Origin of the sequence: Eubacterium sp. ER2, assembly GCF_000765215.1 — a bacterium.
Taxonomy (GTDB): Bacteria; Bacillota; Clostridia; order Lachnospirales; family Lachnospiraceae; genus Claveliimonas; species Claveliimonas intestinigallinarum.
In genome coordinates, this window is sequence record NZ_JPJE01000006.1 from 1 (window position 1) to 56786 (window position 56786).

At 53.4% G+C, this 56786-nt stretch carries 57 protein-coding genes and 8 tRNA genes (1 of these 65 running past the window's edge); 61 read left to right on the top strand and 4 right to left on the bottom strand.

Annotation, left to right across the window (positions count from 1 at the left end; genetic code table 11):
- Positions 1-115: 115 nt before the first annotated feature.
- The gene (locus NI21_RS0102360) at positions 116-577 is read right to left on the bottom strand and encodes a MarR family winged helix-turn-helix transcriptional regulator (RefSeq protein WP_033124651.1); all 462 of its coding nucleotides are present in this window, start codon (positions 575-577) and stop codon (positions 116-118) included.
- A 187-nt stretch (positions 578-764) separates the two neighbouring features.
- Between NI21_RS0102360 and NI21_RS0102365 the strand changes: the two genes are divergently transcribed.
- From NI21_RS0102365 to NI21_RS0102415, 11 genes are all read left to right on the top strand, one after another.
- On the top strand, positions 765-1319 hold the full coding sequence (locus NI21_RS0102365; RefSeq protein WP_052083817.1) for an inorganic diphosphatase: 555 nt from the start codon (positions 765-767) through the stop codon (positions 1317-1319).
- Positions 1285-2088, top strand: a complete 804-nt coding sequence (locus NI21_RS0102370; RefSeq protein WP_369792758.1) for an HD domain-containing protein — start codon at positions 1285-1287, stop codon at positions 2086-2088. Before NI21_RS0102365 ends, NI21_RS0102370 begins: the two co-directional genes overlap by 35 nt.
- Positions 2089-2115: 27 nt before the next feature.
- Positions 2116-2976 carry a YitT family protein gene (locus NI21_RS0102375; protein ID WP_033124653.1) on the top strand — a complete coding sequence of 287 codons (861 nt, stop codon included), beginning with the start codon at positions 2116-2118 and terminating at the stop codon, positions 2974-2976.
- 154 nt (positions 2977-3130) lie between these two features.
- Entirely contained in the window at positions 3131-4246 is a 1116-nt protein-coding gene (locus NI21_RS0102380; protein ID WP_033124654.1) for a phosphotransferase enzyme family protein, read from the top strand.
- 352 nt (positions 4247-4598) lie between these two features.
- A complete protein-coding gene (locus tag NI21_RS0102385) occupies positions 4599-6785 on the top strand; it encodes a PTS transporter subunit IIABC (protein WP_033124655.1) in 2187 nt (728 codons plus the stop codon).
- 31 nt (positions 6786-6816) lie between these two features.
- A complete protein-coding gene (locus NI21_RS0102390; protein WP_033124656.1) occupies positions 6817-7644 on the top strand; it encodes a PRD domain-containing protein in 828 nt (275 codons plus the stop codon).
- A 284-nt stretch (positions 7645-7928) separates the two neighbouring features.
- A complete protein-coding gene (locus NI21_RS0102395) occupies positions 7929-8921 on the top strand; it encodes an Rpn family recombination-promoting nuclease/putative transposase (protein ID WP_033124657.1) in 993 nt (330 codons plus the stop codon).
- Positions 8922-9429: 508 nt separating this feature from the next.
- The gene (locus tag NI21_RS0102400) at positions 9430-9861 is read left to right on the top strand and encodes a DUF3783 domain-containing protein (protein ID WP_033124658.1); all 432 of its coding nucleotides are present in this window, start codon (positions 9430-9432) and stop codon (positions 9859-9861) included.
- Complete coding sequence (locus NI21_RS0102405) at positions 9858-10778, top strand: leucine-rich repeat domain-containing protein (RefSeq protein WP_052083821.1); 921 nt, start codon at positions 9858-9860, stop codon at positions 10776-10778. Before NI21_RS0102400 ends, NI21_RS0102405 begins: the two co-directional genes overlap by 4 nt.
- Complete coding sequence (locus tag NI21_RS0102410) at positions 10775-12136, top strand: VWA-like domain-containing protein (protein WP_052083823.1); 1362 nt, start codon at positions 10775-10777, stop codon at positions 12134-12136. The genes NI21_RS0102405 and NI21_RS0102410 overlap by 4 nt, the downstream gene beginning before the upstream one ends.
- Positions 12127-13653, top strand: a complete 1527-nt coding sequence (locus tag NI21_RS0102415) for an AAA family ATPase (protein ID WP_033124659.1) — start codon at positions 12127-12129, stop codon at positions 13651-13653. The genes NI21_RS0102410 and NI21_RS0102415 overlap by 10 nt, the downstream gene beginning before the upstream one ends.
- A gap of 144 nt (positions 13654-13797) precedes the next feature.
- On the opposite strand, the gene tpiA is transcribed toward NI21_RS0102415, so the two are convergent.
- Positions 13798-14589: a triose-phosphate isomerase gene (tpiA, locus tag NI21_RS0102420; RefSeq protein WP_033124660.1), complete on the bottom strand. Its 792-nt coding sequence runs from the start codon at positions 14587-14589 to the stop codon at positions 13798-13800.
- Positions 14590-14918: 329 nt separating this feature from the next.
- On the opposite strand from tpiA, the gene pdxA reads away from it, so the two are divergent.
- From pdxA to NI21_RS0102445, 5 genes are all read left to right on the top strand, one after another.
- Positions 14919-15938 (top strand): 4-hydroxythreonine-4-phosphate dehydrogenase PdxA, encoded by a 1020-nt coding sequence (gene pdxA, locus NI21_RS0102425; protein ID WP_033124661.1) that lies wholly within the window; start codon positions 14919-14921, stop codon positions 15936-15938.
- Positions 15938-17281, top strand: coding sequence for a four-carbon acid sugar kinase family protein (locus tag NI21_RS0102430; RefSeq protein WP_033124662.1), 1344 nt, complete (start codon positions 15938-15940; stop codon positions 17279-17281). The genes pdxA and NI21_RS0102430 overlap by 1 nt, the downstream gene beginning before the upstream one ends.
- A gap of 42 nt (positions 17282-17323) precedes the next feature.
- Positions 17324-18373, top strand: a complete 1050-nt coding sequence (locus NI21_RS0102435) for a 2-keto-3-deoxygluconate permease (RefSeq protein ID WP_033124663.1) — start codon at positions 17324-17326, stop codon at positions 18371-18373.
- A gap of 136 nt (positions 18374-18509) precedes the next feature.
- Positions 18510-19013 (top strand): YcxB family protein, encoded by a 504-nt coding sequence (locus tag NI21_RS0102440; protein WP_033124664.1) that lies wholly within the window; start codon positions 18510-18512, stop codon positions 19011-19013.
- Positions 19014-19045: 32 nt separating this feature from the next.
- Positions 19046-19807: a DeoR/GlpR family DNA-binding transcription regulator gene (locus NI21_RS0102445; protein WP_033124665.1), complete on the top strand. Its 762-nt coding sequence runs from the start codon at positions 19046-19048 to the stop codon at positions 19805-19807.
- Positions 19808-19940: 133 nt separating this feature from the next.
- Here NI21_RS0102445 and NI21_RS17155 read toward each other — a convergent pair whose 3' ends face one another.
- The gene (locus tag NI21_RS17155) at positions 19941-20063 is read right to left on the bottom strand and encodes a putative holin-like toxin (RefSeq protein ID WP_330635951.1); all 123 of its coding nucleotides are present in this window, start codon (positions 20061-20063) and stop codon (positions 19941-19943) included.
- A 181-nt stretch (positions 20064-20244) separates the two neighbouring features.
- Between NI21_RS17155 and NI21_RS0102450 the strand changes: the two genes are divergently transcribed.
- From NI21_RS0102450 to mscL, 9 genes are all read left to right on the top strand, one after another.
- Complete coding sequence (locus NI21_RS0102450) at positions 20245-21105, top strand: N-acetylmuramoyl-L-alanine amidase (protein ID WP_033124666.1); 861 nt, start codon at positions 20245-20247, stop codon at positions 21103-21105.
- A gap of 135 nt (positions 21106-21240) precedes the next feature.
- Positions 21241-21957 carry a sigma-70 domain-containing protein gene (locus tag NI21_RS0102455; RefSeq protein WP_033124667.1) on the top strand — a complete coding sequence of 239 codons (717 nt, stop codon included), beginning with the start codon at positions 21241-21243 and terminating at the stop codon, positions 21955-21957.
- 68 nt (positions 21958-22025) lie between these two features.
- Entirely contained in the window at positions 22026-22937 is a 912-nt protein-coding gene (gene murB, locus NI21_RS0102460; protein WP_033124668.1) for a UDP-N-acetylmuramate dehydrogenase, read from the top strand.
- 2 nt (positions 22938-22939) lie between these two features.
- Positions 22940-23821: an RNase adapter RapZ gene (gene rapZ / locus NI21_RS0102465; RefSeq protein ID WP_033124669.1), complete on the top strand. Its 882-nt coding sequence runs from the start codon at positions 22940-22942 to the stop codon at positions 23819-23821.
- Between the two features lie 36 nt (positions 23822-23857).
- Positions 23858-24781 carry a DNA-binding protein WhiA gene (whiA, locus tag NI21_RS0102470; RefSeq protein ID WP_033124670.1) on the top strand — a complete coding sequence of 308 codons (924 nt, stop codon included), beginning with the start codon at positions 23858-23860 and terminating at the stop codon, positions 24779-24781.
- Positions 24756-25013, top strand: a complete 258-nt coding sequence (locus tag NI21_RS0102475) for an HPr family phosphocarrier protein (protein WP_033124671.1) — start codon at positions 24756-24758, stop codon at positions 25011-25013. The genes whiA and NI21_RS0102475 overlap by 26 nt, the downstream gene beginning before the upstream one ends.
- Before the next feature lie 84 nt (positions 25014-25097).
- On the top strand, positions 25098-26057 hold the full coding sequence (locus NI21_RS0102480) for a diacylglycerol kinase family protein (RefSeq protein ID WP_033124803.1): 960 nt from the start codon (positions 25098-25100) through the stop codon (positions 26055-26057).
- A gap of 118 nt (positions 26058-26175) precedes the next feature.
- Positions 26176-26247: transfer RNA gene (locus tag NI21_RS0102485), tRNA-Glu, on the top strand.
- Positions 26248-26371: 124 nt separating this feature from the next.
- Positions 26372-26770 (top strand): large conductance mechanosensitive channel protein MscL, encoded by a 399-nt coding sequence (gene mscL / locus NI21_RS0102490; protein ID WP_033124672.1) that lies wholly within the window; start codon positions 26372-26374, stop codon positions 26768-26770.
- Between the two features lie 82 nt (positions 26771-26852).
- On the opposite strand, the gene NI21_RS0102495 is transcribed toward mscL, so the two are convergent.
- Positions 26853-28136, bottom strand: a complete 1284-nt coding sequence (locus tag NI21_RS0102495; protein ID WP_033124673.1) for an aminotransferase class V-fold PLP-dependent enzyme — start codon at positions 28134-28136, stop codon at positions 26853-26855.
- A 175-nt stretch (positions 28137-28311) separates the two neighbouring features.
- On the opposite strand from NI21_RS0102495, the gene NI21_RS0102500 reads away from it, so the two are divergent.
- From NI21_RS0102500 to NI21_RS0102675, 36 genes are all read left to right on the top strand, one after another.
- Positions 28312-29223, top strand: a complete 912-nt coding sequence (locus tag NI21_RS0102500; RefSeq protein ID WP_033124674.1) for a LysR family transcriptional regulator — start codon at positions 28312-28314, stop codon at positions 29221-29223.
- Between the two features lie 173 nt (positions 29224-29396).
- The gene (locus NI21_RS0102505) at positions 29397-30128 is read left to right on the top strand and encodes an allophanate hydrolase subunit 1 (protein ID WP_033124675.1); all 732 of its coding nucleotides are present in this window, start codon (positions 29397-29399) and stop codon (positions 30126-30128) included.
- A gap of 3 nt (positions 30129-30131) precedes the next feature.
- Positions 30132-31085 carry a biotin-dependent carboxyltransferase family protein gene (locus NI21_RS0102510; protein WP_033124676.1) on the top strand — a complete coding sequence of 318 codons (954 nt, stop codon included), beginning with the start codon at positions 30132-30134 and terminating at the stop codon, positions 31083-31085.
- Positions 31086-31133: 48 nt separating this feature from the next.
- A complete protein-coding gene (gene accB / locus NI21_RS0102515; RefSeq protein ID WP_033124677.1) occupies positions 31134-31568 on the top strand; it encodes an acetyl-CoA carboxylase biotin carboxyl carrier protein in 435 nt (144 codons plus the stop codon).
- 12 nt (positions 31569-31580) lie between these two features.
- On the top strand, positions 31581-32924 hold the full coding sequence (accC, locus tag NI21_RS0102520) for an acetyl-CoA carboxylase biotin carboxylase subunit (protein ID WP_033124678.1): 1344 nt from the start codon (positions 31581-31583) through the stop codon (positions 32922-32924).
- A gap of 75 nt (positions 32925-32999) precedes the next feature.
- Complete coding sequence (locus NI21_RS0102525; protein ID WP_033124679.1) at positions 33000-33959, top strand: D-2-hydroxyacid dehydrogenase; 960 nt, start codon at positions 33000-33002, stop codon at positions 33957-33959.
- 58 nt (positions 33960-34017) lie between these two features.
- The gene (locus NI21_RS0102530; RefSeq protein WP_033124804.1) at positions 34018-34773 is read left to right on the top strand and encodes a LamB/YcsF family protein; all 756 of its coding nucleotides are present in this window, start codon (positions 34018-34020) and stop codon (positions 34771-34773) included.
- Positions 34774-34802: 29 nt separating this feature from the next.
- On the top strand, positions 34803-36152 hold the full coding sequence (locus NI21_RS0102535; protein ID WP_033124680.1) for a dicarboxylate/amino acid:cation symporter: 1350 nt from the start codon (positions 34803-34805) through the stop codon (positions 36150-36152).
- A 160-nt stretch (positions 36153-36312) separates the two neighbouring features.
- Positions 36313-36810 carry a PTS sugar transporter subunit IIA gene (locus NI21_RS0102540; protein ID WP_033124681.1) on the top strand — a complete coding sequence of 166 codons (498 nt, stop codon included), beginning with the start codon at positions 36313-36315 and terminating at the stop codon, positions 36808-36810.
- Complete coding sequence (locus NI21_RS0102545; protein WP_162274334.1) at positions 36761-38809, top strand: transcription antiterminator; 2049 nt, start codon at positions 36761-36763, stop codon at positions 38807-38809. The genes NI21_RS0102540 and NI21_RS0102545 overlap by 50 nt, the downstream gene beginning before the upstream one ends.
- 92 nt (positions 38810-38901) lie before the next feature.
- Positions 38902-39543 (top strand): class II aldolase/adducin family protein, encoded by a 642-nt coding sequence (locus NI21_RS0102550; RefSeq protein WP_033124683.1) that lies wholly within the window; start codon positions 38902-38904, stop codon positions 39541-39543.
- 18 nt (positions 39544-39561) lie between these two features.
- Positions 39562-39876 carry a PTS sugar transporter subunit IIB gene (locus NI21_RS0102555; protein WP_033124684.1) on the top strand — a complete coding sequence of 105 codons (315 nt, stop codon included), beginning with the start codon at positions 39562-39564 and terminating at the stop codon, positions 39874-39876.
- Positions 39877-39890: 14 nt separating this feature from the next.
- On the top strand, positions 39891-41159 hold the full coding sequence (locus NI21_RS0102560) for a PTS transporter subunit IIC (RefSeq protein WP_033124685.1): 1269 nt from the start codon (positions 39891-39893) through the stop codon (positions 41157-41159).
- 27 nt (positions 41160-41186) lie between these two features.
- Positions 41187-42050, top strand: coding sequence for a class II fructose-bisphosphate aldolase (locus NI21_RS0102565; RefSeq protein WP_033124686.1), 864 nt, complete (start codon positions 41187-41189; stop codon positions 42048-42050).
- A gap of 17 nt (positions 42051-42067) precedes the next feature.
- Positions 42068-42328 (top strand): HPr family phosphocarrier protein, encoded by a 261-nt coding sequence (locus NI21_RS0102570; protein WP_033124687.1) that lies wholly within the window; start codon positions 42068-42070, stop codon positions 42326-42328.
- Positions 42329-42333: 5 nt separating this feature from the next.
- A complete protein-coding gene (ptsP, locus tag NI21_RS0102575; protein ID WP_052083825.1) occupies positions 42334-44061 on the top strand; it encodes a phosphoenolpyruvate--protein phosphotransferase in 1728 nt (575 codons plus the stop codon).
- A 14-nt stretch (positions 44062-44075) separates the two neighbouring features.
- Positions 44076-45044 carry an aldo/keto reductase gene (locus NI21_RS0102580; protein ID WP_033124806.1) on the top strand — a complete coding sequence of 323 codons (969 nt, stop codon included), beginning with the start codon at positions 44076-44078 and terminating at the stop codon, positions 45042-45044.
- Between the two features lie 255 nt (positions 45045-45299).
- The gene (fba, locus tag NI21_RS0102585; RefSeq protein WP_033124688.1) at positions 45300-46163 is read left to right on the top strand and encodes a class II fructose-1,6-bisphosphate aldolase; all 864 of its coding nucleotides are present in this window, start codon (positions 45300-45302) and stop codon (positions 46161-46163) included.
- A 104-nt stretch (positions 46164-46267) separates the two neighbouring features.
- The gene (locus NI21_RS0102590; protein WP_033124689.1) at positions 46268-48379 is read left to right on the top strand and encodes a glutamine synthetase III; all 2112 of its coding nucleotides are present in this window, start codon (positions 46268-46270) and stop codon (positions 48377-48379) included.
- Between the two features lie 180 nt (positions 48380-48559).
- The gene (locus tag NI21_RS0102595) at positions 48560-49021 is read left to right on the top strand and encodes a DUF1700 domain-containing protein (protein WP_033124690.1); all 462 of its coding nucleotides are present in this window, start codon (positions 48560-48562) and stop codon (positions 49019-49021) included.
- Positions 49022-49291: 270 nt separating this feature from the next.
- The gene (locus tag NI21_RS0102600; protein ID WP_033124691.1) at positions 49292-49492 is read left to right on the top strand and encodes a hypothetical protein; all 201 of its coding nucleotides are present in this window, start codon (positions 49292-49294) and stop codon (positions 49490-49492) included.
- A 115-nt stretch (positions 49493-49607) separates the two neighbouring features.
- On the top strand, positions 49608-50756 hold the full coding sequence (locus NI21_RS0102605) for a class I SAM-dependent RNA methyltransferase (RefSeq protein ID WP_033124692.1): 1149 nt from the start codon (positions 49608-49610) through the stop codon (positions 50754-50756).
- Between the two features lie 60 nt (positions 50757-50816).
- Positions 50817-51455 carry an RdgB/HAM1 family non-canonical purine NTP pyrophosphatase gene (gene rdgB, locus NI21_RS0102610; RefSeq protein WP_033124693.1) on the top strand — a complete coding sequence of 213 codons (639 nt, stop codon included), beginning with the start codon at positions 50817-50819 and terminating at the stop codon, positions 51453-51455.
- Positions 51433-51915 carry a metallophosphoesterase gene (locus NI21_RS0102615; RefSeq protein WP_033124694.1) on the top strand — a complete coding sequence of 161 codons (483 nt, stop codon included), beginning with the start codon at positions 51433-51435 and terminating at the stop codon, positions 51913-51915. Before rdgB ends, NI21_RS0102615 begins: the two co-directional genes overlap by 23 nt.
- Before the next feature lie 149 nt (positions 51916-52064).
- Positions 52065-52139 (top strand) — tRNA-Pro (locus NI21_RS0102620).
- A gap of 8 nt (positions 52140-52147) precedes the next feature.
- Positions 52148-52218, top strand: a tRNA-Gly gene (locus tag NI21_RS0102625).
- Positions 52219-52260: 42 nt separating this feature from the next.
- Positions 52261-52334, top strand: a tRNA-Arg gene (locus NI21_RS0102630).
- Between the two features lie 97 nt (positions 52335-52431).
- Positions 52432-52505, top strand: a tRNA-His gene (locus NI21_RS0102635).
- A gap of 18 nt (positions 52506-52523) precedes the next feature.
- Positions 52524-52595 (top strand) — tRNA-Gln (locus NI21_RS0102640).
- 10 nt (positions 52596-52605) lie between these two features.
- Positions 52606-52678, top strand: a tRNA-Lys gene (locus NI21_RS0102645).
- Positions 52679-52718: 40 nt separating this feature from the next.
- Positions 52719-52798 (top strand) — tRNA-Leu (locus NI21_RS0102650).
- Between the two features lie 152 nt (positions 52799-52950).
- Positions 52951-53388, top strand: coding sequence for a hypothetical protein (locus NI21_RS0102655; RefSeq protein ID WP_033124695.1), 438 nt, complete (start codon positions 52951-52953; stop codon positions 53386-53388).
- A gap of 28 nt (positions 53389-53416) precedes the next feature.
- On the top strand, positions 53417-54730 hold the full coding sequence (locus tag NI21_RS0102660) for a TrkH family potassium uptake protein (protein WP_033124696.1): 1314 nt from the start codon (positions 53417-53419) through the stop codon (positions 54728-54730).
- A 16-nt stretch (positions 54731-54746) separates the two neighbouring features.
- On the top strand, positions 54747-55409 hold the full coding sequence (locus tag NI21_RS0102665) for a TrkA family potassium uptake protein (protein WP_033124697.1): 663 nt from the start codon (positions 54747-54749) through the stop codon (positions 55407-55409).
- 25 nt (positions 55410-55434) lie between these two features.
- Positions 55435-56487 carry an inorganic phosphate transporter gene (locus NI21_RS0102670; RefSeq protein ID WP_033124698.1) on the top strand — a complete coding sequence of 351 codons (1053 nt, stop codon included), beginning with the start codon at positions 55435-55437 and terminating at the stop codon, positions 56485-56487.
- Positions 56488-56518: 31 nt separating this feature from the next.
- Positions 56519-56786 carry the beginning of a DUF47 domain-containing protein gene (locus tag NI21_RS0102675; RefSeq protein WP_033124699.1) on the top strand. 356 nt of this gene lie beyond the right edge of the window, so 268 of the gene's 624 nt are visible here — the first part of the coding sequence; its start codon is at positions 56519-56521; its stop codon lies beyond the right edge, outside the window.

Consider the following 56786-nt stretch of genomic DNA (forward strand, 5'->3'; position numbering starts at 1 on the left):
TTATCCTTTATAAGAAAATATGGGAGTTGGCATTTTGGCAAAAAGAGTGGTGCTGGAGCTAGGGCTCCAGCACCACCTTTGTCTACAGTCTGTAAGGACAGCCGGCAGGCTGTCCTTATTTTTTGTCCTTTTGTCCCAGGCAGCAGGAGAGCTCATTGAGGGAGGTGAGAAGCTCTACAAGCTGGCGCATATTATCCTCGCCAAATTCCCGGAGGAGCTCCTCCCAGGCCTGGTCGCATTTTTCCATGGATCGGCGGGCTGCCTCCTCTCCCTCAGGGGTGGCGCTGATGGAGATCTTCCGGCGGTCCTTTGCGTCGATCTCCCGGACAATGTAGTTTTTCTTTTCCAGGGTGTTCAGTATATAGGAGACGGCCGGCTTGGAGATGCGGAGGCGCTCCTGCATCTTGGGCACGTTGAGGTTCGTGCAGGAGCTGCCGCTGACGCTGCAGCCTCCCAGGATATCCCGGAGGATCGCCATCTCATTCATCTGCATCTCACATTCCAGAGAAAAGGCAGCTTCCAGCTTTTTAAAACACATCATAGAAGAAAAAAATTGTTCCTGCAGCCTGTCGTCCATATAAACTCCTTAAATAATAAACGTTTAACAATTCCACACAAGAGTATAGCGCAATTTCCGCCGGATTTCAAGGAAATGGCTGGCTTTTCGTTGATTTGCCCTGTCAAAGGAGGTAAAATAATAGGCAGAAAAACGCAGGGGCGCAGGCGAGATTTTTGGCGTCCCTGAACGAGGAAGGAGCGGTATTATGAACATCTGGCACGATATCGGTGAGGAGAGGATTTTCCCTACGGATTTTATGGCAGTGATCGAGATTCAGAAGGGGAGCAACATGAAGTATGAGATGGACAAGGAGACAGGCATGCTCATGCTGGATCGGGTGCTTTTCACAGCCACTCACTATCCCATGAACTATGGCTTTATCCCCCGGACATACGGGGACGACAAGGATCCCCTGGATGTCCTGGTGCTCTGCTCGGAGGCCATTGTCCCCATGACACTGGTGCGGTGCTACCCCATCGGTGTCATGAGCATGGAGGACGGGGGCATGGGAGACGACAAGATTATCGCCATCCCCTACGGCGACCCCACCTACATGGGCTACACGGATATCAAGGAGCTGCCCAAGCATATTTTCGAGGAGCTGAAGCATTTCTTCTCCATCTACAAGAGCCTGGAGGGAAAGGAGACAGAGGTGAGCTCCTTTGGCGGCCCTATGGAGGCCGTGGAGATCATTGAGAGAGCCATTGACAGCTACAAGGAGAAGTTTGGGGAGAAGAATGGAGAACAGGATGGGGATTGATTACAGCCGGGCCAGGGAGGTCTTTGAGCAGTATCTGAACGGATATGACCGGAAGGACGGAAAGGTGAGGCTGAAGATTACTCACACCTACGGCGTGGTGGCCCAGAGCACGGCTCTGGCAAAGCGGATGCGTCTGGGGGAGGAGGACACGCAGCTGGCCCGGATCATCGCCCTGCTTCACGACATCGGAAGGTTTGAGCAGCTCAGGAGGTTTGACAGCTTTCTGCCGGAGACTATGGACCACGCCGCCTACGGGGTGGAGCTTCTCTTTGGGGAGGGGATGATACGGGACTTTCTCCCCGAGGACACCTGGGACGGCATCATCCGGACGGCCATAGCAAAGCACAGCGACTACAGGCTGGAAGGGGTGGAAGATCCCCGCACCCTCCTCCACGCCAGGCTCATCCGGGATGCGGACAAGCTGGACAACTGCCGGGTGAAGCTGGAGGACCCGCTGGAGACCTTTGCGGGGGGCACGGCGGAGGAGATCGGAGCTCAGAAGATTTCGCCGAAGGTGAAGGCGGAGGTGATGGCGGGGAAGTCTATTCTCTCCTCGGACCGGGTGACGCTGATGGATTTCTGGGTGTCCTACCTGGCCTATTTTTACGACCTCAATTTCCGGGAGAGCCTGGATATTGTGGAGGAGCGGGACTACGTGCGCCGGATCGCAGGGCGGATCCCCTGCTCCGATCCGGAGACAGCGCGCTCCATGGAGGAGATCGTGGGCGCTCTGACAGCCTACGTCCACTCCCGCGGAAAGAGCAAATAGCGGGAGAGTCTGCAAGGGGGAGATCGTATGAAATTTGAACCAAAAAAAGATATAAAGAGGATCATAGTAATCTGCATTGCAGCGGTCATCATGGCCCTGAACATTAAATCCTTTGTCCGGACCGGAGGACTCTATCCGGGCGGCGCCACAGGTCTGGCTCTCCTCATCCAGAGGGCCGGGGACATGTTTTTCCATGTGACCATCCCCTACACGGTAGTCAACGTGGCGCTGAACGCGGTGCCGGTCTATATCGGCTTCCGCTATATTGGAAGGAAATTTACGCTCTACTCCTGCCTGATGATCGTGCTTACCAGTGTGCTGACCGATATGCTGCCGGGCTATGCGATCACCTACGACACGCTGCTTATCAGTATTTTCGGGGGACTTATTAACGGCTTTGTCATCAGCCTGTGCCTTCATATGAACGCCACCACCGGGGGAACGGATTTTATCGCCATCTATCTGTCGGAGAAGAAGGGGATAGACTCCTGGAACGTAGTGCTGGGGCTGAATGTGCTGATCCTGGCGGTTGCCGGTCTCCTGTTCGGCTGGGACAAGGCGCTGTACTCTATCATTTTCCAGTACACCTCCACCCAGGTGCTGCATATGCTCTACAAGAAATATCAGCAGGAGACAGTGTTTGCAGTAACCAACAGGGCGGAGGAGGTCTATGACGCCATAGCCGGGACGACTCACCACGGCGCCACCATCATCGAGGGGCAGGGAGCCTACGAGGACAGGGAGAGGAAGATCGTGTACTCGGTCGTATCCAGCGCGGAGAGCAAGAAAGTGATACGGGCCATCAAGGAGGCAGATCCCCACGCCTTTGTCAATCTCATGAAGACAGAGCAGGTGGCGGGAAAGTTTTACCAGAAGCCCAACGAGTAACAGAAGACGGCTTGAGCCGGGAGCGCCCATCGCCCATCCTGTGCAGATAATGCAAAATAAGGAAAATATCAGACAAAGATTTCCGGATTTCTTTATATTACAATTGTCCCAGAAAGAGCGAGAAGAACCTATAATTCCAGGAGGGAACAAGAATATGAAGGAACTGACACAGGAAAAAATTCACGAGGCGATTGAGAATTTCCGGTTTGAGGGAAGGCTGACAGACTGCAGACCCTACGGCAGCGGACATATTAACGACACATTTCTGCTCTCCTACGAGATCGGGGAGATGGGAAGGCTGAAGGTCATTCTCCAGCGGATGAACAACGAGGTGTTTGGGAAGCCGGTGGAGCTGATGGAGAACATCATGAATGTTACATCCTACCTGAAGGAGAGGATCGCGGAGAATGGGGGAGACCCGGAGAGAGAGACGCTGAATGTGATCCCTGCAAAGGACGGAAAGCCCTACTACGAGGACACAGAGGGAAATTACTGGAGGTCCTACAAGTTTATCACAGGCGCTACCAGCTATGACAAGGTGGAGAAGCCGGCGGACTTCTACGAGAGCGCCGTGGCTTTTGGGAACTTCCAGCGCCTGCTGGCGGATTTCCCGGCGGAGACACTCCATGAGACCATTGAGGGCTTCCACGATACGAGAGCACGCTTTGCCGTGTTTGAGCAGGCGGTGAAGGAGGACGTGATGGGCCGTGCCGCAGCCGTGAAGAAGGAAATCGAGTTCGTCCGGGCCAGGGAGAAATCCATTGCCAACTACTTCAGCGAGATGCAGGAGAAGGGCGAGCTGCCCCTGCGCGTCACACACAATGACACAAAGCTGAACAACATCATGATCGATGACAAGACAGGAAAGGGTATCTGTGTCATCGACCTGGACACTGTGATGCCGGGACTCGCCATGAACGATTTCGGCGACTCCATCCGCTTTGGAGCCAGCACTGCTGCCGAGGACGAGAGGGACTTAAGCCTTGTGTCCTGCAGCATGGATCTGTTTGACATCTACGCCAGAGGATTTATCGAGGGCTGCGGCGGCAAGCTGACAGAGAGGGAGATCCTGGAGCTGCCCATGGGAGCCAAGACCATGACCTACGAGTGCGGCATGCGCTTCCTGACAGATTATCTCCAGGGAGACACCTACTTCAAGATCCACAGAAAGGACCACAATCTGGACCGGTGCAGGACGCAGTTCAAGCTGGTGGAGGACATGGAGCAGAAGTGGCACACCATGCAGGCCATCGTGAGAAAGTACATGTAGCGCCGGCGCGGATGCAGTGTGATCCGTTGGCAGGAAATACGGGATCTGCGAAAAAAATCTTGACATACAGAGAAAAACAGGGTAAAGTTTAAGCATAGTATGTAACTGGGAAGCAGGCATTAACTATACATAAATGACAGGAGTGTTTATGTGGGTTAATGCCTTTTTATTTTATGTGAGTCCGTGCGACTCTCATAAAATAAAAAGCCACCGTAGGATGCGCACGGGCGTACAAGGAAGCCGCCTCCGGGCGGCCGCGCCCGGCGCGGGAGCTCCGGAGACCGGAGCTCCATCAGAAAGCCAGGGCAGGGACACACAGAGACATCTCCTCAAAAGAAAAGGAGAAAGAGAAATGAAAGACAAAATTTTTGGTGTTCTTCAGAGAGTGGGAAGATCCTTTATGCTTCCCATCGCAATCCTGCCTGTGGCCGGACTTCTGCTCGGTATCGGTTCATCCTTTACCAACGAGACCATGCTCAGCGCCTACGGCCTGACAGGCATCATGGGATCGGGGACGATCCTGAACGCGGTGTTCACGGTCATGAGCGCTGCCGGCAATGTGGTGTTCAACAACCTGCCCCTTGTGTTTGCCATGGGCGTGGCCATCGGCATGGCGAAAAAGGAGAAGGAGGTGGCAGCCCTGGCGGCGGTGATCGCCTTCTTTATCATGCACGCCTCCATCAGCGCCATGATCGACATCTACGGCGGAACAGGGAACATGCTGGACGGCGCCACCACATCTGTGCTTGGCATCACCTCCCTGCAGATGGGCGTCTTCGGCGGCATCATCGTGGGCCTCGGGGTGGCGGCTCTCCACAATCGGTTTTACAAGATCGAGCTGCCCCAGGTGCTGTCCTTCTTCGGTGGGACAAGGTTTGTGCCCATCATCAGCGCCCTGGTGTACACCGGCGTGGGCATTGCCATGTTCTACATATGGCCTGTGATCCAGACCGGCATCTACAGTGTGGGCGACCTTGTGCTGAACTCCGGCTACGCGGGAACCTGGGTGTACGGCCTCCTGGAGAGAGCCCTGATCCCCTTTGGACTTCACCACGTGTTTTATCTTCCCTTCTGGCAGACAGGCGTGGGCGGAACCATGGAAGTGGCAGGCCAGATGGTGGAGGGAGCCCAGAATATCTTCTTCGCCCAGCTTGCTGACCCGTCCACAGAGCATTTTGCCGTGTCCGCCACGCGCTTCATGTCCGGGAAATTCCCCCTCATGATCTTCGGGCTTCCGGGGGCCGCGCTGGCTATGTACAGGACGGCAAAGCCGGAGAAGAAAAAGGCTGTGGCCGGTCTTCTTCTCTCAGCGGCCCTCACATCCATGATCACAGGCATCACGGAGCCGCTGGAATTTACCTTCCTCTTTGTGGCGCCTCTGATGTATGCGGTACACTGTGTGTTTGCCGGGCTGGCCTACATGCTGATGCACATTTTCAATGTGGGCGTGGGCATGACCTTCTCCGGCGGCCTGATCGACATGTTCCTCTTTGGCGTGCTCCAGGGAAATGAGAAGACCAACTGGATCTGGATCGTCATTGTGGGTATCGGCTACTTTGTGGTGTACTACTTTGTGTTCTCATTTATGATCAAAAAATTCGACTACAAGACGCCGGGAAGAGATGACAGCGAGGAGGTCAAGCTCTACACCCGCCAGGATGTAAACGAGAGAAAAGCCCGGCAGGGCGGCGGGGACGCAGAGCCTGAGGATCAGGTGTCTGCCATGATCTGCCGGGGACTTGGGGGAAAGAAAAACATCTCCGACGTGGACTGCTGCGCCACAAGGCTGCGCTGTACCGTGTTCAGGGCAGAGCTTGTGGATGACGCCCTTCTGAAGTCCACCGGGGCATCCGGCGTGGTCCACAAGGGAAACGGCGTGCAGGTCATTTACGGCCCCAAGGTGACGGTCATCAAGTCCAACCTGGAGGATTATCTGGAGACAGCGCCGGAGGAGGAAGTACAGCCCACTGAAAAGGAGCCGGCACAGCCGGGGAGCAGGGGGCAGGAGAACGCTGCTGGAGCGGACAGGGCGGACGCCGGAGCGGCGCCGGACAAAGAGGAAAAAGAGAGAAAGCCTGTAAGGAGCATCATCATCGGGAGCCCGGCGGATGGCATCGCGGCGGACCTGTCCACAGCGCCGGACGAGGGATTTGCCGGAAGGATGATGGGGGACGGAGCGGTCGTGGAGCCCACGTCAGCGACCATCTGCGCCCCGGCGGACGGCGAGATCTGCTTCGTGTTCCCCACAAAGCACGCGGTGGGCTTCCAGACAGAGGAGGGCGTTGAGATGCTCCTCCACATCGGCATTGACACAGTGGGGCTGAACGGAGAGGGCTTTGAGATCCTGAAGGAGGAAGGAAAGGTGAAAAAGGGAGAGCCCATCATGAGGGTGGACATCGACTATGTGAAGAGCCATGCCCCCTCCCTGGTGTCTCCCATCCTCTGCACAGCCCTGGAGGACAACCAGAAGATCCGCCTCCTCGGGAAAGGGGAAATCCGGGCAGGCGAGGATCTGTTTGCGATTGATATTTACGAGTAGGAACATGTTCCGCGGGAGAGGAAAGAGAAGTATGTATCGTGTGATAAAAGCGTTAAATCACAACGCTGTGCTGGTGCTGGACGGTGCCAGCCAGGAATATCTGATCATGGGGAAGGGGATCGGCTTTGGCAAAAAGGTCAGCGAGAGGATCGAGCCCGCGCCGGACAGCGTGGTCTATTCTCTGCAGTCTGTGTCAGAGAGAGGAAAGGCAAAGGACCTTTTCAAGGAGATCGATCCCAGATATCTGGAGATGGCGGACGCTGTCCTCAATGAGGCGGCGAAGGAGTTCGCTCACGTGGACCGGGGCGTGCTGTTTCCCATGGCGGACCACATTGCCTTTGCGGTGAGCCGGATGCGGCGGGGCGAGGTCATTGCCAATCTGCTGACCCAGGATATCCAGGTGCTCTTCTACAAGGAGTTCAAGGCGGCCTCCCTGGTCCGCAGGCTCCTTATGGAGGAGGAAGGGCTGGAGGTGCCGGACGATGAGATCGGCTACGTGGCCCTCCACGTCCATGCGGCCACCGCCGGGGAGAAGGTGTCAAGCGCCATGCAGATCGCTGCGGCTGTGCGGGAGTGCATCACCATGATCGAGGAAGACGCGGGGAAAAGGATCGCGGTACAGACTCTCTCCTACAACCGGCTCATGAACCACATCAGGTATATGGCGGCCCGGGCGGTCACCGGGGAGGAGCTGAAGCTGAACATGAACCAGTATATCAGCAGGGAGTTTCCCGGCTCCTACCGGATTGCAGAGACGGTGTGCGCCCACCTTGGGAAGCATCTGGGAAAGACTCTGTCCGACACGGAGATCGGCTATCTGGCCATGCACATTGAGAGAGTTTACACGGAAGACGAATAGACATGAGAGGCTGACAGCCTGTGCCCGGGAAGCGTGTCCCGGCGCAGGCTGTTTTTTGGCTGTATGGGGGCTGCCGTTTAAAATCCATGGTTTTTAATTTACATATTGACTTCGGAAGCCGGAGGTGGTATAGTCATTTTACATTTACAACAGGCAGATTTTTTCTTGTCTGCCTGGTCACTTTTATCCGACTGTCTGCAGGACGGATATGTTTCGGGATTTTCTGGCAGGATCTGCCGCAGGTTCCATTTGATGTAAGGAAAAACGAAAGAGGAGGTACGCCTATGGGGAAGAGCAGTACGGCTGTCAATCACTGGATGAGGGACAGGGGCAGATTTGCGGATCTGTTCAACGGAGTGGTCTTTGACGGAGAGCAGGTTGTCCGGCCGGAGGATCTGGAGGAGGCAAGAGGAGAGTCGGATATCCTGGTGCCGGATCAGGAGAAGAAGGAGAGGCAGGTGCAGAGGTACCGGGATATTGTCATGCAGTGGAAGAAGGGCCCTTATTTGGCCATGCTGGCCTGTGAGAGCCAGTCCAGCGTCCACTACGCTATGCCTGTCCGCAATATGCTCTACGACAGCCTCTCCTACACGGAGCAGATCCGCGGGATCGGCGAGAGCAACAGACGAAAAGAGGGAGCAGGGAAAATAACCGGGGAGGAGTTCTTCTCCGGCCTGCGAAGGGAGGACAGAATCTGCCCTGTTATCACGCTTGTGCTCTACTGCGGGGAGGATGAGTGGGACGGAAGCAGAGATCTCTACGGCATGTTCCCCGGCGGACAGGAGGAGCGGGTGCGGAAAATGCTGGAAAGCTATGTGCCGGATTACCGCATCAATCTGGTGGATGTGGGAAACATACGGGAGCCTGAAAGGTTTACCAGCGATTTACAGCTTGTCTTCGGTATGCTAAAATATAGGGGAGATATGGGAGAACTTCAAAAGTATGTGGACAGGCACAGAGAGTATTTTCAGAATGTAGACGCGGATACCTACCGCGCGGTAAGAGAGATGCTGCATGCAGGAGGCGTGATGGAAAGCATGAGAGAGGAAAAGGACAGAAAGGAGGGGACAGTGAACATGTGCAAGGCATTGGAGGATCTGTACCAGTCGGGCGTTGACAGCGGAATGGAGCAGGGGCTCCAGACGGGCATAAGGGCGCTTGTGGAGACCTGCCGGGAGCTGGGCCAGACAAGGGAAGTGACGGAGAAGAAGGTGGGCGAAAAGTTTACGGTTTCTCAGGAGAAGGTCCGGGAGTGCATGGAAAAGTACTGGGCTTGAGAAGAGTAGCAGGTTGAAAATTTTCAGAGAACATGCTATAGTGAAAATGAAATAGGAGCAGCCGTCCACCAAGGTGGCTGGCTGGTTATATAAGGAAGTACAGAAGACCACCCTTTACACTCGCCAAAGTTTACGGGGTGGTTCTTCTGCGCTTAGGACATTATCTGATAAACGTAAAAACGAATGTCAGTAATGCCAGAATGAACATTCCAAAAGCCATCAGATCTTTAAAATCAAACGGTTTCTTATCCATCTGCATCACCTCCATCCTATGTAGTAGAGATAGAGGCCAGCCACCCTGCAACACGTCTGCTCCGTAAAAGAGAGTATAACATAAATTGAAAAAGGGACAATGGAATTCACATAATTTTCTGGAGAAATGTCTGACAGAATGTCTGACTAAAACAACACTGGCCATACACTACCACATCTGCTATACTGTTAAGAGGGAGCACACATGATATAGAGTGTATCCCGAGGTATTGCTTGAAAGGAGAGACAAAAGAGCATGGCAGCAAGAGGAAGTGTATTGTTGTACAATTTTACAGATAAAGCGAGAACCGATAAAGTGAAATTTATCTTCGTGCTCATGGGCATCAAGATCCGCAGCGTGGCGAAGGAGGATTACCTGCAGCCCATCGGCGCCCTGTCCGGCGTGACCCGGATAGAGCGGACGGAGGAGGTCTATGAGGGAGAGGGCTTTGAGGAGGAGATGCTGGTCATCTGCAATCTCACGGACGCCCAGATGAACCAGATGCTGGCCTACTTCCGCAAGGAGGGGATCCAGATTGCACTGAAGGCGGCCCTGACTCCCACTAACATGAACTGGAGCTCCGTGGAGCTTCACGATGAGCTGGTGCGGGAGCACGAGGCGGTCCAGAAGCAGATCCGGGAGCAGAGAGAACAGAAAGGCCAGAACGAGCAGAAGAGCGAACAATGATGGAGATAAACAGAAAGGAAGAGGCAGGAGCGTTCACTCTGGAGGGAGCCCGCTACAGGCGGGAGCCGGAGGGAATCCTGCTGGAGCAGGCGGCGGACACAGAGGAGGTCCGCATACCAGATGAGATAGAGGGGGAGCCGGTCCGGTGGGCGGCTCCCTACGCCTTTGCCAGGACCAGGGCTGTGCGGATCGAGCTGCCGCCCCATATGGAGAAAATTGGAAACTACAGCTTTTACAGGTGCTTTGGGCTGCGCAGCCTGTCCTTCTCGGACGCTCTGATGGACGTGGGATCGGGGGCCTTCAATGGCTGCGCCCTGCGTAAGATACGCATTGACCACTACAGGGGAGAGAAGTCCTCCCTGAAATTCCTTGTGGATGAGCTGCGGTACGCCCTCTGTGTGACCCTTGTCTATCACCGGGCGGACGGAAGGGAGGAGGAGGCCAGGCTCCTCTTCCCCGAGCACTACGAGGAGGCGGTGGAGAACACTCCGGCCCGGATCGTGGAGACTCACTACCACGGATCCGGCGGGGACTATCGCCAGTGCTTTTATGACCGGGAGCTGAATTTCGCGGAGTACGACCGGCTCTTTCCCAGAGCCGTGGCCGAGGAGAGCCGGGAGGACGCCCTGCAGCTGGCGGCTCTGAGGCTGTGCTGGCCCTACAGGCTGGCGGAGGAGGCCAGGAAGAGATACGAGGCCTATCTGAGAGACCACATGTCCTGCGCAGGCAAAGTCTACGTGGAACAGGGGGATCTGCACATGCTTCGATTTTTCGGGGAGGCCGGCTATTGGGACCGGGAGGCGCTGGAGGCGGCCGTTGACGCGGCTGCAAAGAAAAAGGAGGCGGAGATGCTGGGCTTTCTCATGGATGAGAGAAGACGGCTGTTTCCGGGGAAGAAAAAGGTGTTTGAGCTATGACAGACCAGAGGGAAAAACAGCAGACTGCAGGTGAACAGCTTGCCGGTATCGGCAGGGATATACTGATCCTTGTAAGAAACGAGCTGTATCTGAGCATGCGGTTCCTGGATGTGGCTCTCTCCGGCTTTTCCTATGTGATGGATCTGACGGCGGAGCCGGCGGCCACAGACGGCTTTGCTATCTACTATCATCCGGGGCGGATAGGAGGCATCTACCGGGAGAGCCAGGTGGACATGTGCCGGCTGTACCTGCACATGGTGCTCCACTGCCTGTTCCGCCATCTTATCCGGAGAGAGGGGCGGGACCGGCGGCTCTGGGATCTGGCCTGCGATATAGCGGCTGAGTCCATCACGGACAGTATGTATATACGGACCGTGAGGCGGGGGAAATCCTGGCTGCGGCAGGAGACCTACCGGAAGCTGAGAGAAGAGATGAAGGTGCTGACGGCGGAGAAGATCTACGGCTGCCTGGAGAGATGGGATCTGCCGGAGCGAAAGCTGGGGGAGCTGGAGCGGGAGTTTTTCACGGACAGCCACAAGTACTGGCCTGCGGATGACGACCGGGAGAGAAAGCAGGAGATCGAGAACCGGTGGCAGAACCAGAGCGAGAGGACACAGACAGAGCTGGAGACCTTCTCAAAGGAGGCGGCATCGGCGGCGGGGGATCTTCTGGGCCAGGTGAAGGTGGAGAACAGAGAGCGTTACAACTACCGGGAGTTCCTTAAGAAATTCGCGGTTCTGAAGGAGGAGGTGTCTGTGGACCAGGACTCCTTTGACTACGTGTTCTACAGCTACGGCCTGTCCCTCTATGGGAATATGCCTCTCATCGAGCCTCAGGAGTGGAAGGAGACGAAGAAGATCGAAGAGTTTGTCATTGTGGTCGACACCTCCATGTCCTGCTCCGGGGAGCTGGTGAAAAAATTCCTGGAGGAGACCTACGGGGTCTTAAGCGAACAGGACAGCTATTTTCACAGGGTGAATATCCACATCATCCAGTGCGACGACCAGGTCCAGTCGGACCGGAAGATCACCAGCCGGGAAGAGCTGAAGGAGTACATGGATGAGCTGGAGCTGCGGGGCGAGGGAGGAACCGACTTCCGGCCCGCCTTCGACTACGTGAACGGACTCCTTGAGAAAAAGGAGTTCCATCAGCTGAAGGGGCTCATCTATTTCACTGACGGGCAGGGGGGTTACCCGTCAAAGATGCCGCCCTACGAGACAGCCTTTGTCTTCCTGGAGGAGGACTATGAGGACAGGGAGGTGCCGCCCTGGGCCATCAAGCTGGTGCTGGAGAAAGAGGAGATTGAGAATATGTCCGGGAGAGAACCGGAGGAAAAAGGAGATACAGCATGGATATAAAACGAGCCAAACAGGAAATCAAGGACTCCATAGAGGCCTATCTGGAAAAGGACGCCTACGGGGAGTACATGATCCCTGCCGTCCGCCAGAGGCCCATCCTTCTCATGGGTCCACCGGGCATCGGCAAGACTCAGATCATGGAGCAGATCGCCAGGGAGTGCGGGATCGGTCTGGTGTCCTACACCATCACCCACCACACCCGGCAGAGCGCCATAGGCCTCCCCTTCATCCGGGAGAAGGTGTACGGCGGGAAGACCTTCTCTGTCACAGAGTACACTATGAGCGAAATCATCGCCTCCGTCTACGACAAGATGGAGGAGACGGGACTTGGGGAGGGGATCCTCTTTATCGACGAGATCAACTGCGTCTCCGAGACGCTGGCCCCCACCATGCTCCAGTTCCTCCAGTGCAAGATGTTCGGCAACCAGAGGGTGCCGGAGGGGTGGATCATCGTGGCAGCCGGGAACCCGCCGGAGTACAATAAGTCGGTTCGGGAGTTTGACGTGGTGACTCTGGACCGGATCCGCCGCATCGACGTGGAGGAGAACTACGGCGTCTGGCGGGAGTACGCCTGGCAGGCAGGCATCCACCCGGCCATTCTGTCCTACCTGGAGCTGAAAAGAGAGTATTTTTACAGGATGGAGACCACGGTGGACGGCCGCATGTTCGCCACCGCCAGGGGCTGGGAGGACCTGTCGGAGTTCCTGAAGGCCTGCGAGGCTGTGGGAAAGAAGGTGGACCGGGAGGTGGTGCACCAGTACATTCAGCACTGGAAGATCGCCAAGGATTTCGCGGGTTACCTGGAGCTGTTTGCAAAATATAAAAAGGACTACGGGCTGGAGAAGCTCCTGGAGGGCAGGTACAGTGAAGATACACTGGAAAAGCTGAAGTTCGCCTCCTTTGACGAGCGGCTCAGCGTGGTGGGGATGCTCCTTGGAAAGCTCTCGGAGCTCTTCCGGGACAGCTATCTGGCCGACCGGTACGTGACAAAGCTCTTTGCATGTCTGAAGGGCTACAAGGCCTGCGGCAGTCTGGAGGAGACGGCCGCGGCCGCCGGGGAGCAATACGAAAGGCTGCGGCGGTCCGGGCAGCTCACAAAGGAGGCGGATCACATGCTGCGGCAGGTGAACGACACGCTGGAGAGGTATCAGCAGCTCCTGAAGGAGGAGAACCTGACGGCTCCTCAGCAGGCGGAGGAGGCCTTTGAGAGAGTGCGGGCCGAGTTCGAGAAGGAGACCAGGAAGCGGGAGGAGCTCCTGGAGAGGACCGGAAAGGCTTTGGACAATGCCTTTTACTTCATGGAGGCGGCCTTCGGGGACAGCCAGGAGATGGTCTCCTTTGTGACAGAGCTGAACACCAACTACTACAGCGTCCAGTACCTGAAGGAGAACGACTGTGACATGTACTACAAGTACAACAAGAGGCTCCTTGTGGACGAGCAGCGGGAGAAGCTTCTGGCGGCCATGGATGAGGCGGAGGACCGCATGAGGGAGCAGGGGGCGTCGGATATCGGATGACAGAGATAGAATACGTCTGTGCAGATGCAGGGTGAGACAGGTAAATAAAAGCCATCTCCGGGCAGGAAAGGTGCCCGCGAGATGGCTTTCTTATATTCTGAGATGCTTTCTGTAAGAAGAGGCAGGGCCGGAACACAGTTCCGCCTACTCCCCGTATTTCTCCCTGTACGTCTTCATGGCGTCCCGGATCAGCTTGTCGAACTTGTCCGCCTGCCAGGCTGCCCGGCCGGTGAAGAGGCCGTCGATGGAGGGCTGCACGATGAGCTCGTTGGCGTTACCCGGGTTCACGCTGCCGCCGTAGAGAACCGGGATGTCCGCGCCCGCGTCGCCGAAGATCTCCAGGAGGCAGGCTTTGATGACCTTGTGCATCTCCTCCGCATAGTCCGGTGAAGCGGGGGTGCCGTTGACGCCGATGGACCAGACGGGCTCATAGGCGACCCAGATGTTTGGAACATCTGATACCGGCACATCGTGGAAGCCCACCTTCAGCTGGGTGCGCAGCACCTCCGGGCTGATGCCGAAGTTCTTCTCCTCGGCTGTCTCGCCGATGCAAAGCAGTGTGGTAAATCCGTGCTTCAGGGCAGCCTTTACCTTCAGGTTCTCCTCCGCGTCCGTCTCGCCGAAGACGTGGCGCCTCTCGGAGTGGCCGATCATGACAAGGTCAAGCCCCAGCTCCTCCAGCATCAGCGGGGAGATCTCTCCTGTGAACTGACCCTCGTCCTCCCAGCACATATTCTGGGCGCCCAGCTTGACATAGGAGCGGTCCACGTTCTTTGCGGCGCTCTCCAGAGTAGTGTAGGAGGGGATGATGAAGAGCTCCATCTCCTCCCGGCTGATATCCTTTGTCAGGGCAACCAGGTCCTGCAGATATTTTACAGTGTCCTGGATGTTTTTGTACATCTTGAGATTGCTTCCGAAATACAGTTTCTTCTTCATTATTCTACATCCTTTCCCTTGATTTTTCTTGTTCCCGCAAAAAAATCGGCCCCTGAGGGCTTATTTTGTACCTGGATTTATTATATATGAAATGCGGAAAAAGAGCAATATATATCTTTCGGAAAAACGTCAAAAAAATAACAAAACGAAAAAACGAAAGAAAACGAAAAAACGGACAGAAAATCGTATAAGATATGCACAAAAAACACAAATAAAAAATATATAAATGTACTGAAATTACAAAAAGGAGTTGAAAAAGGAAAAAGGAAGTAATAGAATAAGAGCATAAAAAGAAAGGAAATCGAAAACAAAACGAAAGGAAGAGAAAAATGAGCGAAAAATTCAGACCTGTAACAGCAATCACTATGGGGGATCCGGCAGGCATTGGACCGGAGATCGTTGTCGGCACTATGCTGGACAAGGAAATACATGAGTGCTGCCGCCCCTTTGTGATCGGAAGTGAGGCAATCATGGAGAGAGCCGCAAAGGTTCTCGGCAAAGAGCTGAAGTACAATAAGATCAGCGATCCTTCTGAGGCAAAGTATGAATTTGGAACAGTAGATATCCTGGAGACAGGGGATTACGATACAGACTCTATCGAGTGGGGGAAGGAGCAGAAGCTGGCCGGACAGATGGCTGTAGACTGGATCATGAAATCCATTGAGCTTGGAATGGCAAAGAAGATTGATGCTGTGTCCACAGCGCCTATCCACAAGGGAGCCATCAAGCTGGTGGGCGTAAAGGAGCCGGGACATACGGAGATCTATCAGCATGCCACCAACTCACCCTACGCGCTGACCATGTTCTCCTGCCATAAGCTTCGTGTCTTCTTCGTGAGCCGCCATATGTCACTTGTTGACGCGTGTCACTATGCCACAAAGGACGTGATCCTCGAGGATGTGATCAACATTGACAAGGAGCTGAGAAAGGTGGGCATCGAGAACCCGCTGATCGCGGTTGCGGGACTGAACCCCCACAACGGAGACCACGGACTTTTCGGGACAGAGGAGATCACAGATATCGGACCGGCTGTTGAGGCCGCAAAGGAGAGAGGCATCAACTGCGTGGGACCCTGCCCGGCAGACTCGGTATTCCATATTGGAAAATCCGGCAAGTACGACGCGATCCTGTCCCTCTATCATGACCAGGGACACATCGCCTGCAAGACACTGGATTTTGAGAAATCCGTTACACTGACCTTTGGACTTCCCTTCATCAGAAGCTCCGTGGATCACGGAACAGCGTTTGATATTGCCGGAAAGGGAATTGCGGGCTGTGTGAGCATGATCGAGTCAACAAAGGTAGTCGCTGAGTATGCGGCGAAGCAGCATGAAAGGGGAGAAAGGTAATGCCATTAATCGGAGCAGTGGCGGACGACCTGACAGGCGCGACAACGACGGGTGTACTTCTTGCAAGGTCAAAAGCAAGGACAGCAGTATTTTTTAATGAAGAAGCAGCTTTAAAGGGAGAGGGAGTGGATGAGCTGGACGCCATCCTCATCAGCAGCAACAGCCGTCCTCTTCCGGCGAACGAGGCATATGCAAAGGTAAAATCGGCGACAGACGCCCTGAAGCGCATGGGCGTGAAATATTTTTCCAAGAGGATCGACACCACCCTGAGAGGCGGCGTGGGCGTGGAGATCGACGCCATGATGGACCAGGTGGGAGATGACTGCGTGGCGGTCGTAGTGCCGGCCATGCCCCAGTCCAGACGTATCCTTGTGGGCGGCTACTCTGTCATCGACGGCGTGGCCCTGATCAACACACCGGTGGCCCAGGATGTGCGGACGCCTGTGAAAGAAAACTATATTCCAAGACTTCTGGAGGGACAGACGAGGAGACAGGTTGAGCTTGTCACTTTGGACAAGGTGCTCCAGGGTGAGGAGGCTATCCGGGACGCCCTGAAGGAGGCCAGGGAAGCAGGCGGCGAGGTCATTGTCGTGGACGGTATCACCATTGAGGACGTGGAGGAGATCGCCAAGGCATGTATTGAGCTGAAGTGGAATGTGATCGCGGTGGATCCGGGTCCCTTCACAGCCAAGCTGGCTTACTACAGAAATCTGATTAAAGAAGAGGAGCCGAACATTCCGCCTGAGGCGGATGAGACCGGCAAGACGGTCCTCATAGCGGCCGGAAGCGCCACACCTGTCACGAAGAAGCAGATGGAGGTGCTCTGCCAGGATCCCAGACATGTGCGCATCAGCGTGGATCCCATCAAGCTCATCGAGGGCGGGGACACAGCTCTGGACGAGGTGTTCCGGGCCGTACATATCGCGGAGGATCTGCTGAAATCCGACAACCAGCCCAGAGCCATCCTCTTTGAGACAGCCCTCCACGGGGAGCTTCTCAACCTGGATGAGGAGGACAACAAGCGGCATTATGCGGGCGGCATGAGCGCCAACAGGATCAATGCCGGACTTGGAACGATCATTTCCCAGCTCCTTGAGATCTGCGGAAGAGATAAGATTGCGGGACTTTATACAACGGGTGGTGACACCATGGTCAATGTGTGCTACCAGCTTGGTGTAGAGTGCATAGAAGTAATGGATTATGTAATTGCCCAGACAGACATTGGCAGGCTTGTGGGAAGCTATGACGGGCTTCCGATCGTGGGCAAGGGCGGACTCACCGGAAACGACCACACAGCATGCGATATCGTGGATCGTCTGTTCCGGGAGGCTGCAAGAAAGTAGGAAACCACAAAGTATGAAGTAAGGTTTGGAGGAAGTGCAAAAATGAGTGAAAACACAGAAGTAAAGAAACCAAAAGATCTGGATCTTTTGAACAAAATGAAAAAGCTGCCGGGCGGACTTGTCATCATCCCCCTGGTAATCGCGGTGCTGCTTGCCACGTTCTGCCCCCAGGTTTATCAGGTGGGCGGCTATGTGACAGCCCTGTTCTACGATGGCAACTCCTGTATGATGGGATTTTTCCTGATCGTATGCGGATCCGCCATCAACATTAAGCAGGTTGGTATGCCTCTCTACAAGGGCGTGACGCTGACAGCCACCAAGTTCCTTCTTGGCGTGATCATCGGTATGCTGGTAAGCGCCATCTGCGGACCGGAAGGGTTCCTTGGCATCGCTCCCTTCGTATGGATCGCGACCATCACGAACTCAAACGGATCCCTGTACATTTCCCTGTCCGCTCAGTTTGGTAACGCGACAGACACAGGAGCTATCTCCATCCTGTCCCTGAACGACGGACCGTTCTTCACACTGATCGCTCTGGGAGCTACAGGACTGGCGTCTATCCCGATCGACTCTCTGATCGCAGTACTTGTTCCGCTGCTCATCGGCTTCATCTGGGGTAACTTAGACGCAGGCTTCAGAAAGGCATGCGCGACAGCTCAGCCGATCGTCACCTTCTTCATGACGATCTCCATCGGAGCAAAGACAGATGTCAACACCATCATCACAGCAGGCGCTGCCGGCATCGTTCTCGGTCTGGTATCCGCTGCTACAGCAGTGATCTTCTTCTTCACAAACAACATTCTTCTTCCGAAGAAGGAGAGAAACGCCATGGGCGCTGCCATCGGTACGACCGCTCTGAACTCTGCCATGACACCTGCGGCAGTAGGCGAGGCAGACCCGGCTATGGCTCAGTACGTAGATATGGCTACAGCACAGTGCGCGACAGCATCCGTTGTTACCCTGTTCCTCTGCCCGTTCATCACAGCATTCTTCGACAAACTGATGCAGAAGAAACAGCTTGGCATCTACTCACCGGAGGGCTGGGCACGCTACAAGGTTGACTCAAGCGTACCGGCTCCGGTAGCAGAATAAGAAACCGAAACAAAAATAAACGAAAAAAATCGAACATAATTCATTACAAAAAAGTGAAAAAAGTCCTCTTATATGTTACAATAGGGTTGTGCATATTAAGAGGACTTTTTAAAATCAGGAGAGAGGTACTTTACATATGGAAAAACTGAAGGTGCAGCTTACAAAGGAGCAGTTGTTTGACTTCCTTTTATATCATACATTTTCAAAGGCATCCGGCTTCCTTGTGAATATGCTGGGAATGTGCGTGATCGTGCTGGGAGCCGTCATGCAGTTCATTGGAAAGATCCAGTTTGGGCAGTTTGTCCTCTATGTGATCGCCGGTGTCGTGGTACTGGGCTATACGCCGCTGCTGCTAAGGCACAGGGCAAAGAAACAGATGGAGGTCAATCCGGAGTACAGAGACCCCAGGGAATACACCTTTTCCGATGAGGGAATCTGTGTGGCACAGAACGGGGAGGAGAAAACGTATGACTGGAGTAAGATCCAGCGCACGGTGACAACTCCCAAGACCATCGGCATCTACTACGGAAAGGACCTGGCCTTTATCATCCCGAAGGAGGCCTTTGGAGACAGGTTCGTGCCGGTTATGCAGATGGTGGTGCAGCACATTGGGCTGAACAATGTAAGGCTGACTCAGTAGCAGAATATTTTTGAGATACAGGGGGAGTCGCTATGGAAGAGCGCAGGCAGGCAATACTGAGAGAACTGGAAGAAAAGGGGAAGGTCCGGGTGGCGGACTTGAGCCGTGAGCTCGGATGCTCGGAGGTGACCATCCGCAACGACATCAAGAGCATGAGCGCGGAGGGATTGCTGAAGCGCACCCACGGCGGCGCGGTCAGCCTGGAGCAGAACATGGCCCGGAAGTACAGGGCTGAGACCATTTACCGGCATGTGGACCGGAAAAAGGCCATCGCGGCCCGGGCCTATGAGTACATTGAGGACAGGGATACCATCATCATAGACGATGCGTCCAGCAGCTTTTACCTGGCCCTGCACATCAAGAGCCATCCGGAGAAAAGAGTGGCTGTGGTCACCAACTCCCTCCTCGTGGGGAATGAGCTGGCGGGCATCGACCATGTGGAGCTGTACATGATCGGCGGCTATGTGGGCGGCCATCTGGCGGCCAGCATGGGAGAGTCGGCTGTGGAGAACATGGAGCACTTCCACGTGGACAAGGGCTTTATCGGCGTCCACGGCATTAATTTTGAGGCGGGACTCACCTCCATCGCCACACCCCAGATGCAGGTGAAGCGGGCTATACTGAAGGCCTCCAGGGAGGTCTACGTGCTGGCCGACAGCAGCAAGTTCGGCGGCGGTTATCTGTCCGTCATCTGCCCCATTGACCGTGTGGACACGATCATCACGGACAGGGAGGTCTCAAAAGAAAATATTGCTATCGCCAGAGAGATGAAGGTGCCTCTCGTGATCGCGTAGTTTCGTGGAAGAGTATTGAAATACAGAAATTGCTGTGTTATAGTATACATATAAAGAGCAGCCGCTGTAAGTGGCCGGCTCCCAAGAAATAGTTATAAAAACTGCCCTGGCTCGCCAAAGTCACAGGGCAGTTTTATTTTCGCCGATTGTTCCTATCTATGTAGGTCAGCAATGCAATCAGAAACATTCCAAATGTCAGCATAAGAGATAAGGCATCAGAAATATCCATATGCATCCCTCCCTTCATTTTTATCATGCGGGAGGCATCCACCCTGTATGCGGCTGCTCACAGAGAGAATAACATAAACAAACATAAATCTCAATTGTTCCAGGAGAGCTTTATGTTTTTTGTATAGTATTACATAAAAATATATCCGTGGCAAAACGTCATCCTCCTGCATATGCTGAGATAGACAGTATATGCGGGAGGTATTTTTATGCCCTATTCGATCATGATGGATGCCGGACACGGGGGCCGGGATCCCGGAGCAGTCTACAATGGACGGCAGGAAAAGGACGACACGCTGCGGCTCGCACTGGCTGTGGGGGAGATCCTGCAGAACCGGGGGATCGACGTGGAGTACACCAGAACGACGGACGTGTATGAGACGCCCTACGAGAAGGCCATGGAGGCCAACCAGGCGGGGGTGGATCTTTTCATCTCCATCCACCGGAATTCATTTCCAACGGACAACGAGGTCTCCGGGGTGGAGTCCCTTGTGTATGACCTGTCCGGGCTGAAGCTGGAGATCGCGGAGGCCATCGATGAGGAGCTGGCCACGGTGGGCTTTGTGGACCTGGGAGTGAAGGCAAGGCCTAATCTTGTGGTGCTCAAGAGGACAAAGATGCCGGCTGTGCTGGTGGAGGCGGGATTTATCAACTCGGACACGGACAATATGCTGTTTGACCAGAACTTTGACGATATTGCCCTGGCTATCGCGGAGGCCATACTGGACACACTGCAGCGGAACGGCCTTGTGGAGGACAGCTCTCAGGGAACGCCGGGGGCCGAGGCAGGCGGTATGGGAAACCAGAATACGGCCTACGAAAATGACAATGAGTTTGAGAACCAGACAGTGCCGGACTACCGGGTGCAGGCCGGCGCCTTCCGCAACAGGTCCTATGCGGAGCGGCTGCGGAACGAGCTGCTGGAGCAGGATTTCCCGGCCTACATCGATGACTCGGACGGCTACCTCCGGGTTCAGGTGGGAAATTTTGGCACTCTGGACGAGGCGGCGGACATGGAGCAGAGGCTGAAGAGGGCCGGCTACGCCACGGTGATCGTCGCGGCGCCGTAAGTGACGGCGCCGGGCGCGCCCGGACCGCTGCAGGGGCGGACCGGCAGAAGGGGCGGCCTCACACGCGGCGATCCCGGTATGGCTTTCCCGGCGGATTTGTGATAAGATAGGTCCAGTAAATCTGGAGGTAAAGACATGGCAGATAAGATGAGTTTCCAGCAGAAGCTGGCAGACATCATGAAGCTGGCGCAGGAAAACGGCATGCGCATGACAGCGGAGGAGACAGAACAGTTTTTTGAGGACGACGGGCTCACGAAGGAGCAGATGGATCTTGTATTCGACTACCTTCTCTCCCAGAAGGTGGCGGTGCAGGGGTATGTGAGAAAGCCCGGCACAGTGCAGGAGTCCGGGGATGGAGAGGAAATGCCCGGGTCGGATGCCCTGAGCGCGGAGGAAAAGGAGTACCTGGAGGACTATCTCCGCCAGATAGGGGAGCTGCAGGCGACCTCTGAGGAGGAGGCAAGGCTTGCCCTCTATCTCCGGCTGGTATACGAGGAGGCGGTGAAGCTGCACAGGGAGGAGGTCTTTATCGGCGACATGATCCAGGAGGGCAATGCGGCCCTTGTGGAGGCGATGGATCTGCACCCTGCCGGGGAGGGCGAGCAGGAGCTGGTGATGGCTGATGTCCGCGCGGCCATGCGGGCTCTTCTCGCGTCCCAGACAGAGATGAAACGGCGGGATCGGAAGATGGTGAACCAGGTCACAAGGCTGGACGAGACGATCAAGCAGATGACTGACGAGCTGGGCCGGAAGGTGGACGTGCAGGAAGTGGCAGAGCGGTTGGAACTGACAGAGGAGCAGGTCAGGGATATCCTGAAGCTGACAGGGGAGGAGCCGGAGGACGAAAAATAGCGCGGCGTTGAATTTCTCCTTCAAGTGTTGTATGATGAACAGTGGAAAAAGACAGAAAGGTTTAGGTTATGAAAGAGAAATTTGAGCATAGATTAGAACAGGCAGTGGGCGCTGAGAGGATTTTCCGCGAGGAGCCCATGAAGCTGCACACCACCTTCCGCATCGGGGGGGCGGCGCAGTATCTGGTGGCGCCCCGCACAAAGGAGGAGGTGCAGGAGGTGGTCCGCCTCTGCAGGGAGGAGGGAATGCCCTGGTATATTATAGGAAACGGGAGCAACCTTCTTGTCTCGGATAAGGGATACAGAGGCGTGGTGATACAGCTCTTCAAGGATTTCGCTGACATCCGGACAGAGGGGACGAGGATCTTCGCGCGGGCCGGAGCCTCCCTGGCAAAGATCGCGGCGGAGGCTCTCAGGAACAGCCTGACCGGCTTTGAGTTCGCCGCCGGCATACCGGGAACCCTGGGCGGCGCCTGCATCATGAACGCCGGCGCCTACGGCGGTGAGATGAAAGATGTGCTGGAGTCTGTCACTGTCCTTGACGGCCAGGGGGACATCCGGGTGCTGCCAAGGGAGGAGCTGGACATGGGCTACCGCACCAGCCGGGCGGCCCGGGAGGGCTATATCGTCCTGGAGGCGGTGATCGCCCTGGAGCCGGGAGATGAGTCAAAGATCCGGGAAAAGCTGGAGGATCTGAAGGAGAGGCGCACCAGCAAGCAGCCCCTGGAGTATCCAAGCGCGGGGAGCACCTTCAAGAGGCCGGAGGGCTACTTTGCCGGCAAGCTGATACAGGATGCGGGCCTGCGGGGCCTGCGCGTAGGGGATGCCATGGTGTCGGAGAAGCACTGCGGCTTTGTCATCAACTGCGGAAGCGCTACCGCGGCGGACGTGGACAGGCTGATCCGTCAGGTACAGGAGCGTGTGAGAGAAAACTCCGGAGTGACGCTGGAGCCGGAGGTAAAGAGACTGGGAGAGTTTTAGACATGAGATTTATCATTGTGACCGGAATGTCGGGGGCGGGGAAGAGCACAGCCCTCAAGATGCTGGAGGATGCAGGCTACTTCTGCGTGGACAATCTGCCTGTGCAGCTTGTGCCCAAGCTGGGGGAGCTGCTCATTGTGCCGGGGACGGAGATCAACAAGATCGCCCTGGGCATGGACATCCGCAGCGGCCAGGGGATCGACGACCTGGAGCAGTCCCTGGAGGCCCTGGACCGGATGAAGATCAAGTACGAGGTGCTGTTTCTGGAGGCCTCCGATGAGGTGCTGATCAAGAGGTACAAGGAGACCCGGCGCAGCCATCCCCTGGCCGGGGGCGGCCGGGTGGACGAGGGCATACGCAAGGAGAGGGAGAAGCTGGCCTTCCTGAAAAAGAGGGCGGACTACCTGGTGGACACCAGCCGGATGCTCACAAGAGAGCTGCGGGCAGAGCTGCACAAGATCTTTGTGGAGAACAAGGACTACAAGAACCTCTACATCACCGTGCTGTCCTTTGGATTTAAATACGGGCTCCCGAGCGACGCGGATCTGGTATTTGATGTGCGCTTTCTGCCCAACCCGTACTATATCGATGAGCTGAGGCCCAAGAGCGGGCTTGATCCGGAGGTGCGGGACTATGTTATGTCCAGCGACACGGCCCGGCAGTTTCTTGACAAGCTGACGGACATGATCCGCTTTCTGATCCCCAATTATGTGTCTGAGGGGAAGACACAGCTTGTCATCGCCATCGGCTGCACGGGAGGAAAGCACCGGTCTGTCACGCTGGCGGGCGCCCTCTACGGGGAGCTGGCCAGGGAGGAGCAGGACTACGGCATCAAGATCGAGCACCGGGACATCGGCAAGGATGCGGTGACAAAGGGAAAATAGCAGCGGAAAACGCGGAGAAAAGAAGCAGGGATAGATATGTCATTTTCAGGCAAAGTGAAAGAGGAGCTGGCGAGAGTGTGTCCCAGAGCCAGGCACTGCAGGCTTGCGGAGCTCGCCGCAATCACAGGCATGTGCGGGGAGTGGAGAGAGGAGGGCTGTCTGTCCTTCCTTGTGCACTCGGAAAATATTGCCGTCGTGAGAAAATGCTTTACATTGATCGAAAAAACCTTTAATATAGGTAATGAAATTGCTGTCCAGACAGCGGTGCGCAGAAATATGCACAAGGACAGCAGCGTATACTATTTGTGTGCGTCCGGGGAATGTCTGCGGGCTGTGCGCCACGCGGACGTGCAGGCGGTCTGCTGTAAGAGGGCTTACCTGCGCGGCGCTTTCCTGTCTTCAGGATCCATGAGCGACCCCGGAAAATCCTATCACTTTGAGATTGTCTGTAATACTTTGGAAAAAGCCCAGTATCTTCAGCAGCTTATGCAGGACTTCGGCCTGGAGGCCCGCATTGTGAGAAGGAAAAAGAACATTATCGTATACCTGAAGGAGGGTGACCGCATCGTGGACGCCCTGAACGTGATGGACGCTCCGGTGGCTCTGATGGAGCTGGAGAATGTTCGGATCCTGAAGGATATGCGCAATAATGTGAACCGGAAGGTAAACTGTGAGACAGCCAATATCAACAAGACAGTCTCTGCCGCAGTTAAGCAGAGGGATGATATTGAATACATCCGCGACACGGTGGGACTTTCAGGATTGCCGGACGGACTGCGGGACGTTGCCCTTACACGCCTCGCATATCCCGATGCATCATTGAAGGAGCTGGGAGAGCTCCTGGAGAACCCGGTGGGGAAATCCGGAGTGAACCACAGGCTCAGGAAGTTAAGTGAAATGGCAGATAAGTTAAGGGATAGCAAGGAGGTACAATATGATCAAGAAACCAGTGACAATTAAACTTAGGGACGGTCTTGACGCAAGACCGATCGCGCTGCTTGTGCAGGAAGCCAGCCAGTATTCCAGCCATGTGTACATAGAGGTGGCTGACAAGAAGGTGAACGCCAAGAGCATTATGGGTATGATGAGCCTGACCATGGGCGAGGGCGATGAGTTTACAGTTGTCGCGGATGGCGAAGACGAGGAAGCGGCAGTAGCTGGCGTGGAGAGATTTCTCTCGGAGCAGAAATAGATGAAATAAAAGATCTGTAAAGGGAAAGGGCATTTTGTAAATGCCCTTTTTTGGCCTATGCAGACAGCGGAAGGGGAGACAGAGATGAAGAGACTGTTGTTTGTGTACAACCCCCATGCGGGGAAGGGGCTCCTGAAGCCCAAGGTATCGGATATTATCGATATTTTCGTGAAGGCGGGCTACGAGGTGACGGCCTATCCGACCCAGGCCTACCACGATGCCTACAGGAAGATACGGGAATTCACGGACCACTATGACCTGGTGGTGTGCAGCGGTGGCGACGGCACCATCGACGAGGTGGTGACCGGCATGATGGCCAGGGAGGACAGGGTGCCCGTGGGCTATATCCCCACCGGGACCACCAATGATTTTGCCCACAGCCTTAAGATCCCCAGGGATATACTGGCCGCTGCGGACAACGCTGTGAACGGGCAGGCGTTTCCCTGTGATGTGGGACAGTTTAACGACGGCATTTTCGTGTACATTGCGGCCTTTGGCCTGTTCACGGATGTCTCCTACCAGACCAACCAGACGGCCAAGAACATACTGGGGCATCTGGCCTATGTGCTGGAGGGGACAAAGCGGCTCTTCAACATACCCTCCTACCGGATCAAGGTGACTCACGACGGAGAGGTGATCGAGGATGAGTTTATTTACGGCATGGTGACCAACTCCCGCTCTGTGGGAGGCTTTCGGAACATGGTGGGAAAGAACGTGTCCTTTGACGACGGCGTCTTTGAGGTGACCTTGATCAAGATGCCGAAAAACCCCATTGAGCTGCAGGAGATCATCACAGCTCTTCTGACCGAGCAGACCAACGGCAAGCACATGTATTCCTTCAAGAGCGGCCATCTGGTCTTTGAGTCCCTGGAGGAGATCCCCTGGACACTGGACGGGGAGTTTGGAGGAGACCACGATGTGGTGGAGATCCACAATCTCCAGAAGCAGCTTCAGATCATGGTGCCGGCAAAGCATATAGCCGAGCTGTCAGAGGCCGGGAAAGCGACGGAGGAGCAGGTGGAAGAGAAGAGGAAGGAACCGTAGAGGTTTCCCCCCCTCTTTTGCGGCTTTTTTCACGACTGAAAAAATTTTTGAAAAAAATGAAAAAAATGCTTGCAATCTGTCGGGATGTTTGATATTATAATCAGGCAGCAAGCAATACGGCTCCGTGGTCAAGAGGTCAAGACGCTAGCCTCTCACGCTGGAATCAGGGGTTCGATTCCCCTCGGAGTCACTGAAGGATCTTCGAAGTGCAGTCATGCAGTCTCGAAGATCTTTTTTTGTTGTAAGGGGCATTCGCCCCCTGCGGAAAACGCTCCGCCTCAGAGGCGGGCAGGACAAAAGAAGAAAGGAAGAAAATGAAGAAGTTTATCGAGGAATTCAAGACATTTGCCCTCCGGGGAAATATGATGGATATGGCCATTGGTGTCATTATCGGCGGTGCCTTTTCCGGGATCGTCACATCGCTCACGGACAATTTTATCAACCCCATCCTGAATGTGGTTACAGGGGGACGGCTGTACAGCCTGCAGGATGTGGCAGGATTTGCCTCTGCCTTTCTGTCCTCTCTGGTCAATTTCTTTATCATGGCGTTTGTGCTGTTCTGCCTGCTGAAGGGAGTCAATAAGCTGATGAGCCTTGGGAAAAAGCCGGAGGCGGAGACGGCGCCGACAACAAAGAAATGCCCCTACTGCATGAGCGAGATCGATATTGCGGCAACCCGCTGCCCGCACTGCACTTCTCAGCTTGCGGAATAATACGGCGAGAGGCCCGCAGACACTGTGAATGTCTGCGGGCCTCTCTTTGTATATCATGAAATGAGTAAAGAGTGGAGCATGTTTATACGGACTCGGCGATCTCCTTTGTGATCTTCAGGAATTTGTCGATGTCCTCTGCGCCATGACAGTGGAGCGGTGATACGCGGATCGCGCCCGGGATGCCCAGGGTGTCCACAATCCTCCTGGAGTACATGCTGCTTCTCACACGCTCAAATACGGTGACGCCTCTCTTCATGTACTCGATAACGCACTCGGGGTAATCGATGCCCTTGATGCCCATGGCGATGATCAGGTCTTTGTATGTAAGGTCTTCCATATCTACGTAAACTTCCACATTAGGAATATGACGGAGTCCCGGAACTTCCGGAGTTCCTTCCAGCATACGGTACAGAAGAGCTCTCTCCTGCATGTGGATACGGTTCATACCCTCCACGAACAGCTCGCGCTTGTCCTGGCTGTGGATGAAATGCTCGCCGATGGAGCATACATAGTCGATGACAGCCATCATGGCAGCGAAGTTGCCGGGCGTAGGTGTGCCAAGAGCCCATACATCCGGATCTTTAAATGTCAGTTTGTGGTGCATCATGGTGGCTACGCGGTCCGATACATAGGCAAATCCGCAGCCTCTTACACCAAAGAATTTGTAAGGCGCGATGTTGGTCGCGTCAACGCCCCAGTCCTCCACGTCGATCACAGCGTGGGGGGCGTGCTGCACAGCGTCTGTGATCACATAGCATTCAGGATTGACTTCTTTTACTCTCCGGACGATCTCTTTGACGTCCATGATGTTTCCGGAGATGTTGGATGCAGCCATGATGCTGACAAGGCAGGTGTCCTTGTCCACGTATTTCATAACCTCATCTACGTCAATTCCGCCGGTGGTCTTGTTGGCCGGCACCTCCCGGAATTCTCTTCCTGTCTTCGTGCAGGCGTACTCTACAGCGTCGTGTGCTGACGGGTGCTCCAGGCAGGATGTCACAGCGTTCGTTCCCCATTTTACATTTTCAAGAATGACATCCACGATCTGGAACATGGTCTGGGAAGCGGAGAGCTCTGTCACGAGAGCGCCGCTTTTGGCTCCGAAGACAACCTCCAGTATCTCTTTCGTTCCCTCGGATACATAGTGAGCCAGCTTCAGACCTCTGGCATAGTTTCTCTCCGGGCAGTCCGGGAACTGCTCGCAGGCTGCTTTCGCCTCAACGGCGGCTCTCAGGCGAAGAGATCCGCCGGAGTTCTCGAAGAAAAGACGTGGCCCGTAGAGCGGGTCTGCATCCGCGTAACAGAACTGTGCCTTCAGGTGCTTCTGGTATTCCTCCGGGAATAATATTCCGTGTTCTGCGTTCATAGTTTCTCCTCCTTTTATATAGGATATAGTCCCGTTTGTTTCTTGCCTTTATTATATCATGCACAAAAAAATTGTGAAATGAATAATTTTATTGTATAATATTGAAAAAATTTATATTTAAAACGGACCGCGCAGGGTACGGAAACCGAAAGACCCGACAAAGGAGGGGGAGAACATGAATTTAGCAGATATCGAGACATTTCTTATGATCGTAAAGACAAAAAATATTACAAAGACAGCGGAAAATCTTTTCCTGTCCCAGCCCACTGTGAGCCACAGACTGAAGTCGCTGGAGGAGGAACTGGATGTAAAGCTTATTACAAGGAAGAAAGGCTACAAACAGATCGAGCTGACTACCCCGGGGGAGGAATTCATCCCTATTGCGGAGAGGTGGGTCTCCATCTGGCAGGAGATGCAGCTTTTAAAGCATAGCCAGGACAGGCTGTACCTGACGGTGGGCTGTACGGACACGATGAACAGTGCCATCCTTTTTGACCTGTACAGGCAGATCCTGAATGAGAAGGAACATGTGATGAACCTTCATATTAAAACGCACTATTCTTATGAGCTCTATGGACTTCTGGAAAACCATGAGATCGACATTGGGTTTGTGTATCATCATCTTCAGTTTAAAAATATTGTGACAGAACCTATCATGCGGGAGAAAATGTATATCCTGCGGTCTGCCCGGGCAGGAGAGCCCAGGGAAGCCATTCACACAGATGAAATGGATCCCCAGAAAGAGATCTTTGTGAGCTGGGAGGCCAACTATCAGATCTGGCATGACCAGACCATCAGCAAGGGAGAGTGGCCCCGGATACAGGTGGATACCTTTGAACTTCTCCTTCATCTGCTGGCAGATGACACGTTGTGGGCTATCGTGCCCATCTCTGTGGCGGAGCGGATCGCCAGCCTGCGCCCGGTGCAGATCAGTGAGATCGCCAACGCCACGCAGCCTCCCGAGAGGATCACGTACAAGATCAAGCATAAATATCCAAACGAGGCCACCCTGAAGGCCGTGCAGGTCTTTGAGGAGAAGATCAATGCGTATCTGCGGACAAAAGACTGGGGATACGTCGGACAGTAGAACATTAAATATAGAAAATGTTAATATATTCCACAAAAATAATTTATTTTATGAAACAAAACCCGTGTGATATACTGTAAATAATTAATAAAGAAACGCATTAATTGAGCGAAAAATTAAGACAATTTACCAAAAGCAGACGAATCGCAATAACGGTGAAAGGAGTGAAAGAGATGGAGGCAAAATTTCTGATGGGCGGAGAAAAATCCCTGTATGTCCAGCTCGGCGATGAGATCAGCCTGGATGTCAACCAGAAGGTGCGCGGCCTGATGCACAATCTGGAGACAGATCCTATTGAGGGAGTTGTTGAGATGGTGCCTACCTATGCGGCGCTGCTCATCCACTACAGACCGGAGAAGATCCTCTATGATCAGCTTGTGGAGGAAGTGAAGAAGCGCATGGCGGACGCGGGGAAGGCGGACGAGGCATCCCAGATCGTAAAGGTAGTGCCTATCTGCTATGACAAGGAGTTTGCGCTGGATCTGGAGGACTGCGCAAAATTTGAAAATGTCTCTGTGGAAGAGTTCATCAGGATGCACTCGGAACACGAGTACTATGTGTATATGCTCGGATTTGCGCCCGGACACGCCTACATGGCAAGGTTCGAGGAGCCCTTCCATTTTAAGAGGAGAGAGTCGCCGCGAGTGAAGATCAACGGCGGTTCTATTGTAGTTGGAGAAAATCTTTCCAACCTGATCCCCTTTGATCAGCCCTGCGGATGGAATGTTGTCGCAGCTACGCCGCTTAAGGTATGTGACTACACGAAAGAAGACCCCTTCCTGGCCCATGCAGGAGACTGGGTGAAATATCAGCCTGTCAGCCGGAAGGAGTACGACCAGATCAAGGCGGATGTGGAAAGAGGAACTTACAAGGTGGAAACATATGCGAAAAAGGCGGTGAAATAGAAGATGGGAATCGTTGTTGAAAATCCAGGAATACAGACGACTGTACAGGATGAAGGGCGTTTCGGCTATCAGCAGTACGGCGTGTCGCCGGCAGGACCTATGGATACCAAGTCCTTTTTCCTTGCCAATATCTTAGTGGGAAATAAAAGAGGCGAGAGCGCTCTGGAAATGACTTTTATGGGTCCCACATTGAAGTTTGAGAAGGACAATATCATCGCGGTGACAGGGGCCAATGTATCTCCCACTGTGAACAATGAGCCGATCCCCATGTACCAGGCAGTGCTTGTCCATGCGGGAGACACTGTCGCTTTTGGTGTGGCAACTGGCGGAGCCCGGGCCTACATCGCTTTTGCCGGCGGATTGGACGTGCCGGTGGTGATGGGAAGCAAGGCAACACTTATGAGAAACAAGATCGGCGGCGTGGAGGGACGCAAGCTGGAAAAAGGCGATGCCATCGGCTTTGTGAACCCTAAGACCAGCCTTCCGAAAATGGAGATGAGAAAGCTTGAACCGGAGAAATTCCCCCAGAAGGAAGTGACTCTGCGGGTGGTGACTGGTCCCCAGGACACAGCATTTTCCGAGGAGGAAGTGAGAAAATTCTTCTGGTACAGTGCTACCATTACAAATGAATTTGACCGGATGGGCTGCAGGCTGGAAAGAGAAGAACCCCTGCACCACATCAAGGATGGAAATACTATCTCAGACGGTATTGTGTTCGGATCCATCCAGGTGCCCACAAACGGCCAGCCCATTATCATGCTGGCGGATCGGCAGACTACAGGAGGCTACACAAAGATCGGAACCGTTATCTCCGTGGATCTTCCAAAACTGGCGCAGAGCGTACCTGGATACAAGGTGCATTTTGTGAGAGTAGGCATTCAGCTTGCCCAGGAACTGTATCTGCGGCAGCAGAAAGAACTGAAGAACCTGGAGAGATGTCTGGGACAGAGGAGCTGAGAAACCTTGCCGCACAGGTGCGGCGCCACATAGAAGGGGAAATGAAACATGAAACTGGAAAAGATCACAGCCCTGCTCCACGAAGTGGACAGATCCGGCGTGACAGAATTTGAGATACAGGACGGAGACTTCCGCATCTCCATCAAAAAGACGGCGGCCCGGACAGAAAGCTGCCAGGCAGCCCCGGAGGTGAGCAGCCGGCAGGCGAAGCCTGAGGAGAAAGAGGAAGAAGTGTCCATCCAGGAAGGAACCATCATACGCTCGCCCCTTGTAGGCATCTTCCATGCCTCTGACAGCCAGAGCGGAGAGCCCTTTGTGACTGTGGGAAGCACGGTGGAACAGGGACAGGTGATGGGAACCATCGAGGCAATGAAGATGATGAACGATGTAGTGGCAGGATGCGGCGGCACAGTGTCTGAAGTCCTTGTAAAGGACGGGGAACTGGTAGAGTACGCGCAGCCTCTCTTCGTCATCGAGGGATAGGAGCAAAAAGAGATGTTTCGGAAAATACTGATTGCAAACAGAGGAGAGATCGCTGTGCGCATCATCCGGGCCTGCCGGGAGATGGGAATCCGCACCGTGGCAGTGTACTCCGAGGCAGACGAGGATGCCATGCATGTGAGACTGGCAGATGAGGCAGTCTGCATCGGTCCGGCGGCTCCGTCCGCCAGCTACCTGGATATGGACCGGCTCATCAGCACGGCCCTGGCCACAAAGGCGGAGGCCATCCATCCGGGATTTGGCTTTCTCTCCGAAAATGCAGATTTTGCAGAGAAATGTGCGAAGTTCGGCATTACATTTATCGGACCTTCCGGTGAGCTTATCGACAAGATGGGCAACAAATCCGAGGCAAAACATACCATGAAAGAGGCGGGGATCCCTGTGGTTCCGGGAACGGACAGCCCGGTGTACGAGGCGGAGGAAGCCCTGGAGGCGGCGGAGGTCATCGGCTTCCCCGTCATGATCAAAGCCTCTGCGGGAGGCGGCGGAAAAGGCATGCGCCTTGCCTGGAACAGCCAGGAGTTCCCGGGGCTCTTCCACGCGGCAAAGCAGGAGGCGGTGAACGCCTTCGGGGACGGCAGCATGTACCTGGAGCGTTATGTACAGTCTCCCAGACACATCGAAGTCCAGATCATGGCCGACAAGTTCGGGAATGTAATCCATCTGGGCGAGAGGGACTGCTCGGTGCAGAGAAGGCACCAGAAAATGATAGAAGAGTCACCCTGTGCCTTTATCTCCCCGGAGACCCGGGAAAAGATCTGTGCCACAGCGGTGCAGGCGGCGAAGGCCGTGGGATACGAGAATGCGGGAACCATCGAGTTCCTCCTGGACCAGTCCGGCGAGTTCTTCTTCATGGAGATGAACACCAGGATCCAGGTGGAGCACCCGGTCAGCGAGCTGGTCTCCGGTGTGGATTTGATCCGGGAGCAGATCAGCGTAGCTGCCGGCCTTCCCCTAAGTGTGAAGCAGGAGGACATCTGCTTCAGGGGACACGCCCTTGAGTGCAGGATCAATGCGGAGGACCCGTTGCATAATTTCATGCCCTGCCCGGGGACGGTGGAGAAGCTCTATCTCCCGGGCGGCAACGGAGTGCGGATGGATACAGCCATCTACCCGGGCTACACCATACCGCCCTACTATGATTCCATGATCGTCAAGATCATCGCCTATGACAGGGACAGGATGAGCGCCATCCGGAAGATGATCAGCGTCCTGGGCGAGTTCAGGATCAAGGGAGTGACTACAAATCTGGATTTCCTCTACGATGTGCTGAATCATCCGGATTTCCAGAGCGGCATGTTCAGTACAGACTTCATAGAGAGACACTATGAGCTGTAGGATATAAAATCACTATCAACAAGATGCCGGCCGCCGGGCCGGCGCAGTATCAACACAAGAAAGGAAGAAGCGAATATGAAGATCGTAGTATTAGACGGTTACACACTGAACCCTGGAGATATTTCCTGGGAGGGAATGGAAGCTTTTGGCGAGGTGACGGTGTATGACCGCACAAAGGCTGAAGATGTAGTGGAGCGCATCGGGGATGCAGAGGTAGTCTACACAAACAAGACTCCTATCACAAAAGAGACAATGGACGCCTGCCCCGGCATGAAGTTCATTGGCGTTCTGGCAACAGGCTACAACATCGTGGATGTAGCTGCCGCAAAGGAGAAAGGGATCCCGGTATCCAACATTCCTACATACGGAACAGCCGCTGTTTCTCAGTTCGCCATCGCTCTTCTGCTGGAGCTGTGCCACCATATCGGCGAGCACTCTGACGCTGTAAAAGCAGGCGAGTGGACAAGCAATCCGGACTGGTGCTTCTGGAAATATCCTCTTGTTGAGCTGGCTGGCAAGAACATGGGTATCATCGGCTTTGGCCGGATCGGACAGGATACAGGCAAGATCGCCCAGGCACTCGGAATGAAAGTCCTGGCATACGACGCGTTCAAGCGTCCGGAGCTGGAGAGCGACACATGCAAATATGTGGATCTGGACACGCTGCTGGCGCAGTCCGACGTAATCTCCCTGCACTGCCCGCTGTTCCCGGATACAGAAGGCATCATCAATAAAGACACCATCGCCAAAATGAAAGACGGCGTCATGATCATAAACGACTCAAGAGGCCCCCTTATTGTAGAGCAGGATCTCAGAGACGCTCTTGACAGCGGCAAGGTGGCAGGAGCTGCCCTGGACGTTGTATCCACAGAGCCCATCCAGATGGATAACCCGCTCCTTGGAGCAAAGAACGTGATCCTCACACCCCATATCGCATGGGCGCCGAAGGAGTCAAGGCAGAGGCTGATGGACATCGCGGTTGATAACCTGAAATGCTACGTGGACGGCAAACCGCAGAATGTCGTAAATGCATAAATATTTTAAAGAGGGATGCAAAACACAGCAAAAACAAAAAGAAAGGGTGGAAAAGACTATGTATCAGGTGGATTTGAACAGTGACATGGGTGAAAGCTTCGGCGCCTATAAGCTGGGCGGCGATGAGGAGATCATCAAGTATGTGACAACGGCAAACGTAGCCTGCGGATGGCATGCGGGAGATCCCATGGTAATGGACAAGACAGTCCGCATGGCAAAGGAGAGGGGCGTCATGGTAGGCGCGCACCCGGGATATCCGGATCTGATGGGCTTCGGACGCCGCAAAATGGTTCTGGCTCCTGCAGAGATCAAGAACTATGTGAAATATCAGATCGGAGCACTCTCCGCTTTCACACAGAGCTACGGTATGAAACTGCAGCATGTGGCTCCCCACGGCTCTATGGGCAACCAGTGCCAGTATGATGAGGAAGTTTCCACAGCGATTGTGGACGCCATCTGCGAGGTGGACAAGGACCTCATCGTCTACTACTGCGCAGGCGCTGTCTTAGGACAGATCGCTGAGAGCAGAGGCCTTCGCACGGCTTCCGAGATCTTCGCAGACCGTGCATACATGGATGATCTTTCTCTCGTTCCGAGAAAGATGGAGGGTTCCATGATCACAGACGAGAACATTGCCATTGAGAGATGCGTACGCATGATCAAAGAAGGCAAGGTAACATCCATCAACGGAAAAGAACTGGACATCAAGGGCGACACACTCTGTGTACACGGCGACGGGCCCAAGGCGCTTGCCTTCGTTCAGAAGATCCGTGAAAGATTTACACAAGAGGGGATTGAGATCAAACATCTGTAGAAGATGCAAAGTAAAGGAGTGAAGAAAATATGAGTAACACACAGAAGAAACAAATGTCTGTTGTCAAGAAGATGATCATTGCTTTGGTGGGCGGACTTGCAGTCGGACTTATCTTTATGTTTATCCGCAGCTCCATGCTGGAATCCGGAAATGAAGGTACATGGGACATCATCAATAAGATCCTCTTCCAGGATATCACAGCTGCTGACGGAACTGCGGCGCTGGGTCTTTTCTACATCATCGGACAGCTCTTTATGAGGGGTCTGCAGGCAGCCATCGTACCATTAGTACTTGTTTCCCTGAGCCTTGCCATGTGCAGTATCTCCAGCTCCACCAAGCTGGGAAGGATTGCAGGACGCACGGTGCTCGGCTTCGTCTGCTTCTACGTTGTGGGCGCTTTCTTCGGAGGCCTTGTGGCATATGCCATGAAGAGCGCGGGCCTCTTCAATGTAGAGCTGCCAGCTGAGGCGGTCACAGAGGCGGCCACCATCGACCAGTTCAACCCGCTGGCTACTATCGTGACAGCGGTCCCCTCCAATATTACAGAGGTATTCAGCAGCAACAACAGCATCCTGGCAGTCGTTGTGGTAGCTATCGTCATCGGCTTGTGTCTGCAGGCGCTGGGCGAGAAGGGCGAGCCTCTGAAGAAGGTGTTTGAGAGCGTCAGCGAAGTGGTCAACATGTATCTGACCTTCCTCATCAACAAGGTAGGCCCTGTTGCCATCTTCTGCCTCGTATCCCGCACCTTCGCCATCTACGGCGCTGAGTACCTGGCGCCGGCGGCAGCCTACATTGTGGGAGCTATGCTTACCCTGTTCGTGCTCGTGGTAACCCTGTACCCAATCGGTATCTGGCTCACCACAAGGCTGAATCCATTCAAGTTCTTAAAGAAGATCGCGAAAGTCGGTGTGTTTGGATTCTCCGTAAACTCATCCGCAGCCACACTGCCTCTGAACACCAGAACATGTCTGGACGAGCTGGGCTGCAGCGAGGAGATCACAAGCTTTGTGCTCCCCACAGGTATGACCATCAACATGAACGGTACCACAGTCATGCACATGTTCGCTGTTACTTTCATCGCCACCAGCTCGGGCATCGACGTGACACCGGCAAACCTGATCGTCATCGCATTCCTCTCCATCTGCGCGGCCATGGGCTGCCCGGCTATCCCGATCGCAGGAACAACCCTGATCGTGACCATCCTCTCCGGTATGGGCTGGACCTCCGATCTGTGCATGATCGCTTACGCACTGGTCGTAGCTATCAACCGTCCTGTTGAGATGGCGCTCCTGCCTCTGAACGTTATCGGCGACGCGGCTACAAACGTCATCGTAAACGCCAAGGAAAAAGAGATCAACCTGGACGTATATAACAGCTAAAGCAACTGTATAAGTATAATCTTATTATGAGAATATAACAGGATTGCGGCAAGCTGGTTCTTTCCTATGGGTATAGGAAGGAACCAGCTTGTTTTTGTCTCTGTCTTCATTTTATATTGTCTATAGATGATCCGGATATAAAAAAGTAAGGAGAGATGTAATGATGGAAAATGGGAAACAATTATTTAAGAGGAATACAATTTTTTTCTTGAACGATAAAGAAGAGTATTCGTATGAAGAAATCCTGGAGTTTATAGGAGAGAGCCTGACTGCTCTGGGCTATGCAAAAGAAAGCTTTGCCAAGGCGCTGAAAGACAGAGAACGGGTATTTCCGACAGGCCTGCAGATGCAGCCTTATGGAATTGCTATTCCCCATGCGGATCAGGGGCATGTGTATAAACCCTGTGTAGGGGTGGTGCGGCTGAAAGGGGGGGCCGTATTTAGGGATATGGTAGAGCCGGACAGAGAAGTGAGAGCAAAGATTATATTTTGCATTGCTATAGCAGGCGAGGAAAAGCAGACGGATGTATTGCAGGATATTATGAGGATAGCCAGTGATGAGTCCCTTATGAGCTGTATAGTGGATGCAGACAGCGAAGAGGAAATCTATGAATTGCTTACTGAGGGAGGGAAAGGTACAAAAAGATCAGATACATAATGCAGACATAAGGAAGGAGGACGAGAACGGGATGTACCTGATTGAACGACAGAAAAAGATACTGACACTTCTCCTGACATCAAAGGAATGGATTACAGGAGCGGAAATTGCAAGAAGGCTTGGTATAACAGACCGGACAGTGAGGAAGGACATAAGGGATATTAATGAAGAGTTAAAGAAATATCCCAATTGTTATATAGAGTCTATCAGAGGAACGGGGTATCTCCTGAGAACGGCAGACAGGGATGCGCTTTTTAATCGTATGGAAGGGGGCAGTAGCAGCGAGACGCCCAGAGCAAGGATTGCACATCTTGCACTGGAAATCCTTGAATCGGAAGATCCGATTTCACTGGAGGATTTGGAGGATGAATTTTTCATTAGCCGCACGACACTGGAGGCAGCTATCCGCCAGATTAATGATACATCCACGGCAAAAGGTGTGGGAGCAGTTATACGACATAGAAAAAATGCAGTTCAGGCTGAATGTACAGAGAGGGAAAAGCGGGAACTGATGCGCTCTTTTCTCTTTATTACAAAAGAAGATATGGGCCGCAAAATGCAGGATGAATATGGATTTCTGAACGCAGGCGATATACGCAGGATCATGGGAAAGGTGAGAGGGGTGCTTGTGAAGCATAAACTGAAAGTCACGGACCGGGATATGACAGAGATTGTTTTGTGGCTTTATATACAGAAGCAGCGCCTTTTGTCCGGAGAAGTGCTGCGGGAACAAGAAGGAGCGGGAAGAGAAGAAAAGACTATTCCGGAGACCATACGCATTTTGTCTGAGGAAATGACAAAGAGTATGCAGGAGGGTACAGAACTTTTGTATCCAAAAGAGGAGATTGTGGAATTTGCGGAGTATCTGGGGAATATCCGCCTGATGAAAGAGGAGCGCTTTACGAAGAAAGAGATTATGAACATGGTGGAACCGTGTTATATCGTTATCGTGGAGGAGCTCCTTAATGATATCAAAAGTCGTTTTATGATCGATTTTACCCAGGACGAGGCCCTCTTTGCGGATCTTGTCATGCATATTCGTTTTTCAATCAGAACCAGTGGCGGTACAGTTAGTCAGGAGGCCTCTCTTCTGGATACAATCAAGGACAGGTATCCATTTGTCTTTGAGCTGTCTACTTACATTTTCGGAAGGATATGGGACGTCCTGGGGATAGAGATGGATGAAGTGCAGCTCGGCTATGTGGCGGCACATTTGGGAGCTGCTTTAGAACGGCTGGAGAATACAGATACGGGAAGCGATTTTAAGATTGCTGTATGCAGCAATATGAGTATGGGGATCGTGAGGCTTTTGATGGCAAAGCTACATTCGGTTTACAGGGGGCAGATCAGCATTGCAGGTCCCTATCCGCTTTATGAAATGGAAGATATGATGAAGGGGCAGCCGGGGCTGATCCTTACTACAAATTTATACGGGGTGTTCGATGAGCTCCCCGTACCTGTCATTCCCATTTCTCCTATGCTGGAGTCGGCGGATATACAGGCCATTAATGAAAAGATAAAATCACTAAAACAAAAGACAGTTGTGCTGAGTCTGGAACAGGGGATCGAACAGTATTTTGAGAGAGAACTGTTTTTTCCAGGGATGGAGATGGAGTCTCGGGAGGAAGTGCTGGAGTTTTTATCGTCAAAGATTGTTGAGAAAGGGTATGCTCCTACAAATCTGCTGGAAGATATTATGGAGAGGGAGCGAATCGCTCCCACCACATTTTCAAATTATATGGCTATGCCCCATCCGATCCATATGTGTGCATACAAGACGGTGATTGCTGTGGCTACTCTGAAAAAAGGAGTAGTATGGGGGAAGCAGAAGCAGGTCGTAAGACTGGTCTTTCTTCTTATCGTGCGCAGCAAAGATATGAAATATATCAGTGGTTTTTTTGACATTACAGCAAAGCTTGTGACGCGGAAAAAGAAGGTGCAGACGCTTCTGGAGACGGAAGATTTTGAAAAATTTATAGGTGAGCTTGTTCCTATGTGATGCGGAAGTTGACAGTTTTTAATCTGAAAATATAGCGTGTATAATCGAATTATAGAAAAACAAGAACAAAAAAACGATAGGAGGAAACAACAATGAAGTATCAGGAGACAAGAGAAAAAGTTTTAGAAATTGCGGTAAAATGTCTGGAAAAAGGATTGATTCATGGAACGGCAGGGAATGTGTCCATGAGAGTACCGGGCGAGGATGTGGCGATCATTACACCGACAAGAATACCATACGATCAGTTGAAGCCAGAGCAACTTCCGGCGGTAAGCTTGACAGGTGAGCTGCTGGATGGAGAGTTTAAGCCCTCCTCAGAAACTCCGATGCATACAGCTGTGTACAGAGCCAGGAAAAATCTGAATGGCATTGTCCATACACACTCTATGTATGCAACTGTATTTTCTATCCTGGAACAGGAGATTCCGCCGATGATGCCGCCGTCAACTCCTTACGCTCCAGTGCCTGTAGCACCCTTTCATCTTCCGGGGTCCGAAGAGCTGGCGCAGGCTGCAGTAGAGGCTCTGGGAGAGGAAAAGATGGTATGTACTCTGCAGAACCATGGACTACTGGCTGCCTGCCCAACGCTGGACAGAGCTTTCTCGGCTGCGGAATACATAGAGGAGTGCGCACAGCTTGCTTACCTTACACTGATGGCAGGTAAGATGACGCCGATTCCGGCCAAGGATGTTGAGACACTGAAAGACAGAATGCTTAAGGGCATTGCAGTATAAGGAAAGGGGGAGAAGAATATGGCAGAAATGTATCGTGTGTTGGCAGTCTGTGGAGCGGGACTGGCTACTTCTACCCATGTTGCAAAGACCCTACAGAACGGACTGGAGCAAAGAGGAATTGAGACGCAGATACGCACCTGCAGCGTTGCAGAGTCAAATGGTGTTATGTTTCAGTATAAACCTCACGTGATTCTAGCTACTGTGTCTGTAAATTCTATACAGCCTCCGGAAGGGACACCTGTTTATTCTGGAGTACCACTGCTGACAGGTGTCGGTTCGGCCAAGGTGCTGGATGAAATAGCAGCCTATCTGACCGAACTGGATAAGAAGTAGAGGAGGACAAAGATATGACGATTGTATTGGATGTCCTTAACAAGGTAGTGGATCTTGGAGCTTTTGTAATGATGCCGGTCATTCTCTTTGTCATGGGAATGATATTCCGGATGAAACCGAGCGATGCACTGAGAGCAGGTATCACCGTAGGAATTGGATTTAAAGGTATATCCCTTGCCGCCGGGCTGATTACTGAAACGATGACGCCTCTGATTACCCAACTTCAGGAGCAGTGGGGACTTTCGTTAGACGCTGTGGATCTTGGTGTGCCTGTCGTATCTACGATGTCGTTTAGCGATGGCAGGTTCGTTCTTATGATGTTTGGAGGCGTGCTTTTAGTTAATGCAGTGATGCTTCTTTTGAATTTGACGAAGACGCTTAATGTAGATATATGGAACTTCTGGCATTATCTTTTCATAGGGAGTCTGGCGACGATCATATCAGGAAATATCCTGATTGGACTGTTGGTTGGTGTTGTGTATTCAGCTATCAACCTTTTGCTCGCAGACCGTAATCAGGAGCTGATCTGTGAGGTGTGCGGGGAGCAGTACAGAGGTCTTTCCTTCTGTACTATGGCTTTCCCGGTTCTGCTCCCAATCGGCAGGGCAATAGACTGGGTTATTGACAAGATACCGGGTGTGAGGAAGATAGATTTCAATTTAAAGAAAGTTCCCAAGAAAGCGGCATTTTTTACAGAGCCGATCATGATAGGCTTTATAATCGGAGCAATCCTGGCGCTTCTTGCAAGCTATAGCTGGGACCAGTGCCTGAATGTAGGAATGACGATGGCAGCGGCCATGTTCCTTCTTCCAAGGATGATTTCTATCCTGATGGAGGGGCTGTCTCCTATCGCAACTGCTACAAGAGAATTTATGGCTACCCGCTTCCCCAACAAGGAGTTCCGCATTGGCATGGATTTTGCCCTGCTTGTAGGTGATACAGATATGATTACACTGGGAATGATATTTGTGCCTATTTCGCTGCTGCTTGCAGTAATACTGCCGGGAAACAGGGTCCTTCCTCTGGTGGGACTGACCAACTTGTCCTATATGATGATGGCTCCGGTTATTGCATCTAAAAGAAATATGTTCCGGGGACTGCTCATAGGCATTGTGATGGTCGTACTTGTGTTCTACATGGCATCCGCCATGTGTCCGCTCATTACAGAACTCGGAATACAGACAGGACTGGTGGAAGCGGGAGGCAACTATACGTTGTTTAATACAGGTGAGCATGTAGGATTTGTGCTGCTTCAGATACTGAAAATCTTCTTCCCGTCTTAAAAAGACGAGGGTAGTAGGAGGAAAAACATGGTAACAGGAAGAGAAGAGATAGAAAAGTTATTTGCGGAAGCCGACAAAAAACAAATTGCGATCCCTCATTTTAATCATTCGGATTTTTGGGACATGTCTTTTATTACAGAGGCGGCTGAGGAGGAGAATTCACCAGTCATTATTGCGTGTCTGCCCAAGGTTATACAGGCAATTGGCATAGAGAAGCTGGGAGCAGTGGCCAGGATCACGATGGAACAAAGCCGTGTGCCGGTAATCTATCATCTCGATCACTGTCACAGCGTTGAGATGTGCATGGAAGCGGTGGATAATGGGTACAACTCTGTAATGATTGACGGAGCGGATCTTCCTCTGGAGGAAAATATTGAGACTGTCAGGAAAGTGGTGGATTATGCACATAAGAGAAATGTCCACGTGGAAGCAGAGATAGGAAAAATCAAAAGTGCTGGGGAGGAGGGCTACACTCCAAAAGGAGAGCTGGCGGCCCTGGAGGATGCCCGGCGTCTGGCGGAGGAGACAAAAGTGGATGCCCTGGCAGTGTCTATAGGAAGTGAGCATGGCTTTTACAGCCATGCTCCCCGGCTGGATTATGAACTGCTGGAGAAATTACACAAGGCGTTGCAGCTCCCGTTGGTCCTTCACGGGGGATCAGGTATCCCAAGAGAAGATGTCAGAAGAGCCATTGCCGGCGGTATCCGGAAAGTAAATGTAGGTACACAGATTAGATATACCTATATGAAATCAGTGGAGGAAGCTATCAGGATGATGGGGGCCGAGACACACACTGCGGATATTATGTCAGAGGCTAAAAAGGAAGTGAAAAAAGTGCTGAGAGAATGCATTGTCACCTGCCGCGGTGAAGAAGGGGCTGGCTGGAGATAAAATAAGGAGAGATGAGGATGTACGCTAAAGAAGTGACAATTAACAATCCCACAGGCCTGCATGCACGGCCTGCCACACAGCTTGTAAGAGAAGCGGAGAAATATCAGTCTGAGATCAGGATTATAAAAGAGAATATGGTGATCAATCCTAAGAGCATTTTTAATGTACTGGCAGCGGGACTTTCCCAGGGAATCGCCATCACAGTAGAGGCGGAAGGGACGGATGAAAGGGAGGCTGTGGACAGCCTGTGCAGATTTATTGAAGATCTAAAGGAGTGAGGCGTATGATTGGCAGAGGAATTGCAGCGTCCAGGGGAAAAGCCTTGGCAAGGGCAATGGCTGCAGAGACGCAGCAGCAGATAGACTTGGAGAAAAAGAGTAAAGAAAATCTGCTACATTCTGTGGAAAGAGTGAAAGAGGCTATAGACTCTATCGCTGAAGAGATGAAGGATGAGGAAACACGCCTTGAAGGCGAAGAGGAAGCAATGCGTCTTGAGATTGTTCAGATGCAGCATACTATGCTGTCAGACGCTGTTTTTCATGACAGTATCAGAAAAGAACTGGAAGAGGGATATGCACCTGAGAGTGCTGTGGCCAGATGTATCGAGGCCCAGTGCCGTATGCTGGAAGCTATTGGAGATGCATATCTTGCAGCGCGCACGGACGATTTCCGGGATGTGGGAAACAGGATCATCTGCAGGCTTCTCGGAAAAAGGTATCCGGATCTTGGGAAACTGGAGGAGGATGTGATATTGACAGGAGAAAATATCTCACCCTCCGTGCTGGCTGGAGCGAAAAAGGGAAAAGTAAAAGGACTTCTGCTTGCAAAGGGATCCCGAACAGCCCATGTGTGCATACTTGCCGCCAATATGGGAATTCCTGCGGTTGTAGGATGCATCGGTGCAGAGAAGATCAAGGATGGGGATATGGTCTTTGTGGACGGGACAGCAGGGAAAGCTGCCTGGGAAATGGATGAGGCCGCCCGGGCTGATGCATTGGCTGAGACAGTGAGCTATCAGGAAAAACAGAAAATTTTGGAGAAATATACAGAGAAAAAAGGTCAGACAAAGGACAAGGTTTCTGTGCAGATTATGGCGAATATCATGGATGCCCAGGCGGCAGAGCAGGCAAAACAGATGGGGGCGGAAGGAGTCGGGCTTTTTCGCACTGAATTTCTCTATATGGGAAGAAAAGATTTACCGGGAGAGGAAGAACAGTTTCAGGCATACAAAAAAGCGGCAGAGATGCTGCAAGGACAGCCTCTTGTGATACGCACTATGGATATAGGAGGAGATAAGCAGTCTGAGGCTTTGGAAATTCCGGCAGAGGAAAATCCTTTTCTGGGATATCGTGCGATTCGCATCTGTCTTGAACGAAAGGAACTTTTTTTTACCCAGCTTAAGGCTGTTTTGCGGGCATCTGCATATGGGAATGTGCGGGTGATGTTTCCTATGATCAGCAGTATGGCTGAACTTGAAGAAGCCCTTGCCTGTCTGCAAAAGGCAAAAGACGAGCTTGATCAGCAAAGGATAGCATATGATAAAGATATACAGACAGGCATGATGGTGGAGGTGCCCTCTACAGCAATCCTGGCTTCCCGGTTCATCAAAAAGGTGGATTTTTTCAGCATAGGGAGCAATGATCTGACACAGTATGCACTTGCAGTGGACCGACAGAACGAAAAGGTTTGCGGGCTGTATGATTACTTTGATCCCGGTGTGCTCCACTTGATATACACTGTGATTCGGGCATGTGAACAAGAGAATAAGGAATGCTGTCTCTGCGGGGAGATGGCATCAGATCCGCTCGCAGTTCCGGTTCTTCTGGGTATGGGACTGAAAAAATTCAGTGTAAACCCATCGGCGGTTCCTTTGGTAAAGTATCTTCTCTCAAAATGTGAGTATAAAAAGATCAAACATGATGTACAGTGTATGCTTGAGATGGACGACAGACGCCAGATCAAGGAGGAGGCGATGGCTCTTTTGGATGAAGAGTACAGGTCATGGCTTTAGGAGGAGAAAAAGAGATGGAAATGATCAGACTGGGAAGAAGTGAAATAGAGATTAGCCGTCTGGGTATGGGTACCTGGGCGATCGGCGGTGGACCGGCCTGGGGCGACAGAGATGAAGAACAGTGTATTGAGACGATTGTACAGGCCCCGGAAAAGGGGATCAATTTAATAGACACCGCGCCGGCGTATAATTTTGGCAACAGTGAGAGGATTCTGGGAAAGGCTCTGCAAAGAATGGACCGCTCTAAAGTGCGGATCATTACAAAGTGCGGGATTGTGTGGGACAGAAAAGGAAGCCTATTTAATAAAGTGGGAGATGTCCAGCTTTACAAAAATCTTTCCGCGGACTCGCTCCGAAGAGAGGTGGAGGATAGTCTTAAGAGGCTTGGAACAGATTACATAGATGTGTATATGACCCATTGGCAGTCAGTAGAGCCGTATTTTACCCCCATACAAGAGACCATGGGGGAACTTATGAAAATGAAAGAGGAAGGCTTGATAAGAGCTGTGGGAGCAGCCAATGTGACTGTGGATCATATACGGCAGTATCTGTCCTTTGGTGAACTGGATGTTGTGCAGGGAAAGTACAGTATCCTGGACAGACAGGCCGAGGAGGAGCTTATCCCGTTCTGCTGCGAGAACGGCATTACCTTTCAGGCATATTCTCCTTTGGAACAGGGACTTTTAAGCGGCAGATATAAGAAGGACTATGTGCCTAAAGCATCCCAGTCCGGTAAAAAATGGTTCCAGAAGGAAAATATGGGAAGAGTTATTGATATGTTGGAAACGTGGGAGCCGCTATGTGAAAAGTACAAATGTACGAAGGCGGATTTGGCGCTTGCATGGCTCATGGGTCAGGGAGATTACATTAATGTGCTGACCGGTTGTTCCAAGGTGGAGCAGCTTGAAGAAAATGCCAGGGCATTGTCTGTCAAGCTGGAAAAAAATGACATTGACTGGTTGAGAAAGGTCTCAGAGATTTAAAAAAGATTGATGTTTTATATGATTGAACTATAAGCTTGTTTTTGATTTTATGATGATATGTGGTGCTTTCTTCTGCCCTTTTGGAGGAGGCGGCTATCACGGGAGTGGATCAGGGAGGAGCGCAGGCAAAAGTGCAGAGCTGTAAAAAAGATTGTCATTTTTATGTGATTGAGCTATAATAAAAAAAGCGAAGCCTGTACTGCCTTTATGGGAGTACTCCCGGCAGTGCAAAATAAGGAAGTGGAGGAGACTATCATGTTAGTATCAGCAAAAGAAATGCTTGAAAAAGCAGTAGAAGGCCACTACGCAGTAGGCCAGTTCAACATCAACAATCTGGAGTGGACAAAATCCATCCTTCTGACAGCAGAGGAGCTGAAATCTCCCGTGATCCTGGGCGTGTCCGAGGGCGCAGGAAAATATATGACAGGTTTCAAGACAGTTGCTGCCATGGTGAAGGCTATGATCGAGGAGCTGAACATCACAGTTCCGGTTGCCCTTCATCTGGACCATGGAACCTACGAGGGATGCTACAAGTGCATCGAGGCAGGATTTTCATCCATCATGTTCGACGGCTCCCACTATCCCATCGAGGAGAACGTAGCTAAGACAAAAGAGCTTGTTGCCGTATGCGCAGAGAAAGGACTGTCTCTGGAGGCAGAGGTAGGCTCCATCGGCGGCGAGGAAGACGGCGTTGTGGGAATGGGCGAGTGCGCAGATCCCCAGGAGTGCAAGATGATCGCTGACCTGGGCGTTACCATGCTGGCAGCCGGCATCGGAAACATCCACGGAAAATATCCGGCAAACTGGCAGGGACTCAGCTTTGAGACTCTGGACGCCATCCAGAAGCTGACAGGCAAGATGCCTCTCGTACTTCACGGCGGCACAGGTATCCCGGAGGATATGATCAAGAAGGCTATCAGCCTTGGCGTTGCAAAGATCAATGTAAACACAGAGTGCCAGCTCTCCTTTGCTGACGCTACACGTAAATACATCGAGGCAGGCAAGGATCTTGAGGGCAAGGGCTACGATCCCCGCAAGCTTCTGAAACCGGGCGCAGACGCGATCATGGCAACTGTAAAAGAGAAGATGGAGTTATTCGGTTCCGTAGGCAAAGCCTAAGAAGAGCCGGCCATATAGTAAGAAGAGCAAAGGTGTTCCGGTCCGGTGAGGGCCGGAGTGCCTTTTTCTGGTCATACAGGGAAAGAAAGGATACTAAATAAAATATGAGCGAATTGATTAATATTGCGGAGATCTTTGGAGAAAATGTATTTGACGACGCAACCATGCAGGAGCGCCTGCCGAAGAAGGTCTATAAAGATCTGAAGAAGATGATCGAGGAGGGCAAGGAGCTTGACCTTGCCACCGCGGACGTCATTGCCCATGAGATGAAGGAGTGGGCCATCGAGAAGGGAGCCACCCACTACACCCACTGGTTCCAGCCTCTGACAGGGACCACGGCGGAGAAGCACGACTCCTTTATCTCCGCTCCTATGGAGAGCGGAAAGGTCCTGATGAGCTTTTCCGGAAAAGAGCTGATCAAGGGCGAGCCGGACGCCTCCTCCTTCCCCTCCGGCGGACTGAGAGCCACCTTTGAGGCCAGAGGCTACACAGCCTGGGACTGCACCTCTCCCGCCTTTGTGCGCAAAGACGCGGCGGGGGCCACGCTGTGCATCCCCACAGCCTTCTGCTCCTACACAGGAGAGGCCCTGGACCAGAAGACCCCTCTTCTGCGCTCCATGGAGGCGATCAATGAGCAGTCTCTGCGGCTGATCCGCCTGTTCGGCAACAATACAGCGAAGAAGGTGACTCCCTCCGTGGGCGCGGAGCAGGAGTATTTCCTGGTGGACGCCAAGAAGTTCCACGAGAGGAAGGACCTGATCTACACAGGCCGCACCCTCTTTGGCGCCATGCCGCCCAAGGGGCAGGAGCTGGACGACCACTATTTCGGCACCATCCGCCAGCGGATCGCGTCATTCATGAAGGACGTCAATGAGGAGCTGTGGAAGATGGGCGTGACAGCCAAGACCCAGCACAATGAGGTGGCGCCGGCCCAGCACGAGCTGGCTCCCATCTACGCCAAGGCTAATGTGGCGGTGGACCACAACCAGATCATCATGCAGACGCTGAAGCGGGTGGCCTCTGAGCACGGCATGAAGTGTCTCCTCCACGAGAAGCCCTTTGCCGGCGTCAACGGCTCCGGTAAGCACAACAACTGGTCCCTTACCACGGACGAGGGCAAGAACCTGCTGGATCCGGGGCGGACACCCCACGAGAACATCCAGTTCCTTCTCGTCCTCACCTGCATCCTGAAGGCGGTGGACGAGCACGCGGCCCTTCTGCGGGAATCCGCCGCTGACCCGGGCAATGACCACAGACTGGGAGCCAACGAGGCGCCTCCGGCCATCGTGTCCGTTTTCCTGGGCGAGCAGCTGGAGGACGTGCTGGAGCAGCTGATCACCACCGGTGAGGCCACCCACAGCCTGAACACCGGAAAGCTGCAGACCGGCGTGCGCACCCTGCCGGATCTGGCAAAGGATACCTCTGACAGGAACAGGACCTCACCCTTTGCCTTTACAGGAAATAAATTCGAGTTCCGTATGGTTGGCTCCAGAGACTCCGTGGCAGCCTCCAACATTGTCCTCAACACCATCGTGGCGGACGCCTTTGCCCAGGCCTGCGATATCCTGGAGAAGGCGGAGGATTTTGAGAAGGCGGTTCACGACCTGATCAAGCAGTACGCCACAGAGCACTACCGCATCGTGTTCAACGGAAACGGCTACGCGGACGAGTGGATCCAGGAGGCCGCAAGAAGGGGGCTTCCCAACATCCGCTCCATGGTGGACGCCATCCCGGCTCTGGTGACAGAGGACACCATCTCCCTCTTTGAGAAATACCACGTATTTACCCGGGCAGAGCTTGAGTCCCGGGCGGAGATCAAGTACGAGAATTACGCGAAGGCCATCAACATTGAGGCAAGGACCATGATCGACATGGCCAGCAAGCAGATCATCCCGGCCATCATCAGGTACACGAAGACCCTGGCGGACACAGTGAACTCTGTGCGTGAGGCCGGGGCGGACTTCTCCGTGCAGGCCCAGCTCCTGGGCCAGATCTCAGAGCTTCTGGCGGAGACAAAGAAGGCTCTGGACGTGCTGGTGAAGGAGACAGAGACAGCGGCAGCCATGGAGGAGGGCGAGGCCCAGGCCAGATTCTACCACGACACCGTGTTCCCGGCTATGGAGGCGCTCCGCGCTCCGGTGGACAGCCTGGAGATGATCGTGGACAAAGAGGCATGGCCCATGCCGTCCTACGGCGACCTCATGTTTGAGGTGTAGAGGTACAGTGTGACTTCCCGGAACAGTACTTTATAAAACAATAATTCATAAAGTTATAATAAAATGTTCATAGCCCTGCACTTGGAATAGCATGACAGATATGCTATCCTAGGTGCAGGGTATTTTGTGCCCGGGAAAGGACCGGCACATGCAGGAAGAAAAGGGCAGGAGGACAGGCGCATGACAAGACAGGAATTTCTGACAAGGCTGAGGGAGGCTCTGGAGAGCGAGCTGGACCGAAGGACTGTGCAGGAAAATGTGGACTATTACAATTCCTATATTATAGAAGAGACGGCAAAGGGAAGACAGGAGAGCGATGTGATCGCGGAGCTGGGAGATCCCTGGGTGATCGCCCGCTCTGTCATCGGCATGACCAGTGACGGGCTGGGGGCCGGGACTGCCTATGATGGGGACCCCGGCGCCGGGAGAGGCCGGGACAGCGGAAGGCAGAGCAGGCAGGAGGGCAGCGCTTCCATCCTTGGGGCCTGGTGGAAGAAGGCGCTTTTTGTCCTGGGCATTATCGGCGTGTTCCTCATTGTGATCGCGGTGATCGGTGGGATTTTTTCCCTGCTGATGCCCATTCTTGTGCCGGTGCTGGCGGTTGTGCTCATCCTGCGGCTGCTGGGCGGTACGAGGCGGTGAGAACAGGCTCGGAGAAAAGGCCCGATTTGGGGCGGTTGAAAATAAAAGACAAAAGTAAAAGACCGATGGGGGAGCCATCGGTCTTTTGAGGGGAGTATAAATAATTAATAAGGGGTTGTAGAAAGTATTCTTTCTACATGCATAAGTATAATATACTGAACTGGAAAAAGCAAGAAAAAAATTAAAAAAAACTTAATATATAAAAAGACACATAGAAAGCCTGTTTTCGGACACACTAACAGTGTACCAAATGAACAGGAGGAATGAAATATGGCAAAGAATTGCAATAATTCAAACAACATGGGAAATTCTGAAAATGCATATGAGTCCAAGAAGAACGGGTACAACAAGAACGCGTCTAAAAACTCTTATGACAGAAACGCGTCCACGAAAAATGCATCCGGAAAGAACGCATCCAAAAACAAGACAACGGACAGCTACAATTACAGCGACACGACAGACAACTACTAGAGGGCTGTCAGCAGGAACCAGGGCGGGGATCTCAGGCGGGATCCCCGCTTTTTCATTGACAAATCCCTTTTTTGACCATAAGATGTAAGTTATAGATCAGTATATGGAGAGAAATATGGAAAGAATAGAATTGATCGCGCCCTGCCATTTCGGCCTGGAGGCGGTGCTGAAAAGAGAGATACAGGATCTTGGATACGAGATCTCCGGGACAGAGGACGGCAGAGTGACATTTTACGCGGACACGGCCGGCATCTGCCGGGCCAACATTTTCCTGCGGACAGCCGAGAGGGTGCTGCTCAAGGCGGGGGAATTCAGGGCGGAGACCTTTGACGAGCTGTTTGAGAGAACCAGGGAGATTCCCTGGGAGCGCTACATACCCGCTGACGGGAAATTCTGGGTGGCCAAGGCGGCCTCTGTGAAGAGCCGGCTGTTCAGCCCCTCGGACATTCAGTCCATCATGAAGAAGGCCATGGTCCGCAGGCTCCAGGAGCACTACCACACGGACTGGTTTCAGGAGGACGGAGCGGCCTACCCCCTGCGGGTGTTCCTGAAGAAGGACGTGGTCACAGTGGGTATCGACACCTCCGGCGTGTCTCTCCACAAGCGCGGGTACAGGGAGGTGTCGGGAAAGGCACCCATCACGGAGACGCTGGCGGCGGCGCTGATTATGCTGACGCCCTGGAGGGGAGACCGGATTTTGGTGGATCCCTTCTGCGGCAGCGGCACATTTCCCATAGAGGCGGCCATGATGGCGGCGGACATCGCGCCGGGCATGAACCGCTCCTTCACGGCGGAGGAGTGGACCAACCTGATCCCTCGGAAGGCATGGTATGAGGCGGTGGATGAGGCCTCCTCACGCATACGGGACGATGTGGAGACGGACATCCAGGGCTACGACATTGACGGCTCTGTCATAAAGGTGGCCAGGCGGAACGCCCGGGAGGCGGGAGTGGACCATCTGATCCATTTCCAGGAGCGGGACGTGAGGGACTTAAGCCACCCGAAGAAGTACGGCTTCATCATCACCAATCCGCCCTACGGGGAGAGGCTGGAGGACAAGAGGGATCTCCCGGATCTGTACCGGGCCTTTGGGGAGAGCTTCCGGAGGCTGGACAGCTGGTCCGCCTATATGATCACAAGCTATGAGGACGCGGAGCGGTACTTTGGCAGGAAAGCCCAGAAAAATCGAAAGATCTACAACGGGATGCTGAAGACCTACTTCTATCAGTTTCCGGGGCCGAAGCCGCCCAGGAAAAATCTGTAACGAGAAGGCGCGGCGCGAAAGGAAGCGCGGCGCAGCACAGGAAAGCGAGGCACAGCAGCAATGAAAAAAATCATATTTGCCACAGGCAATGCAAATAAAATGGTGGAGATCCGCCAGATCCTCTCGGATCTTGGCATGGAGATCCTCTCCCAGAGGGAAGCCGGGATCGAGGCGGACCCGGAGGAGAACGGATCCACCTTTGAGGAGAACGCCCTCATCAAGGCCAGGGCGGTGCGCAGGATCGCCGCCGGGATGGAGGAGAACCGGGACGCGATCGTCCTGGCCGACGACTCCGGCCTGGAGATCGATTACCTGAACAAGGAGCCGGGCATCTACTCAGCCCGCTACATGGGGACGGACACATCCTATGACATCAAGAACAGCGCTCTTCTGGAGCGGCTGGAGGGAGTCCCCGATGAGCAGCGGACCGCCAGGTTTGTGTGCGCCATCGCGGCGGAGTTCCCGGACGGGACGGAGGAAGTAGTGCGGGGCACCATGGAAGGCCGCATCGGTCATGAGATCATCGGGGAAAACGGCTTCGGCTATGATCCCATCTTCTTTCTGCCCCAGTACGGCTGCACCAGCGCACAGCTTCCGCCGGAGGAGAAGAACGCTCTCAGCCACAGAGGCGAGGGACTGAGGAAGATGAGGAAGATCATGGAAGAGAGGCTGTCAAATGAGGATACTGATCGTAAGTGATACGCACAAGGCCCACGGCAATCTGGAGAGGGCGCTGGAGAAGGAAGGCCCCCTGGATATGCTGATCCATCTGGGCGATGTGGAGGGAAAGGCAGATTACATCGAGGCGGTGGCCGGCTGCCCGGTACATATGGTGAGCGGGAACAATGATTTCTTTTCCGACCTGCCCTGGGAGGAGGAGTTCTTTATTGGGGACCACCATGTCTTCATCACCCATGGACACGGCTACTTTGTAGGTATGAACGAGGACCGGCTGAAGGCCGAGGCCAGGGGCCGGGGGGCTGACATCGTCATGTACGGCCACACCCATATGCCCGCCCTCACGGTGGAGCCGGATCTGATCACCCTGAACCCGGGGAGCATCTCCTACCCCAGGCAGAAGGGGAGAAAGCCCAGCTACATCCTGATGGAGGTGGACCAGGATGGGAAGGTCTCCTGTGAGATACGCTACCTGGGGTGAGAACCGGGGAAGAAAGCTGTGGACGGGAACCGCGGGTGACAGCTGTGTGGGAGCCCAATCTGAAAAAATAAAAAAAGTTGTTGACATCGGCAGCTTGTTCAGATATAATTATTATCGTGCCACGTGAGTGCGCATGTACGAATAGACCTCGGGGTGTGGCTCAGCTTGGCTAGAGCGCCTGGTTTGGGACCAGGAGGTCGCAGGTTCAAATCCTGTCACCCCGATCATGTATGCGGGTGTAGTTCAATGGTAGAACACCAGCCTTCCAAGCTGGATACGTGGGTTCGATTCCCATCACCCGCTTTCTTGAGGCGATCATATGGACATGCCTCAGGATTTATCTTTGAGTCTGTAGCTCAGCTGGATAGAGCAACGGCCTTCTAAGCCGTAGGTCGAGGGTTCGAATCCCCCCAGGCTCGTTGGCACGTTCACAGAAAAGACAATGTGTCATTATTGTGGCGGGTCAGTCCATAATGCCTTGATAAGAGGCCTGGCGTATGGAAAAAATAGAAAATGGTGGGTATAGCGCAGTTGGTTAGCGCGCCAGATTGTGGCTCTGGAGGCCCAGGGTTCGAATCCCTGTATCCACCTTTACCCGAAAGGGCTATTGGGCTATCGCCAAGCGGTAAGGCACAGGACTTTGACTCCTGCATTCGTTGGTTCGAATCCAACTAGCCCAGTTTTATGTGCGGGCGTGTAGCTCAGGTGGTAGAGCACTTGACTTTTAATCAAGTTGTCCGGGGTTCGAATCCCCGCACGCTCACTGACACGCAGCCGGATGGCTGCGTTTTTTTATTCATCCTGCGGATGTGGCGGAACTGGCAGACGCGCCAGACTTAGGATCTGGTACTTCGGTGTGCAGGTTCGATTCCTGTCATCCGCATTTATTTTTTGAGCGGTCGGACGCTGCGGAACGCGGTGCCCGGCCGTTCTTCTGTTCTGGTGCTTGACAGCCGGGAAAATTAATGATATAAGAAGTATTGTTTGCTACTGTAAAATGAATGTAAAATTTCTTGTAAGAGAGGGCTGTAAAAGATGCACCGCAAACTCAGAACAGTCATGTTGATCATAGCAATGGCCATCATCTGTGTGGCCGCGCCTTCCAGCCTTTTTCTAAGAGGAGAGGCTTCAGATGTACCGCCCACCGGCACACACGCCGGTATCTGTCATATAGACAACTCCTGCGGGATGAGCCTGTATGACGTGTGTCTGGACGACAGCGCCCGCCATAAGACAAGGGGGACCCTGGTGAGCGCGGCGGCAGGGCGTACAAAGCATGGCGCTGGCAGAGGGCAGTGGCTGACGTGGCTGTGCTGTCCTGCTCTGGCAGCTTTGTTCCTGTGCGCCCGCATGAGGAAAAAGGCGGTGCTCCTGAAGCCGGACCCATATCTTCCTGCACGGTTTCTGTGCGATCTATTTATCCTGTATCAGAAAGATGGAAAAAAGAGAGAAGCTGTTTTGCTGACAATGTGACATCACTTGCAGAAAACAGGAGTAAAAAATGAAAAGCAGAATAACACTTATCGGATTTTTTAAGAGACAGCCTGCCGGGCGGCTGATAGCGATAGGCTTTGCCTCAGTGATCCTTCTGGGGGCCGTGCTTTTGTGTCTGCCTGTATCCGTGAAGGACGGAGCGCATGTGTCCTTCATCGACGCGCTGTTTACATCCACAAGCGCTGTCTGTGTGACGGGGCTGATCGCCATCGACACGGCGGACCATTTTACGGCCTTTGGGCAGGGACTGGTGGCTCTGCTGATACAGGTCGGCGGCCTGGGAGTGACCTCGGTGGGCGTGGGACTGATGCTGGCGGCAGGAAAGCGGGTGAGTATCAAGACAAGGCTTCTCGTGAAGGAAGCCCTGAACGTGGACAGTTACAAGGGGATGGTGCGCCTCATACGGTCTGTCCTCCTGATGACGCTTCTCTTTGAGGCGGCCGGGGCTATCTTAAGCTACCCTGTGTTCAGCCGGGACCATGAGCCGCTCCACGCGGTGGGGATCAGCATTTTCCACTCCATCGCGGCTTTCAACAACTCGGGATTTGACATCCTGGGAGGACTTCGGAACCTGACCATTTACCAGGACAGCGTCCTTCTGAACCTGACCACGGCCGGGCTGATCATATTCGGCGGCCTGGGCTTTCTGGTCATTCTGGACATTGCAAAGAAAAGGTGCTTTAAAAAGCTGTCCTTCCACTCCAAGGTGGTCATCTCCACCAGCATTGTGCTGATCATCGCGGGCACGCTGCTTTTAAAGGCCACGGAGGATATTTCCTGGCTGGGAGCGTTTTTCCAGAGCGTGTCGGCCAGGACGGCGGGATTTTCCACCTATGCCATCGGAGATTTTACGAACGCCGGGCTTTTCGTCCTGTGCGTGCTCATGTTCATCGGCGCTTCGCCGGGATCCACCGGAGGCGGTATCAAGACCAGCACCTTTTTTGTGCTGTTCCAGGCGGCCAGGAGCGCATGTGTGAAGAAAAATGTCTGCGCGTTCCGGAGAAGTATTTCCCGGCAGAATATTTCAAAAGCCAGCATGATCACCGTGCTGTCCATGATGGTGGTGTGCGTGGCCACCTTCCTTCTGTGTGTGCTGGAGCCGGACCGCACGTTTATCCAGGTGTTCTTTGAGGTGGTGTCCGCTTTTGGAACGGTAGGACTTTCCACGGGCATCACGCCTGGCTTAAGTGTGGCGGCCAAGATCGTCATTATCTTTGTCATGTTTATCGGAAGACTGGGAGCGTTTACGCTCCTCACTATCTGGATCAGCCATCCGGAACCGAAGATACGCTACTCAGAGGAGAATATTGCCATCGGCTGATAGAGGAGAAAAAATCATGAGGAAAAAATCGAAATTAACATACGGAGTCATTGGTCTGGGACGCTTCGGCATGGCACTTGCCGTGACGCTGGCAGAGTCCGACAATGACGTCATCGTCATGGACCGGGAGGAGAGCTCCATACGGGAAATGCGAAATTATACAGACTATGCCTTTGTGACAAATGACCTGAGCATGGAGGCGCTGAGGGAGGCGGGTATCCACAACTGCGACGTGGTCATCGTCTGCATTGGCGAGAAGGTGGATGTCAGCGTCCTGACTACCATGAGCGTGATAGAGATGGGAGTTCCCAGGGTCATCGCCAAGGCGCTGTCGCCGGAGCAGGGCGCTGTGCTGAAAAAGCTGGGCGCCGAGGTGGTCTACCCGGAGCGGGATATGGCACTGCGTCTGGGGCGCCGGCTTCTGTCCGGGAATTTCCTGGACTATATCCCCCTGGACCACAGCGTGCAGATCACACAGATCCGCATCCCGGAGAGGATGGTGGGAAAAACCGTGGAGCAGATCCAGCTCCGGCGGAAATACGGCCTGAACATCATTGCCATAGAGAGCGGCAGCGAGACTACCATAGAGGTGCAGCCTGATTACCAGCTTAAGGACGGCGACATCATCGTAGTCATCGGAAAGGCTGACAATATCAATACATTTGAGGAAAGCCTGTAAACAGCAGGCGGGAGGGAAAAGGTTTATGGATGTTTCGTTAAGTTATTTCCTGGATGCCATGTCCGGCAGCCCGGTCCTTGTCATCACGCTGATCCTGACGCTGGGCGTGATCTTCGTCAACGGATGGACGGACGCGCCCAACGCCATCGCCACCTGCGTGACGACGAGATGTCTGCCGGCCCGCACGGCTATCATGATGAGTGCGGCCTTCAATTTTCTGGGTGTGTTTGTCATGACCCAGATCAACAGCTCCGTGGCATCCACCATAAGCAACATGGTGGACTTCGGCAGCAATACCCAGGAGGCTCTGGTGGCCCTGTGCGCGGCCCTCATCTCCATCGTGGTGTACAGTGTGGCCGCTTCGGTCTTTGGCATTCCGACCAGTGAGAGCCACAGTCTCATTGCGGGCATATCCGGCGCCGCCATCGCCATCCAGGGCGGCGTGGGCGGCATCAACGGGGCGGAGTGGGTCAAGGTCATCTACGGCCTTGTGCTGAGCCTGGCTCTCGGATTTATCACCGGCTGGGTCATCTGCCGGGCCATCACGGTCCTTTGTCAGAACATGGAGAGGCGCAGGGCGGACCGGTTCTTCGGGGGAGCCCAGATCGTGGGCGCCGCCGCCATGAGCTTCATGCACGGGGCTCAGGACGGCCAGAAATTTATCGGCGTGCTGTTCCTTGGCATCGCCTTCTGCAACGGACAGAATTCGGTCAGCGGCATGGAGATCCCGGTGTGGCTTATGCTCCTGTGCAGTATCGTCATGGGGCTTGGGACGAGCGTGGGAGGAGAGAAGATCATCAAGTCCGTGGGCATGGACATGGTGAAGCTGGAGCGCTACCAGGGCTTTTCTGCCGACCTGGCAGGGGCCTTCTGTCTGCTCCTCTCCAGCGTGTTCGGCATCCCTGTATCCACCACCCACACAAAGACCAGCGCCATCATGGGCGTGGGTGCGGTGAAGCGGCTGTCCGCCATTAATTTTAATGTGGTGAAGGACATGATGCTCACCTGGATCTTCACATTCCCGGGGTGCGGCATTATCAGCTTTGTGATGGCCAAGATATTCATGGCTGTCTTTTAGGTAAAATACAGGAGAAAAGGAGAAAAGAACAATGTCAAAAAAACAGGACGCGTTTTATTATGATAATTTTGCCGCGTGTGCGGAGCTTGCAAGAAAAGCGACCCATTTTCTGAAGGAGAAGCTGACGGCCTTTGACCCGGCGAAAATGGAGGAGAATATGGAGGAGATCCACCGGATCGAGCACGAGGCGGATGAAAAGAAGCATCAGCTCACAGACCGGCTGGCCAAGGCCTTCATCACCCCCATTGAGAGGGAGGATATCATATCCTTAAGCTACAATATCGATGAGCTGACTGACA

Coding starts and splice junctions, on each gene's coding strand:
- NI21_RS0102390 (WP_033124656.1), top strand. CDS start 6,817: ATGTATCGTGTGATAAAAGCGTTAAATCACAACGCTGTGCTGGTGCTG.
- mscL (WP_033124672.1), top strand. CDS start 26,372: ATGAAGAAGTTTATCGAGGAATTCAAGACATTTGCCCTCCGGGGAAAT.
- rapZ (WP_033124669.1), top strand. CDS start 22,940: ATGAGATTTATCATTGTGACCGGAATGTCGGGGGCGGGGAAGAGCACA.
- NI21_RS0102550 (WP_033124683.1), top strand. CDS start 38,902: ATGAAGTATCAGGAGACAAGAGAAAAAGTTTTAGAAATTGCGGTAAAA.
- NI21_RS0102660 (WP_033124696.1), top strand. CDS start 53,417: ATGAAAAGCAGAATAACACTTATCGGATTTTTTAAGAGACAGCCTGCC.
- NI21_RS0102570 (WP_033124687.1), top strand. CDS start 42,068: ATGTACGCTAAAGAAGTGACAATTAACAATCCCACAGGCCTGCATGCA.
- NI21_RS0102545 (WP_162274334.1), top strand. CDS start 36,761: ATGAATTGCTTACTGAGGGAGGGAAAGGTACAAAAAGATCAGATACAT.
- NI21_RS0102525 (WP_033124679.1), top strand. CDS start 33,000: ATGAAGATCGTAGTATTAGACGGTTACACACTGAACCCTGGAGATATT.
- NI21_RS0102435 (WP_033124663.1), top strand. CDS start 17,324: ATGAGTGAAAACACAGAAGTAAAGAAACCAAAAGATCTGGATCTTTTG.
- tpiA (WP_033124660.1), bottom strand. CDS start 14,589: ATGAAGAAGAAACTGTATTTCGGAAGCAATCTCAAGATGTACAAAAAC.
- NI21_RS0102405 (WP_052083821.1), top strand. CDS start 9,858: ATGATGGAGATAAACAGAAAGGAAGAGGCAGGAGCGTTCACTCTGGAG.
- NI21_RS0102365 (WP_052083817.1), top strand. CDS start 765: ATGAACATCTGGCACGATATCGGTGAGGAGAGGATTTTCCCTACGGAT.
- fba (WP_033124688.1), top strand. CDS start 45,300: ATGTTAGTATCAGCAAAAGAAATGCTTGAAAAAGCAGTAGAAGGCCAC.
- NI21_RS0102380 (WP_033124654.1), top strand. CDS start 3,131: ATGAAGGAACTGACACAGGAAAAAATTCACGAGGCGATTGAGAATTTC.
- NI21_RS0102615 (WP_033124694.1), top strand. CDS start 51,433: ATGAGGATACTGATCGTAAGTGATACGCACAAGGCCCACGGCAATCTG.
- ptsP (WP_052083825.1), top strand. CDS start 42,334: ATGATTGGCAGAGGAATTGCAGCGTCCAGGGGAAAAGCCTTGGCAAGG.
- NI21_RS0102455 (WP_033124667.1), top strand. CDS start 21,241: ATGGCAGATAAGATGAGTTTCCAGCAGAAGCTGGCAGACATCATGAAG.
- NI21_RS0102590 (WP_033124689.1), top strand. CDS start 46,268: ATGAGCGAATTGATTAATATTGCGGAGATCTTTGGAGAAAATGTATTT.
- NI21_RS17155 (WP_330635951.1), bottom strand. CDS start 20,063: ATGATAAAAATGAAGGGAGGGATGCATATGGATATTTCTGATGCCTTA.
- NI21_RS0102415 (WP_033124659.1), top strand. CDS start 12,127: ATGGATATAAAACGAGCCAAACAGGAAATCAAGGACTCCATAGAGGCC.
- NI21_RS0102430 (WP_033124662.1), top strand. CDS start 15,938: ATGCCATTAATCGGAGCAGTGGCGGACGACCTGACAGGCGCGACAACG.
- NI21_RS0102555 (WP_033124684.1), top strand. CDS start 39,562: ATGGCAGAAATGTATCGTGTGTTGGCAGTCTGTGGAGCGGGACTGGCT.
- accB (WP_033124677.1), top strand. CDS start 31,134: ATGAAACTGGAAAAGATCACAGCCCTGCTCCACGAAGTGGACAGATCC.
- accC (WP_033124678.1), top strand. CDS start 31,581: ATGTTTCGGAAAATACTGATTGCAAACAGAGGAGAGATCGCTGTGCGC.
- NI21_RS0102600 (WP_033124691.1), top strand. CDS start 49,292: ATGGCAAAGAATTGCAATAATTCAAACAACATGGGAAATTCTGAAAAT.
- NI21_RS0102665 (WP_033124697.1), top strand. CDS start 54,747: ATGAGGAAAAAATCGAAATTAACATACGGAGTCATTGGTCTGGGACGC.
- NI21_RS0102500 (WP_033124674.1), top strand. CDS start 28,312: ATGAATTTAGCAGATATCGAGACATTTCTTATGATCGTAAAGACAAAA.
- NI21_RS0102505 (WP_033124675.1), top strand. CDS start 29,397: ATGGAGGCAAAATTTCTGATGGGCGGAGAAAAATCCCTGTATGTCCAG.
- NI21_RS0102655 (WP_033124695.1), top strand. CDS start 52,951: ATGCACCGCAAACTCAGAACAGTCATGTTGATCATAGCAATGGCCATC.
- NI21_RS0102360 (WP_033124651.1), bottom strand. CDS start 577: ATGGACGACAGGCTGCAGGAACAATTTTTTTCTTCTATGATGTGTTTT.
- rdgB (WP_033124693.1), top strand. CDS start 50,817: ATGAAAAAAATCATATTTGCCACAGGCAATGCAAATAAAATGGTGGAG.
- NI21_RS0102530 (WP_033124804.1), top strand. CDS start 34,018: ATGTATCAGGTGGATTTGAACAGTGACATGGGTGAAAGCTTCGGCGCC.
- NI21_RS0102565 (WP_033124686.1), top strand. CDS start 41,187: ATGGTAACAGGAAGAGAAGAGATAGAAAAGTTATTTGCGGAAGCCGAC.
- NI21_RS0102445 (WP_033124665.1), top strand. CDS start 19,046: ATGGAAGAGCGCAGGCAGGCAATACTGAGAGAACTGGAAGAAAAGGGG.
- NI21_RS0102510 (WP_033124676.1), top strand. CDS start 30,132: ATGGGAATCGTTGTTGAAAATCCAGGAATACAGACGACTGTACAGGAT.
- NI21_RS0102400 (WP_033124658.1), top strand. CDS start 9,430: ATGGCAGCAAGAGGAAGTGTATTGTTGTACAATTTTACAGATAAAGCG.
- NI21_RS0102670 (WP_033124698.1), top strand. CDS start 55,435: ATGGATGTTTCGTTAAGTTATTTCCTGGATGCCATGTCCGGCAGCCCG.
- NI21_RS0102540 (WP_033124681.1), top strand. CDS start 36,313: ATGATGGAAAATGGGAAACAATTATTTAAGAGGAATACAATTTTTTTC.
- NI21_RS0102580 (WP_033124806.1), top strand. CDS start 44,076: ATGGAAATGATCAGACTGGGAAGAAGTGAAATAGAGATTAGCCGTCTG.
- whiA (WP_033124670.1), top strand. CDS start 23,858: ATGTCATTTTCAGGCAAAGTGAAAGAGGAGCTGGCGAGAGTGTGTCCC.
- NI21_RS0102450 (WP_033124666.1), top strand. CDS start 20,245: ATGCCCTATTCGATCATGATGGATGCCGGACACGGGGGCCGGGATCCC.
- NI21_RS0102385 (WP_033124655.1), top strand. CDS start 4,599: ATGAAAGACAAAATTTTTGGTGTTCTTCAGAGAGTGGGAAGATCCTTT.
- pdxA (WP_033124661.1), top strand. CDS start 14,919: ATGAGCGAAAAATTCAGACCTGTAACAGCAATCACTATGGGGGATCCG.
- NI21_RS0102595 (WP_033124690.1), top strand. CDS start 48,560: ATGACAAGACAGGAATTTCTGACAAGGCTGAGGGAGGCTCTGGAGAGC.
- murB (WP_033124668.1), top strand. CDS start 22,026: ATGAAAGAGAAATTTGAGCATAGATTAGAACAGGCAGTGGGCGCTGAG.
- NI21_RS0102560 (WP_033124685.1), top strand. CDS start 39,891: ATGACGATTGTATTGGATGTCCTTAACAAGGTAGTGGATCTTGGAGCT.
- NI21_RS0102440 (WP_033124664.1), top strand. CDS start 18,510: ATGGAAAAACTGAAGGTGCAGCTTACAAAGGAGCAGTTGTTTGACTTC.
- NI21_RS0102535 (WP_033124680.1), top strand. CDS start 34,803: ATGAGTAACACACAGAAGAAACAAATGTCTGTTGTCAAGAAGATGATC.
- NI21_RS0102410 (WP_052083823.1), top strand. CDS start 10,775: ATGACAGACCAGAGGGAAAAACAGCAGACTGCAGGTGAACAGCTTGCC.
- NI21_RS0102395 (WP_033124657.1), top strand. CDS start 7,929: ATGGGGAAGAGCAGTACGGCTGTCAATCACTGGATGAGGGACAGGGGC.
- NI21_RS0102480 (WP_033124803.1), top strand. CDS start 25,098: ATGAAGAGACTGTTGTTTGTGTACAACCCCCATGCGGGGAAGGGGCTC.
- NI21_RS0102605 (WP_033124692.1), top strand. CDS start 49,608: ATGGAAAGAATAGAATTGATCGCGCCCTGCCATTTCGGCCTGGAGGCG.
- NI21_RS0102495 (WP_033124673.1), bottom strand. CDS start 28,136: ATGAACGCAGAACACGGAATATTATTCCCGGAGGAATACCAGAAGCAC.
- NI21_RS0102375 (WP_033124653.1), top strand. CDS start 2,116: ATGAAATTTGAACCAAAAAAAGATATAAAGAGGATCATAGTAATCTGC.
- NI21_RS0102475 (WP_033124671.1), top strand. CDS start 24,756: ATGATCAAGAAACCAGTGACAATTAAACTTAGGGACGGTCTTGACGCA.